The 41,761-nt window shown below is 67.5% G+C and carries 38 protein-coding genes, 1 rRNA gene and 3 pseudogenes; 16 read left to right on the forward strand and 26 right to left on the reverse strand.

Annotation, left to right across the window (positions count from 1 at the left end; translation table 11 throughout):
• Positions 1 to 527: hypothetical protein (locus tag QQK83_RS11870; protein WP_284264461.1), on the reverse strand; the 527-nt coding region annotated here is incomplete at its 3' end.
• 360 nt (positions 528 to 887) lie between these two features.
• Here QQK83_RS11870 and QQK83_RS11875 point away from each other — a divergent pair.
• On the forward strand, positions 888 to 2,429 hold the full coding sequence (locus tag QQK83_RS11875; RefSeq protein WP_284264462.1) for a bifunctional helix-turn-helix transcriptional regulator/alpha/beta hydrolase: 1,542 nt from the start codon (positions 888 to 890) through the stop codon (positions 2,427 to 2,429).
• Positions 2,430 to 2,492: 63 nt separating this feature from the next.
• On the opposite strand, the gene QQK83_RS11880 is transcribed toward QQK83_RS11875, so the two are convergent.
• The 6 genes and pseudogenes from QQK83_RS11880 to QQK83_RS11905 all read right to left on the reverse strand — a co-directional run bounded on the left by QQK83_RS11880 (position 2,493) and on the right by QQK83_RS11905 (position 7,369).
• A complete protein-coding gene (locus QQK83_RS11880) occupies positions 2,493 to 3,278 on the reverse strand; it encodes a hypothetical protein (RefSeq protein WP_284264463.1) in 786 nt (261 codons plus the stop codon).
• 274 nt (positions 3,279 to 3,552) lie between these two features.
• Positions 3,553 to 4,148, reverse strand: a pseudogene (locus QQK83_RS11885) (sodium:calcium antiporter); the annotation flags it as partial.
• A gap of 53 nt (positions 4,149 to 4,201) precedes the next feature.
• Positions 4,202 to 5,536: pseudogene (locus QQK83_RS11890) on the reverse strand (ATP-binding cassette domain-containing protein).
• Positions 5,529 to 6,038 (reverse strand): ABC transporter permease, encoded by a 510-nt coding sequence (locus QQK83_RS11895; protein WP_284264465.1) that lies wholly within the window; start codon positions 6,036 to 6,038, stop codon positions 5,529 to 5,531. Before QQK83_RS11895 ends, QQK83_RS11890 begins: the two are co-directional and overlap by 8 nt.
• A gap of 28 nt (positions 6,039 to 6,066) precedes the next feature.
• A complete protein-coding gene (locus QQK83_RS11900) occupies positions 6,067 to 7,014 on the reverse strand; it encodes an ABC transporter permease (protein WP_284264466.1) in 948 nt (315 codons plus the stop codon).
• 91 nt (positions 7,015 to 7,105) lie between these two features.
• Positions 7,106 to 7,369 carry a hypothetical protein gene (locus QQK83_RS11905; protein ID WP_284264468.1) on the reverse strand — a complete coding sequence of 88 codons (264 nt, stop codon included), beginning with the start codon at positions 7,367 to 7,369 and terminating at the stop codon, positions 7,106 to 7,108.
• On the opposite strand from QQK83_RS11905, the gene QQK83_RS11910 reads away from it, so the two are divergent.
• From QQK83_RS11910 to QQK83_RS11930, 5 genes and pseudogenes are all read left to right on the forward strand, one after another.
• A complete protein-coding gene (locus QQK83_RS11910) occupies positions 7,351 to 8,034 on the forward strand; it encodes an exo-alpha-sialidase (protein WP_284264470.1) in 684 nt (227 codons plus the stop codon). The genes QQK83_RS11905 and QQK83_RS11910 overlap by 19 nt on opposite strands.
• Positions 8,035 to 8,089: 55 nt before the next feature.
• Entirely contained in the window at positions 8,090 to 9,211 is a 1,122-nt protein-coding gene (locus tag QQK83_RS11915; protein ID WP_284264472.1) for an iron-containing alcohol dehydrogenase, read from the forward strand.
• A 90-nt stretch (positions 9,212 to 9,301) separates the two neighbouring features.
• Positions 9,302 to 10,354, forward strand: a complete 1,053-nt coding sequence (locus QQK83_RS11920; RefSeq protein ID WP_284264473.1) for a four-carbon acid sugar kinase family protein — start codon at positions 9,302 to 9,304, stop codon at positions 10,352 to 10,354.
• 92 nt (positions 10,355 to 10,446) lie between these two features.
• A pseudogene (locus tag QQK83_RS11925) lies at positions 10,447 to 10,563 on the forward strand (GntR family transcriptional regulator); the annotation flags it as partial.
• A gap of 12 nt (positions 10,564 to 10,575) precedes the next feature.
• Complete coding sequence (locus QQK83_RS11930; protein WP_284264529.1) at positions 10,576 to 11,070, forward strand: FadR/GntR family transcriptional regulator; 495 nt, start codon at positions 10,576 to 10,578, stop codon at positions 11,068 to 11,070.
• 4 nt (positions 11,071 to 11,074) lie between these two features.
• On the opposite strand, the gene pdxA is transcribed toward QQK83_RS11930, so the two are convergent.
• The 3 genes from pdxA to QQK83_RS11945 are packed head-to-tail and all read right to left on the reverse strand — an operon-like array spanning position 11,075 to position 12,912.
• Positions 11,075 to 12,055 carry a 4-hydroxythreonine-4-phosphate dehydrogenase PdxA gene (gene pdxA, locus QQK83_RS11935; RefSeq protein WP_284264475.1) on the reverse strand — a complete coding sequence of 327 codons (981 nt, stop codon included), beginning with the start codon at positions 12,053 to 12,055 and terminating at the stop codon, positions 11,075 to 11,077.
• A 30-nt stretch (positions 12,056 to 12,085) separates the two neighbouring features.
• Entirely contained in the window at positions 12,086 to 12,766 is a 681-nt protein-coding gene (locus QQK83_RS11940) for a dihydrodipicolinate synthase family protein (RefSeq protein WP_284264477.1), read from the reverse strand.
• Entirely contained in the window at positions 12,763 to 12,912 is a 150-nt protein-coding gene (locus QQK83_RS11945; protein ID WP_284264479.1) for a hypothetical protein, read from the reverse strand. Before QQK83_RS11945 ends, QQK83_RS11940 begins: the two co-directional genes overlap by 4 nt.
• Before the next feature lie 753 nt (positions 12,913 to 13,665).
• Between QQK83_RS11945 and QQK83_RS11950 the strand changes: the two genes are divergently transcribed.
• Positions 13,666 to 14,208: a hypothetical protein gene (locus QQK83_RS11950; protein ID WP_284264481.1), complete on the forward strand. Its 543-nt coding sequence runs from the start codon at positions 13,666 to 13,668 to the stop codon at positions 14,206 to 14,208.
• 135 nt (positions 14,209 to 14,343) lie between these two features.
• A complete protein-coding gene (locus tag QQK83_RS11955; RefSeq protein WP_284264485.1) occupies positions 14,344 to 15,537 on the forward strand; it encodes a peptidoglycan-binding domain-containing protein in 1,194 nt (397 codons plus the stop codon).
• Between the two features lie 273 nt (positions 15,538 to 15,810).
• On the opposite strand, the gene QQK83_RS11960 is transcribed toward QQK83_RS11955, so the two are convergent.
• The 4 genes from QQK83_RS11960 to QQK83_RS11975 form a co-directional block, all read right to left on the reverse strand.
• A complete protein-coding gene (locus tag QQK83_RS11960) occupies positions 15,811 to 16,983 on the reverse strand; it encodes a TIGR03032 family protein (RefSeq protein WP_284264487.1) in 1,173 nt (390 codons plus the stop codon).
• A gap of 164 nt (positions 16,984 to 17,147) precedes the next feature.
• Positions 17,148 to 20,942, reverse strand: a complete 3,795-nt coding sequence (locus QQK83_RS11965) for an autotransporter outer membrane beta-barrel domain-containing protein (RefSeq protein WP_284264488.1) — start codon at positions 20,940 to 20,942, stop codon at positions 17,148 to 17,150.
• Positions 20,943 to 21,195: 253 nt separating this feature from the next.
• The gene (locus QQK83_RS11970) at positions 21,196 to 22,026 is read right to left on the reverse strand and encodes a helix-turn-helix domain-containing protein (RefSeq protein WP_284264490.1); all 831 of its coding nucleotides are present in this window, start codon (positions 22,024 to 22,026) and stop codon (positions 21,196 to 21,198) included.
• A gap of 385 nt (positions 22,027 to 22,411) precedes the next feature.
• The gene (locus QQK83_RS11975; RefSeq protein ID WP_284264492.1) at positions 22,412 to 22,549 is read right to left on the reverse strand and encodes a hypothetical protein; all 138 of its coding nucleotides are present in this window, start codon (positions 22,547 to 22,549) and stop codon (positions 22,412 to 22,414) included.
• A 3-nt stretch (positions 22,550 to 22,552) separates the two neighbouring features.
• Here QQK83_RS11975 and QQK83_RS11980 point away from each other — a divergent pair, with 3 nt between their 5' ends.
• The 7 genes from QQK83_RS11980 to QQK83_RS12010 all read left to right on the forward strand — a co-directional run bounded on the left by QQK83_RS11980 (position 22,553) and on the right by QQK83_RS12010 (position 28,691).
• On the forward strand, positions 22,553 to 23,044 hold the full coding sequence (locus QQK83_RS11980; protein ID WP_284264494.1) for an Lrp/AsnC family transcriptional regulator: 492 nt from the start codon (positions 22,553 to 22,555) through the stop codon (positions 23,042 to 23,044).
• A gap of 171 nt (positions 23,045 to 23,215) precedes the next feature.
• Positions 23,216 to 24,358 carry a glycine cleavage T C-terminal barrel domain-containing protein gene (locus tag QQK83_RS11985; RefSeq protein WP_284264496.1) on the forward strand — a complete coding sequence of 381 codons (1,143 nt, stop codon included), beginning with the start codon at positions 23,216 to 23,218 and terminating at the stop codon, positions 24,356 to 24,358.
• 25 nt (positions 24,359 to 24,383) lie between these two features.
• Entirely contained in the window at positions 24,384 to 24,833 is a 450-nt protein-coding gene (locus QQK83_RS11990) for an OsmC family protein (RefSeq protein WP_284264498.1), read from the forward strand.
• Between the two features lie 11 nt (positions 24,834 to 24,844).
• The gene (locus tag QQK83_RS11995) at positions 24,845 to 25,645 is read left to right on the forward strand and encodes an enoyl-CoA hydratase (protein WP_284264500.1); all 801 of its coding nucleotides are present in this window, start codon (positions 24,845 to 24,847) and stop codon (positions 25,643 to 25,645) included.
• A 105-nt stretch (positions 25,646 to 25,750) separates the two neighbouring features.
• Positions 25,751 to 26,788 (forward strand): pyridoxal-phosphate dependent enzyme, encoded by a 1,038-nt coding sequence (locus tag QQK83_RS12000; RefSeq protein WP_284264502.1) that lies wholly within the window; start codon positions 25,751 to 25,753, stop codon positions 26,786 to 26,788.
• The gene (locus QQK83_RS12005) at positions 26,785 to 27,939 is read left to right on the forward strand and encodes a M24 family metallopeptidase (RefSeq protein WP_284264504.1); all 1,155 of its coding nucleotides are present in this window, start codon (positions 26,785 to 26,787) and stop codon (positions 27,937 to 27,939) included. The genes QQK83_RS12000 and QQK83_RS12005 overlap by 4 nt, the downstream gene beginning before the upstream one ends.
• Positions 27,939 to 28,691 (forward strand): maleate cis-trans isomerase family protein, encoded by a 753-nt coding sequence (locus tag QQK83_RS12010; RefSeq protein WP_284264506.1) that lies wholly within the window; start codon positions 27,939 to 27,941, stop codon positions 28,689 to 28,691. The genes QQK83_RS12005 and QQK83_RS12010 overlap by 1 nt, the downstream gene beginning before the upstream one ends.
• Here QQK83_RS12010 and QQK83_RS12015 read toward each other — a convergent pair.
• The 10 genes from QQK83_RS12015 to QQK83_RS12060 all read right to left on the reverse strand — a co-directional run bounded on the left by QQK83_RS12015 (position 28,675) and on the right by QQK83_RS12060 (position 39,741).
• Positions 28,675 to 29,877: an aminopeptidase P family protein gene (locus QQK83_RS12015; protein ID WP_284264508.1), complete on the reverse strand. Its 1,203-nt coding sequence runs from the start codon at positions 29,875 to 29,877 to the stop codon at positions 28,675 to 28,677. The genes QQK83_RS12010 and QQK83_RS12015 overlap by 17 nt on opposite strands.
• 214 nt (positions 29,878 to 30,091) lie before the next feature.
• Positions 30,092 to 31,045, reverse strand: coding sequence for an alpha/beta hydrolase (locus QQK83_RS12020; RefSeq protein WP_284264510.1), 954 nt, complete (start codon positions 31,043 to 31,045; stop codon positions 30,092 to 30,094).
• A 2-nt stretch (positions 31,046 to 31,047) separates the two neighbouring features.
• Positions 31,048 to 32,037: an NAD(P)H-quinone oxidoreductase gene (locus tag QQK83_RS12025; protein ID WP_284264512.1), complete on the reverse strand. Its 990-nt coding sequence runs from the start codon at positions 32,035 to 32,037 to the stop codon at positions 31,048 to 31,050.
• A gap of 83 nt (positions 32,038 to 32,120) precedes the next feature.
• Positions 32,121 to 33,173, reverse strand: a complete 1,053-nt coding sequence (gene dctP / locus QQK83_RS12030; RefSeq protein WP_284264513.1) for a TRAP transporter substrate-binding protein DctP — start codon at positions 33,171 to 33,173, stop codon at positions 32,121 to 32,123.
• 40 nt (positions 33,174 to 33,213) lie between these two features.
• Complete coding sequence (locus tag QQK83_RS12035) at positions 33,214 to 34,521, reverse strand: TRAP transporter large permease (protein ID WP_284264516.1); 1,308 nt, start codon at positions 34,519 to 34,521, stop codon at positions 33,214 to 33,216.
• Entirely contained in the window at positions 34,518 to 35,051 is a 534-nt protein-coding gene (locus tag QQK83_RS12040; protein ID WP_284264517.1) for a TRAP transporter small permease subunit, read from the reverse strand. Before QQK83_RS12040 ends, QQK83_RS12035 begins: the two co-directional genes overlap by 4 nt.
• The gene (locus QQK83_RS12045; protein ID WP_284264519.1) at positions 35,048 to 36,118 is read right to left on the reverse strand and encodes a phosphotransferase family protein; all 1,071 of its coding nucleotides are present in this window, start codon (positions 36,116 to 36,118) and stop codon (positions 35,048 to 35,050) included. The genes QQK83_RS12040 and QQK83_RS12045 overlap by 4 nt, the downstream gene beginning before the upstream one ends.
• Positions 36,115 to 37,698, reverse strand: a complete 1,584-nt coding sequence (locus tag QQK83_RS12050; protein WP_284264531.1) for an AMP-binding protein — start codon at positions 37,696 to 37,698, stop codon at positions 36,115 to 36,117. Before QQK83_RS12050 ends, QQK83_RS12045 begins: the two co-directional genes overlap by 4 nt.
• Before the next feature lie 55 nt (positions 37,699 to 37,753).
• On the reverse strand, positions 37,754 to 38,962 hold the full coding sequence (locus QQK83_RS12055) for an acyl-CoA dehydrogenase family protein (protein ID WP_284264521.1): 1,209 nt from the start codon (positions 38,960 to 38,962) through the stop codon (positions 37,754 to 37,756).
• An 11-nt stretch (positions 38,963 to 38,973) separates the two neighbouring features.
• Positions 38,974 to 39,741, reverse strand: a complete 768-nt coding sequence (locus QQK83_RS12060; RefSeq protein ID WP_284264523.1) for an SDR family NAD(P)-dependent oxidoreductase — start codon at positions 39,739 to 39,741, stop codon at positions 38,974 to 38,976.
• A 115-nt stretch (positions 39,742 to 39,856) separates the two neighbouring features.
• Between QQK83_RS12060 and QQK83_RS12065 the strand changes: the two genes are divergently transcribed.
• Complete coding sequence (locus tag QQK83_RS12065) at positions 39,857 to 40,582, forward strand: TetR/AcrR family transcriptional regulator (protein WP_284264525.1); 726 nt, start codon at positions 39,857 to 39,859, stop codon at positions 40,580 to 40,582.
• Between the two features lie 30 nt (positions 40,583 to 40,612).
• Here QQK83_RS12065 and QQK83_RS12070 read toward each other — a convergent pair whose 3' ends face one another.
• Together QQK83_RS12070 and rrf are read right to left on the reverse strand one after the other, a co-directional pair.
• On the reverse strand, positions 40,613 to 41,503 hold the full coding sequence (locus QQK83_RS12070) for a hypothetical protein (RefSeq protein WP_284264527.1): 891 nt from the start codon (positions 41,501 to 41,503) through the stop codon (positions 40,613 to 40,615).
• A gap of 164 nt (positions 41,504 to 41,667) precedes the next feature.
• A 5S ribosomal RNA gene (gene rrf, locus QQK83_RS12075) occupies positions 41,668 to 41,761 on the reverse strand; the annotation flags it as partial.

Raw genomic sequence — 41,761 nt, forward strand, 5'->3', positions numbered from 1 at the left:
AGGCCGCCGCCGAGAAGCCCCGCAAGGCCTCCGCCGGCGCCGCCCGCGCCATCGGCCTCCATCGCGGCCGCAAGGATCTGGTCCGCGACCGGCTGCGCAACGAAGATGCCGCCGTCCGGCCCGACCGAAAAGCTGCCCTGCGCAAGGCGCAGCGTCTCGCCGTTGTCCAGCGTGATCACGAGATCGCCGCCCTCGGTGATCGCGCTGCCGGACACCCCCTCGACGACCGCAAGATCGACCAGGCCTTCGTCCTGCGCCTCGGCCATGCCCGCCAGCGGAAGCACGAGGGCGAGGCCGCCCAGACCGGCGGCGGCGCGGCGCAGGTTGCGTTTCGCCCAGCCGCGCAGGAAGCGCGCGCGCAGGGCCGCATCGCGGGGCAGGTAGACGCGCCGGTCGGCGTGATCGGCGCAGCGCGCCGCATCGGCAGCCAGGAACACCCCGCTCAGAACCGAGCCGCGATCGAGTGTCGGGCGAAGGCCCAAGGCCTCGGCGGACAGGGGTTTCGTGGCAGTGCGGTTGTCGAGCATGGCGATTGTTCCCGTTCGGTTGCGACTGTCCGGCCGGGCCCCCGCATCGTCGCGGCATGCATGGGACCACAGGGCCGGCGCTTGCCCCCTGAACGGTCTGGCCCCGCCCAGGGTTCGCCTCCGTGATAGCCAGTGCCCGGACGAGTGCCGCCCCCCGAAAGGGGGGTCACATGGCAGTTTTTCGATTGAAACGGCCAATTTGCCGGTGATCCGCGGTGCCTTCCGCGTGTAGCCTTGGCCGTGAGGTCGCGTGGCGCCCCGATTGCCACGTCCCTCGGGGCGGCGACATGACGGATCGCCGGTCCGACCCTAGCGCGACACCGCAACCGCCGTGTCGCACGTCAGCAAGAAGGCCGTCCGATGGGAAAGCGCGAGAACCGGAACGGCAGCACCGAGCTTGCCAAGATCATCTACAGGGCGATCCCGGACTGGCGTCGGGACACGCAGGACGTGTCGCGCCAAAGCTTCCAGGTCGAACGCTTCTTCCTCCAGACCTTCGGGCAATGCCAGTTTCCGCTTGCGCTGTATGACGCGCAGGGGGGCCTCCTGTTCTCGGGATCGAGCGGCGGCGATTTCCCGAAACGCCTGTCGCCGCAGGAGAACGCCCCGACAGGTTGCGGGTTCACCATGGCCGGGGGCTGCCTGTATTTCACGCTGCAGACCGCCCGGCGCTGGCCGCATGCCCCGAGGGACATTGCCTTCGTGGCCGTCAGGATCGCATCCGACGGGTTTCCGATGTCCGGCGTCATACCCGCCGCGGGGGCGCTGACCGACAGCGAACTCGAATTGCTGTGTCACCTGATTGCCGGCAGTGATCTCAAGACCGCCGCGGAACAGACCGGCGCGAGCTACGACACCAAGCGCAAGCAGGTGCAGAAGATCCTGCAGAAGCTGGGCCACAGGTCGCAAGGCGACATGCTGCGCCTGTTGTCCGTCAGCCTGACCGCGCGCCTTGTCGAAGAGCTGGTCGCGCATCTTCCGGCGGATGCGGAAACCGCGCTTGCGCAAGGCCACTACGGACCGTCACTGGTCGTGACGCGCGTGAATTCGGGATCGGGCCTCGAGGTGCCGGTCTGGGATATCGGGCCGCGCGACGGCGCGCCCATCGTGTATTTCCACAGCATGCTCGCGCCGGTCATCTTCCATGACCAGCTGCCCGAGGCCCTGCACGCACATGACCTCAGGTTCCTGATGGTGCCCCGTCATTTCATGGACATCAACGAAGTCTCGAATTCGCGGGCACGCCAGAAGCACATCATCGACGCGGTCGCCTCTGCCCTGTCCTATCTCACGTCGCGGCCGTTCATCTGCATCGGCGACAGCGCGGGTTGCTCATGGGCGGTGCAGTTCGCGTGCAATCATCCCGACATGGTGTCCGAGCTGCACCTCGTGGCGACGCCGCAGTCGAGTGTCGGCGTTCAGCCTCCCACGCTGTTCACCGACGTCTCGTCGAGGATCAAGGCCAGCGAGCGCGTCGTCTACAGCCTGACGCGGATCTACAACCTGATCTCCAGAAGCCCCGTGTTTTCGCGGCGCGCCCTGGGCTACATGTATCGCGGGAGCCCCTCGGACCTTGCCACGCTGGACGAGGCCTTTTCGCAGTATCGTCTGTCCGAATGGCTGACCCTGATCGCAAGCGGCGCGCGCCATTCGTCGATCGACGAGGTCGTAAGCCTGCAGGGCGACTGGGTCAGGGGCCTGTTCGACACGCCGGCCCCGGTGACCTTCTGGCATGGCACCCAGGATCCGATTTGCCCGGTCGAGGACGTCAGGGCGCTGGCGCGTCGCCTGCCGGGTGCCCGCATGAGGGTCATCGACAGCGCGGGCCATTTTCTCAGCTCGCAGCAGATCGACGCCTTGCTCTTCGCCCTGTCCGCGGCGCGTTCGAACCGCACGGGGTAGCCCGGCCTAAACCGGCCTCAGGGGGGGCACACAGAAGCGGGCCGCCGGTTCCGGCATGTCGTCCTAGTCGTTGTAGCTTACAAAGGTCACGGTCGCGCCGATGGCGTTGCCGCGCGTGTGGACATCGTCGACCCGCAGCGCGGCGATGCGCCCTTCGTTGGTGCGGGCGCAGAAATGGTCGCCGGGCCGCACCTGGCGCAGCAGGATGCCGTCGGTCCGGTACACGGCCTGCGCGCACTCCCGGTATCCGAGCTGCCGCGCTTGCGGGGCCGAGATCCGGGCATCCGCGAAGGGTGCCAGAGCAAGGTCGCGCTCGGTCGAGCCCGCGATCCAGATATCGTTGTTCCACGGCGACCCGTTTGTGCCGTCCAGGTCGACCTGATCGCCGGGGCCGAGGGCCGCCCGCCCGGTGTGGTGGTTCGAGATCTGCCCCTGTCCCGATCCGCCCTGCCCCGCCGGGTCGCAGGCAAAACCGGTCCGGTCCTGCACGGCACAGTGCAAGCCCGCCTCGGCAGGGCGTTGCACCACGACGCCACCGTCATAGATGCAGCGCAGAACCTGCGTGGCTCCGCCGCCGCTGACGACTTCCGTCCGCTCGATGCGCTGCTGGGTGTTGATGGCCTGCCAGCCGGTCTGGCGCGTGACGACGGAAATCTGGGCATCCGCCGGGCATTGGACATAGGTCGTGTCGGCGCGCGCGGTCTGCGGCATGACCGTGACGCCCAGGGCAAGCAGCAGTGCCGCGGCAAGATTTCCGACCTTCGACATGGTGCCACCCCCGATACGCAATCCGGGATTGCGCCCGAAATATTCATCCGACACGTCTGTGCCCGCCTCGCCTGCGAGCATCCTCCAGCTCCTCGACCCGTTCAAAATATCTTTCGCCCCGCAGGGTGCCCTTTCGAGCCCCACCCGCGCGTACCGGGCGACGCCGGGCTGAACGCCCTCCCCGAGGCGATCACCGCGGCCTTCCCCGAGACCACGGTCCGGGCCTTTATCGTTCACCCGATCCGGTCTGTGATCGGTCGGCAGACACTCGGTGTCGGCCGTCGATGCGGCTCAGATCACGAGAGCCCCCAGATACACACCGAACGCGACAAGGAACGCCGCGCCCGACGCCCGGCCGAAGCCGCGCCGCCATGATCGTCGTGGCCAATTCCGGCAGCGAGGTGCCGATCGCCACCAGCGTCAGGCCTATCACCGCCTCCGTCAGGCCGAAAGCCCGCACCACCGAGATGGAGCCGTCGATCAGCAGCTCTGCCCCGATCGGCAACCCGATGACGCCGAGGATCGTGAAGCCCGCGATCTTCCAGCCCGGCATGTCCGGGTCCGCCTCCTCGGGCAGATCTCCGGCCCCGCCGTTCCGGTGAACGCGAGGCCGATGAAAAGCAGCGTGACGACCAGCATGGTGACGTAGCTGCGCCGGCTCTCGCCGCCCTCGGACAGGGTGAAGGCCAGCGCCGGAAGCCCGAGGATCAGGACCACGTTGGCGATGTTCGATCCCACGACAATTCCCATGGCCAGGTCGGGGAAACCGCCGATGACCGCCTTGATCGCCACCAGAAGCTCGGGCGCCGAGGTGCCGAAGGCGACCACCGTCAGGCTGACGATCAGCGCCGGACTGCGCAGCCGCAGGCCCAGGTTCATGGCCCCTTGAACCGGCAGGTCACCGGCGAGGAACAGGATCAGGATACCAAGACCCTCAGATGCAAAATCCATGATCCTGAGTGGCTTGCGGGCTCCAATTGATGTATCGGATCAGCGTCGAGCGGTCAGTCGGACCACGCCAGCCACGCAGCCCGGCGACGGGCCTGCACCTCGGGGTCCGGGTCGAGTCCGGCGACCAGAAGGCGCCGTGTGCAGGGCTCGCGCGGGGCCTCGAAGATGCGCCGGACCGGCCCCTGTTCGACGATCCCGCCCGCCTGCATGACCAGCACCCGGTCCGCGACATCGCGCACCAGCGCCAGCGCGCGGGCGATGGCGATCCGCTGCCTCTGCCCGCCGGAAAACTGGTGCGGATAGTGCGCGGCGTGTTCGGGATCGAGCCCCACCTGCCCCAGAAGCTCGGCCACCCGCGCGGGCCACTGCGCCTGCGGCACGATGCCGGGATGGATCACCCAGGCCTCGGAAATGATCTGCTACACCGACATGCGCGGGTTGAGCGATTGCGTCGGGTCCTGGAACACCATCTGCATCTGACGGCGCAATCCGGCCATTTGCCGGGGCGTGCGGGTCAGAAGGTCCTCGCCCTTCCAGAGCACGGTGCCGCGCGTCGCGTCCTCGAGGCGCAGGATCAGCTTGGCGACGGTGGATTTGCCCGATCCGCTTTCGCCCACGACGGCGAGCGTTTCGCCGGCGTGAAGATCGAAATCCACACCCTTGAGCGCATCGAAACCGCCGCAGGATTTCGCAAGGTCACGGCAGCTCAGGATCGGCTCGGGCCCCTCGGCCACGACGCGCAGATCATGCGTGATCGGCACAAGCCCCATGCCGGTTTCCGCCTGCACGTCCTGCAACAGGCTCAGAACCTCGGCCTGCACCGTCACGTCCAGCGCGGTGGTCGGCTCGTCGGCGATCAGAAGATCGGGCTTCAACCCGAGCGCCATGGCGATCATCAGGCGCTGGCGCTGACCGCCGGAAAACTGGTGCGGATACTTGCGCAGCGCCCCGCCCGGATCGGGAATGCCGACCCGCTCGACCAGCGCACGGGCGCGGCTCCGGGCCTCGGCCTGCGGGCGACCGTGGGCCGTCAGGGTCTCGGCGATCTGCCGCCCGACCGTGTGGACGGGGTTCAGATGGCTCAGCGGGTCCCGGAAGATCATGGCGATCCGCTTGCCGTTCGGACGCCTGCGCTGCTCCTCGGTCCATGTCAGAAGGTCTTCGCCCTCGAACAGGACCCGGCCCGAGGCGATCTCGCCCGGCGGGCAATCGATCAGGTTCATGATCACCGAGGAGGACACCGACTTGCCCGACCCGGACTCGCCCAGGATCGCAAGGGTTTCGCCCCGGTCCACGTGCCACGACACGTCCTCCACGGCGCGCACGACACCCTGTGCCGTGTGAAACCGCACCGAAAGGTTCTGCACGTCCAACAGATGCTCAGCCACGGCGGTTCGCTTTCGGTTCAAGCCGCCAGTTCTGCGTCGGATCGAGCGCGATGCGCATCCACGACGACAACAGGTTGAGCGACATGGTGGTGAGAATGATCGCCAACCCCGGCCAGAAGGCGAGCCACCACGCGGTTGTCAGGTAATCGCGCCCCTGGCTGACCATCAGGCCCCATGTGATTTCCGGCGGCTGGATGCCGATACCCAGAAAGGACAGCGCGCTTTCGGCGAGCATCACAAAGGCGAAATCGAGGGTGGCAATGGTGATGAGCGTGGGCAGGATGACGGGCAGGATATGGCGGAACACGATCCGCCCCGACGACGCGCCCATGCCCTTGGCGGCCTGCACGAACATCCGCTCGCGCACCTCGAGCACCTCGGCGCGGGTGATGCGCAGGTAGACGGGGATGCGGGTGATGGCGCGCACGATGATCAGGTTCGCCACCGACGGCTCCGGGATGTAGAGCACGATCACCGCCAGCAGAAGCGACGGGAACGACATGATGACATCGGCCAGCCGGAGCAGGATTTCAGACGCGATCCGCCCGCCGTAGCCCCGCGACCAGGCCGAACAGCGTGCCGATGATCAGCGATCCGGCCACCGCCCCCGCCGCCACCATCAGGGTGTTCTGCGCCGCCACCACGATCCGCGCCAGAAGCGGCCGACCAAGCGCATCGCCGCCAAGGATCACCGGGAAATCCCGTTGCAGGATCGCGTCGATCATCAGCTTGCCGACACCGGGAAAGCCGAAGATCGTCTCGACCACCACCGCGCCGTTCAGCAGGGCCGCGGCCTGATTGTCGATCACCGTGATCACCGGCAGCATCGCGTTGCGGAGCGTGTGGACGAAGATGATCGCGCGGTTCTTCACGCCCTTGACGCGGGCGGTTTTCACGTAGGCCGAGCCGAGCGCGGTGATCATCGCGCCGCGCACGACCTGCAGGATCAGGCCGAAGGGGCGGATGAAGGGGACGGCGACCGGCAGGACCAAGTGCCACACCGTGCCCGTGCCGGAGATGAGCCGCCAGCCAAGGCCGAGGGCGAAGACGACGATGGCCACGATCGCCACCCAGAAATCGGGGGCCGAGGCGCCGATCAGGCTGAACAGAGAGGCGATGCGGTCAAAGATGCCGCCGACATGGAAGGCCGCCAGCGCGCCCAGCGTGACCGCGGCGACGCTGACCAGCGTCATGGTGATCAGCGCCAGTTGGAGCGTCCGGACAAAGGCCTCCAGCACCACGTCGAGGGCGGGCCGCGCGCGGCACAGGCTGTCGCCGAAATCACCACGGACGAGGTCGGCCATGTAGGAGCCGAACTGCACCAGAAGCGGGTCGTTCGGCCCGTGAAGCTCGCGGAAATTCTCGCGCATGTCCTCGGAGGCGTCGACCGGCAGGAACAGGGCCGCCGGATCGCCCGTGAGGCGCGACAGGAAGAAGACGAGGATCACGAGACCCAGAAGCGAGATCAGGCTCGTCAAGGCGCGCTGTCCGATCCGACGTGTCGTTGTGCCCCCTCGAAAAAATCGGCGGCGCGGGGGCAGGCCCGCACCGCCGTCGGCTCCGGACGGCTCAGTCGAGCCCGATGTCAGCCGACTGCAGCGACGAGTTGGTTGCAATGGTCGGCGTGTAGTCGATGCTTTCCGCGACGCGGGCGAAGCCCACCATGTGGAAGAGCAGGACATCCGAGACGATCTCGTCGTGCAGCAGCGCGAAGAGCTCGGACCACAGCGCCGCGCGCGCATCGCCGGTGGCCGCCGTCGCCTGCTCGATCCACCGGACTGCCGCCGGGAACGTTCGTCCGCGCGGCCCCGTTCGTGCGTGACGATGGCGCATGGGTGCTGCCGCTCTTCCTGTGCAACCCGCGCGACGGCTTGCGCTGGACCGGGGTCCATGACACGGCGGCGGTCGCGGTCAGCGAGGACGGCGGCCAGACATGGACCACGCGCGACGTGCCGCAATCGGTCGGATCGGTCCACATGACGCCGATCGACCCGGGCAACGGCCGGATGGCGGCCTTCTGTCGCCGCCGGCAGGCCGATTTCGTGCATCGCAGCGAAAGCCACGACGGCGGGCGGACATGGTCGGCCCCTGTCCCGACGGATGTGCCGAACAACAACAGCTCCATCGCGGCCGCCCGCCTTGCGGACGGAACGGTCGCGCTGGTCTGCAATCCGGTCTCGGCGGCGGACTCTAGCTCGCGCCGGGCCTCGCTCTATGGCGAGCTGGACGGCGAGGATGCCCGCCCCGAAGCGCCGATGGCTGCGCCCCGATCTGGGGCGTCGAGCGCGCGCCGCTGTCGCTGTGGCTGTCGCGGGACGGCGGCAAGACCTTCCCCGAGCGGCATGTCATCGAGACCAGCGCGGGCACCTGCCTGTCGAACGACTCGCTCGACGGGCGCAACAAGGAGCTGTCCTATCCGGCGCTCCTGCCCCGGCCCGATGGCGGGCTCGACATCGCCTACACATTCCATCGCCGCGCGATCAAACATGTCCGACTGAGCGCCGGCGCCTTTGCCGAGCTGCGCCGGATCAGCACCACCGAAGGAACGGACGCATGACAGGCCTGGACAATCCGATCACGCTTCATCAGCCGCGGCGCGTCGAAATCGGGCGCGGCACGGCGGCGCGCGTCGGCACCTGGGCCGAGGGCGCGCGGCGCGTCCTCGTGGTGGCGAGCGGCCCGACCGCGCACTATGTCGACCGCCTCGGGCTGACGGGCGATGCGCAGGTGATCGACGATGTCCCGCCCGAGCCGGACCTTCCCGCCTTCGAAAAGGCCGTGGCGACGGCGCGCGAGGTGCGGCCCGACCTGGTGGTGGGCCTTGGCGGCGGGTCGGTGATGAATGTGGCCAAGCTGATCGCGGCCTTGTGGGACGCGGATGCGACGCTCAAGAACCTCGCCGGGCCGAACAGGGTCGCCGGGCGGCGCACCCGCCTTGCGCAGGTCGCCACGACCGCCGGCACCGGCTCCGAGGCGGGCATCCGCGCGCTGGTGACGGACCCCGACACCCACGCCAAGATCGCCGTGGAAAGCCCATTCCTCTTGGCGGACCTGGCGGTTCTGGACCCCGAGCTGACCTTTTCCCTGCCGCCCGCGGTCACGGCGGCGACGGGTGTCGATGCCATGGCGCATTGTGTCGAGGCCTTCACCAAAATCCGCGCCAATGACCTGATCGACGGATATGCCCGGTCGGGCATCGGCCTTGTCGGTCGCTACCTTGTCCGCGCGGTCGAGACTGGCGCCGACGCCGAGGCGCGGGCGGGCATGATGCTGGCCTCCTATTACGGGGGGCTGTGCCTCGGTCCGGTCAACACGGCTGCGGGTCACGCGCTGGCCTACCCGCTGGACACACACCTGTCGTTGCCGCACGGGCTGGCGAACGCGATCATCTTTCCACATGTGCTGGCCTTCAACGAACCGGCGCGCCCCGAGAAGACGGCCGAGGTCGCGCGGGCGCTCGGCCTGCCCGTCACCGGGACGAACCCGCTGTTCGATGCGGCCTACCGGTTCTGCAAGGAGCTTGGGCTGGACATGCAGCTGTCGCATCACGGCGCGACGGAGGCGCAGCTGGGAACCTGGGCCGCCGAGGCCCATGGCATTCGCCGCCTGATGGACAACACCCCCCGCGACATGAGCGTCGACGAGGTCGAACGGATCTACCGGGCGGCACTCTGAAAGCGCCTCGACCCCGGTTGGCGGAGCGACGTTTGCGTGATAGCGAATTGACAAGTTGCAGATTTGTGAATGCCGCTCCGGCACACGGCCATGCCAGATATCGTCCTGATCGCCGATGACCTGACCGGCGCGCTCGACAGCGCCGTCGCGTTCCGCCTGCGCGGGGCCAGCGCGGTCGTCGCCTGCGCGCCGGAGGCAGCCCAACGGGCATGGCAAAGCGGCGCGGAGGTGGTTGCCGTCTCCACCAACACCCGCGAGCGCAGCGCCGCCGAGGCCGACGCCTGTCTGCGTGGCCTCCTCGGCAGGCTTGCGGGGTTCAGGGGCCTCTTGATCAAGAAGATCGACAGCCGCCTGAAGGGCAACATCGCGGCCGAACTCGCGCCCCTGGCCGGGCTGCGCGGAGGGATGTTCGTATGTCCTGCCATCCCGCGCCTCGGGCGCAGGGTGAACCGCGGCGCAGTGACTGGCGTCGGGCTGGAGACCCCCATCGAGATCGCGCCAAGGCTGGGTGCCCTGACCGATGCCGCGCAGATCCCCGACATCACGACCGACGCCGAGCTGGACGCCTGTCTTGCCGCCTGCGACGCCGACACGCTTTTCGTCGGCGCGGCGGGCCTTGCCGAGGCGCTGGCGCGGCGGATCTACCGGCGTGCCGTGCAGCCGCCGAGCCGGATCGGCGCACCCTGCCTCGTCGCCATCGGCTCGCGCGACCCCGCAACGGAACGGCAGATCGCCGATCTGCAAGACATGCCGCTGCTGGCAGCGCCGAACGGGGACGTGCCTGGCGGCCTGATCTGCGCGGGGACGATCCTGCGCATGACGCCGGGCCCGACGGCCTGTCCCGACGCGGACGCGGCCGAGCACTTCGCCCGCGGCGTGGCCCGCGCCGTGGCCGAGGCGCGCCCGGCGAGCCTTCTGGCCTGCGGCGGGGAAACGGCCCGCGCGATCCTGGGGCATTTAGGCGTGGATCTGCTGCAACTGGAGGGCGAATGCGCGCCGGGTGTGCCCACCGCGCGCGCGCTGGACAGGGCCGGGGATCTGCAGATCGTCACGAAATCGGGCGGGTTCGGCGAGGCGGACTTGCTGTCGCGCATCTTGCCGCCCAAACTGCGGGCCGTATCAAGGGGGGCCGCGTCGCCGTGACCGAACAGAAGACCAGGAAGCGCGGAAATCTGGCCGATCGCGTCTACCACACCTTGTTGAGCCGGATCTCCCACTGAGACTACCAGACCAGCCAACGCCTTCCGCCCGAGGGCAAGCTGGCCGAGGAATTCGGCGTATCGCGCCCCGTGCTGCGCACCGCCATGGAAAAGCTGCGCGACGAGGGCCTGCTGTATTCGCGCCAGGGGGCCGGGCATTACGTCATGGCGCCGCCTGCCTCGCCGGTCGGGTTTTCCCGCGTCGAAAGCATCGCCGACGTGCAGAGGTGTTACGAATATCGCCTGACGATCGAGGCGCGCGCCGCCGCGCTTGCCGCCGAACGGCACAATCCCGCGGCCCTCCAGCGGATCGAGGAGTCGCTGGAGCTGCTGCGCGCGGCAACGGGCTCCCATCAGCACCGGGAGGATGCGAATTTCTCGTTCCACCTCGGGATCGCGGCCGCATCGAACAACGATTATTTCGAGGCCTCGTCGCGCGCGCTGCGCGAGCACATCCATGTCGGCATGAAGATGCATGGTCAGGCGCTGATGAGCACGGGAACCCGCGAACTGACCGTGGTGTTCGAAGAGCATACCAACATCTTCCAGGCCATCCGCAACCGCGACAGCGCGCTGGCGCACGATCTGATGTTCGGCCATCTCGCACACTCGCAAGCGCGGCTCTTCGGAGGCGGAGGGCTGGACCTTCGGATGAAGTGACCGCTCAGCGCGGGTTCGTTGCCAGCCGCCGGCCATAGGCCAGCGCCGACAGCATGTTCACATGGTTCGCGCGCCCCGTCCCCGCGATGTCGAAGGCGGTGCCGTGATCCACGGAACAGCGGTCGATGGGCAGGCCGAGCGAGACGTTCACCGCCGTGTCGAAAGCGATCAGCTTGATCGGGATATGCCCCTGGTCGTGATATTGGGCGATCACCAGGTCGAAACCGCCGGTATGGGCCCGATAGTAGACCGTATCGGCCGAGATCGGGCCGGTGACGTCGATGCCTTCGGCCCGCGCCGCATCGACGGCGGGACGAACCTGGGCATCGTCCTCGGTGCCGAACAGTCCGTTCTCACCGCAATGGGGATTGATGCCCGCGACGGCGATACGCGGGTGTTCGACACCAAGGCGGCGAAAATGGGCGTGGCCCTTGCGGATCGTCTCGAGCACACGCTCGGGCGTGGCGCGGCCGATGGCGTCCTTGAGCGAGACATGGGTGGAGACATGCAGGACGTTGAGGGTTGGCGAGGCGAGCAGCATCCACGATGACCTCGAGCCGGTCAGGTGGGCGAGCATCCCGGTATGGCCGTCGTAATGGTGCCCGGCGCTATTGAGCGCCTCCTTGTTGATCGGGGCAGTGACGATGCACGCGGCCTCCCCCGCCGCGATCAGGGCGACGGCGCGTTCGATATAGCGAAACGACGCCTCGCCACAGGCATCCGACAACACGCCGAACCGACCGGGAAGGTCGGCGACCGGGACGTGGTGAACCGCCAGCGCACCCGGCGCGGGCGCATCCACATCCGCCTCGACCAGGTCGAGCGCGACACCGCACACCGAAACCGCGCGGCGCAACGTGTCCATGTCGCCGACAACCGCATGGCGCGCACGATCGGCAAAAGGCACCTCTGCCAGCGCCTTGACCGTCACCTCCGCCCCGACACCCGAGGGGTCGCCCATCGTGACCAGAATTCGATCTTTCATCGCACCCTCTTCGCGTTCCTGCTGCGCCGCTCAGCCCAACAGGCCATATGAGCGCAAGATGGTGGCCAGTCGCGCGTCCTGACCCGGATCGGGCAGAAGAGCCGGTTGCCGGGACGCACCGACGGACGGATCCATGAGATACAGCGCGCGCTTGACCAGGGCAGGCGGATAGCCGAGCGCATAAAGTTCCTTGCGGAACCGGCCGTAGATGTCCTGCGCCGCGGCAGCGCCCGCTTCGTCACCGGCGTTGAAACAGGCAAGAATGCGGGCCAGCACGTCCGGCATGACATTGCCGAGCCCCGAAATGCAGCCCGCCGCCCCGTGTTGCAGGGACCAGTGAACAAGGTGATCGGGGCCGGAATACACCTCGAACGCCGCCGCGTCGCAGCCCACCTCGAGATAGGCGGCAAGCCTGCGTGCCGTCGCGGGTTCGATATGGTTCCGGGTGCGCGCGGGGATGTCATGGAGATAGATCGGCGTCGCCCCCGCATCGGCGACCGACGTGAAGTGCCGCTCCAGCCCGTCCTGCGTGACCTCGATGAAGAAGGGCGTGATGACCGCGATGCCGTCCACCCCGATCCGGTCGAATTCGCGCACCAGCAGAACCGTTTCGTAGGTCGCCGGCATTCCCGCATTGACGATGTCCCTCGCACGGCCCGCGACCTCTTCCACCACCTCGGCACAGAGCCGGACCTTCTCGTCAAGGGTCAAGGCGGAGAAATCGCCGTCGTGCCCGCGCACATGATGTTGTTTCCGGCGGCGACCTGCCGACGGACCTGCGCGCGGGCGGCGGCGTAGTTGATCGTTTCATCATCATTGAAACATGTGACCAAGGCGACGAATGCGGAGCGCGTCATGGTGTTCGGACCTCGTTCGGGAGGAAGGCCAGCCTCAAGCGGCTGATGCCGTGGTGACGGTCCCACCCCGAATTTTCACTAAATTTTGTCATCTTGTCATTCTTGATCGGATCGCCAGACCAAGACCACGACAAGAGCCAGTATTTTCGCATTTTTTACCACCGCTCGACAGGTGTGGGCACAGCAGATGCCCAAGGATTTCAGCCGACACAAAACCAAATTTGCAATGGTCAGCCGCCCGTAGACCGGGTGCAAACCTGCGCGCGGAACAGGGCCGTACGACCGCGATCGGCGACACCGGCCCAAGGGGGCGTGTCGACCCCGCTCGGGGGATGACCCCGGCAAGGCGACGTGCGTACCCCGACCGCTCTCTGCGCCCCGTAGGCTGCAAGACGGGATCACCGTGCCGGGATATCGTGCAAGCCCCCTTCGGCGGCGGGGTCCGGTCCAGAGCGGCTCTTCCGACGCGAAATCCACTTGTGCCGGGGCGGCCCGACGCGCGCCCGACGCCATGAACCACCCGCTCAGGCAGGGGACGCCGCCCCGATACAGGAGACGCCAAAGGCATTGACAATGGTGTTCTCAGACAACTGTTATTCGATAACACGGCGGCGATATGGGCTTTCGCCGTGGCGTCATTGCCTGACCCGGCCGAGGGGCGGCACAGGTCGGTCATCGGCTCACGGGGCAGCGCCTCGACACGCCGGAGCACGCCCCACCCGACAGCGCATGACGGCGCGGAAAGAGAGCAAGATGACCCGATACCGACCCCACGAGATGCACGGCCTCCGGGCGACGCCACGCGCCGAAGGCACCCCCACCCTCTCAGGGTTCAAGACCCTCGTGGTCGCCGCGCTGGCCAGCCTTGCAGCCACGGGGTCGGTCTCCGCGCTGTCATGCATGCGTCCCACGGTCGAGAACGCCTATCAGCTGGCCGCCGAACGCGAGGAAGGGTTCGTCTTCGCCTACGGCACCCTGACGCGCAGCGGCCCCGACATCCCCGACCCCGCCGGGCCCGCGGAGGAAGGCGGCCGCACCGCCTACAGCTTTCCGGCCCGCTTCGACGGTCACCTTGCGACCCGCCGCGGTTTCACCGCACCGGCCGAGGTCGAGGTCACCGTGGAGGTGCAGTGCCTCTCCGTCTGGTGCGGCGCCGAGGTGCTCGACGATCCCGCGCTCTATGCCCTGCGCGTGGACGACGACCGCTATGCGCTGGAAGCGACCGTCTGCAACGACTTCGCCATCCGCATGCCCGACGCGGCGACCCTCGCGGCGCTGACGGACCTGCTGAACTGACACGAGGGACGAAACGGCGGACAAAACGGACATCGCGCCCGCCACCGGCACGCAGGTCTGCAGCGTCCCTGCCCGGCCACATTCAACCACCCACCGCACAAGCCACACGAAAAAACCAGAAGGGACAGGAAACCGATGTTCAAGCTTGCCACCACAGCCATTCTCGCCACGGCGATCGGACTTGCCCCGGTGACACGGGCCGAAGCCAACTCCCACAGCAACGAGGCGCTCGGTCTCCTCGTGGCCGGCGGCCTGCTGGCGCTCGCCCTGGCGGATGCAGCGCAGAGGGCCGACGCGGGCCAGGGCGCGCCCGATGCCGAGCCAAGCCAGACCCAGGTGGTGATCGGCATCCAGACCGCACTCAACTATTTCGACTTCTCGGCCGGTCCGGTCGACGGCATCCCCGGCCGCGCCACCCGCGCCGCGATCCAGCGCTACCAGGGCGCGATGGGCTACCCGGTCGGCACCGGCAGCTTGCGCCAGCACGAGTTCGAGTTCCTGATGGAAGCCTACAACTGGGCGATGACCGGAGGCGCGGCGCAGACGGGCCTCAGCGGCGCGGCGCTGCTGATCGCCTACCGCGAGGGAGGGCTTTCGGGCGAGCCGCTGCCGCCCGTGGTGATCCCGCCGGTCGCAGACCTGCCCGTCGCCGAGTCCTTCACCGGCAGCTGGCAGACCGATCGCGGCCCCCTCAACCTCGTGCAATACATCGTCGGCAACCAGCGCTACGTGGTCGGCGATTTCGCCGGTCAGGGCGTGATCGCGGGCCGTGTCGTTGGCAATTGCGCCAGCGGGATCTTCACCGATGACGTGGCCAATCGCTACGGGGCCTTCCGCTTCCGCTTCGACGGCAACGAGCTGGACGGGGAATGGCGCTGGCCGGACAGCCTTGCCACCAACAGCTGGGACGGCAGCTATGGCGGGGACCAGATCACCTCGATGCGGAACTTCAGCGACGCCGGAAGCTTCCCGATCACGACGGGGCGCGGCGTGAACCCGCAGTCGGGTCTCTGGACGATCAACAACATGGCCTATGGCCAGATGCACGGCATGGTGGCCAGCAACATCTGGGTCGGCGATCTCAACCCCGGCGGCACGATGGTCGCGCTGTCCAATGACGGCATCACCTACCACGGCGTCATGATCGACGAAGGACGACCCAGCGATGTCTCCTTCACCTTGCAGGGCGGACGCAACGGCCGCGGGGCCGTTGGCACCTACGCATTGCCCAACGGACGCGTGCTCGGGTTCGACATGACGCAGGTGCGGGACCGCGACATTCACGACGGCGGGCCGCGGCTTGGCAGCGAGCTGCTGCCCTGCCCCTGAGCACGGTGCGACCGATGCCGTCCTGCAGGCCGCCCGGACCGGGCGGCCTGATCTCCGTGGACGGCTCCAGCCGCTTGCGGCGCAACCGCGTCCGTGGCCGCCAGACATGATGGGGATCATCGGATCGGCGCTCGTCGGCCCACGGGGCGAGGCCGCGTTCCTCGTGATCGCGCGGCGGCCCGACGCCACGCCCCGCACGCGCCTGCATTAAGACCTGCGACACGGGCAGCGCAGCGTCCCGCCATGGCATCGAGCACCAACCGGGGCCAAGGTCTATGCGGCGGGTTTCGGGTTCATCCCCTCGTAGGTGATCAGGTCGGCCAGCTCCGGCGAGGTGAGGCTCAGCGACATCGGGCAGGAGATACCCGGCAGCACTTCCACGTCGTAAAGCTCGCCCACAGGGCCGTCGATGCGGAACCAGTCGACGCAGCTGCCGGTCTTCAGGTCGATGACCTGCACCCCGCACCAGGGCTCGCTGTCGGCCTTCTTCAGCCGGGCGTCCAGCTCCAGCCCCTCGAACCGCTGGTAGCGTGGCTTGGACAGGCCGACGAAGGCGAAGCCGCGGTGGAAGGACAGGCCGCGCAGGAAGCCGGGGCAGAAGGCCCGTGGCTCGAAGCGGCCCTTGCCTTTGTCCAATCCAGCAACGACACCCAGCTCGCCCGTGCCGGAGTTCAGCACCCACAACTCGCCGTTGTGCAGCCGCGGCGAGTGCGGCATCGACAGCCCCTCGCAGGCGATCTCGTTGCGGCGGATGTCGATGACAACACCACCGTCCGCGCGCCGGTCGCGCCAGCCGTCGATCGTGTCCGAGCGGCTGACGGCGGTGGCATAGGCGGGCGTGTCGCCATCCATCGCCAGCCCGTTGAGGTGGCAGCGATCCTCGTTGACCAGCGCGCTGATGAAGGGCGGTCGCCAGACCGGCCTGAAACTGTGGCGGGCATCGGTGTTGGCGATGCAGTTGAACCGGGTGTTGACGAAGACCGGCTCACCATCCGTGTCGAGGCCGATGTCATGGGCGTCCAGCGCCCCGGTGAAATGCGTGCGGCGCGGGACGAAACAGGCGTCGAACATGCCGTTCACCCGCTCATGCGGGGCAAGCACGTTCTCGAAGCGGATCACGTGGAAGCCGCCGGTCATGGTCAATTGGCCGTTGCGGTTGAAGCTCAGGCCCATGGGCTTGGGCTGCGCCGACTGGTGCAGATGCGCGCCGCCGCCCGGCTTGACGCCCAGCATGTAGAGCAGGCCCGACTGGTAGGAGGAGAAGGCGACAGAGAACGCGCCCTTGGCCATGCGCGGCACCAGCCCCGGCGACATGCTGTAGGAGACCGCGGCCTGACCGGTGTCGGGCTGCCCGATGCCAGTCTGCGCGCCGGCCTTGCTCGACTGGGCCCCATGCGCGTCGGCTTTGCCCTTGGCGGCCTCGGCGGCTGTCTTCTTTTCGGTCATCGGTTGTCTTCCTGAGCGTCATGCTGAACGGGCAACGTGTCGGGGTCCTCGCGCCGCGTGAGACGCCGGGTGTCGGGAAAGGCCGAACCCTCGTGCCCCAAGGTGCGCAAGGCGACGAAGATCGCCGCCTTGCATGGGTTGGGTCTGATGCCACTGGCGTGGGATTACCATTGCACCCGCCAACCCAGCGATGCCGACATCGCGTGCCCCTCGACATCGGCAAAGGCGCTTCGATAGGCGATCTCGCCGAACAGGTTGCTCGCGCCATCGGGCGACATGGAGAAGCCGCCCCCCAGCTCGGCCCAGTTGCCGCGCCCGCCCTGCGACAGGTCGGTGCCGCCAACCGTCACCGTCTGGTCCCCCGAGAGGTCCGCCAGCAGGTTGCCGAAGCCATAGAGCTTGCCCGTGTTGCCCTCGCCGGAGAGGACCACGTCCCGCTCCAGGGCAAGGCCGAGCCGCGCGGTCAGGGTCTCGCGGTCGGCGATGGTCACGCTGTTGCCGACGGCATCGGTAAAGCTGCCGCCCTGCAACTGGCTCCAGGACAGTTGCATCTGCGGCACCAGCGCGGTGGCGTCGTCGAGCGCGAAGCGCCGGCCGATCTCGGCGCTGGCCGAGGTGACCACCTCTTCGTGGCGGTCGAGCAGCATGCCGGCGGTTTGCGAGCTGGCGTCAATGTCGATCCAGTCGCGGGCGGCATTGAGATCGACGTAAAAGCCGCCATGCCCGAACCAGGTCAGCGAAAGGCCGATGCCATGGCCATCCATGTCGACGCGCCCGGTCCCGTTGGCGTTCTCGATATCGGCTGTCCGGGAGTTGAGCTCGAAGCTGAGGCCCCCGATCAGGTCGCCACCGGCCGTGTCGCCAAGGGCTGCCGCGATGCCGAACTGGACACCGAGGCTGGACGCCTCCCAGGACGTGCCGCCGCTCGAGGTGGTCGGCGTGACATCGGCCCGGCCGCCCCAGGTGCGCAGCCAGGGACCGACGGCCCGGCGGGCGGCGCTGTCGACCGTGTCGGCACTGCCCCGCGAACTGGCGGTGACCGCGCGGCTGGTGATCCGGCTGCCAAGCCGCTGGCTCAGGCCCTCGGCCCGCGCGAAATGCCCCAGGATGATCCCCGGCATCGCCTCGAAGACCGCGCCGGAGGCGCTGACGCCCGTATTGCAGAGATACCAGCTGCTGTCGGCCTGATCGGTGCAGTCCCCCAGCGACAGGTCATAGGCCAGCGCGCCGAGCTCCACCGGCGCGGCGAGGGTGAAGGCGCCTGCATCCGACGCGCCGCCGACGCGCACCACCTCGATCCCCGTCACCGTGCTGCCGCCACCGCCGCCGACCGGGGTGAAGGACAGCGCCGTCGGTGCCGCGTCGAGGATCACGTCGCCGCTGATGTCGAGCAGGTCCGTGGCCGAGCCGTCGCCGCCCAGCACCACGTCCATCTCCACCGTGCCGCCGTTGGCCACGAAATCGCCCGAGCCGCTGCCAGTGGTTGCGATACGGAACACGTCGCCCGCAGCGCCATCCGCCAGCCGGATCGTGCCGCCGGTGCCGTTGCGGAAGGTGTCGAGGTTGTCGATCACGCTGGTCTCGCCCGCCTCCGCATCCTGTGCCGCGAGGATCAGGCCCGTATTCTCCACGAGGCTGTCACCCGTCGCGTTGAAGTCGCTGGTCGTGCCCGCAAGGGACCAGGTGCCGGTGTTCCGCAGCACGTTGGAGTTGCTGAGGTCCACGGCACCCGTGATCATCCCGGCGTTGGTGACGTCGACGGCCCCGTTCGACGCAAGGGCCTGGATGGCGAAGTCGGTGTCATCGGTGCCCGAGGTCTGCACATGGCCGTCCGCGGCGATGACAATGGTGATGTCGTCCTCTCCGGCGATGGTCGCTTCGATCGCGTCGCCGGAGGCGCTGCCGAGGTCTCCGTTCACGGTGATCTCGAGCGCGCCCTCGCCGGAATGATCGACCTGAACACCGTCCGCGTCCGCGTCCAGATCGTTGACGGCGATCGTGATGTCACCGTTTCCTTCGTGGTCGATATCGATGCCGATGTTGCCGTCAGCGGTGATGGTTCCGCTCACGTCGATGTCGATGTCACCCTCGCCGTCATGGTCGAGTTTGATCCCGTCGGAGTCCGCAACGAGATCGCCCGAGACCGTGATGTCGATGCGTCCGTCGCCTTCGTGATCGATGTGGATCGCATCGCTTCCCGCGGTGACGGTCCCGGTGACGACAAGCACCATGTCGCCCTGCGCCGGCCCGTCCCCGGTATCTCGATCCGCGTCGATCCCGTCGCCGTCCGCATCGATGTCGCCGTTGACGGTGATCGAGAACAGGCCGGTGCCATCATGGTCGGCGTTGATCCCCTCGTCATAGGCGGTGATGTCGCCGTTCACGACGATGACATGGTCGCCGGTGCCCGATTGCTCGGTGTCGATGCCGTCGTCACCCGCCGTTGCGTCGATGGCCCCGTGGCTGATCACGGTCAGATCACCGTCGCCGTCATGCCGGGCCCAGATGCCGTTCGTTCCGTTCCCGAAATTGCCACCTTGCGTGATCAATGTGCCGTAGGTCGTGACCGAGAGGTTGCCGGTTTCATGATGCTCGGCCTGGATGGCTGCGCCGTCCTGGCCCGTCACGGTGCCAGTGGTCGTGATGACCAGGTCGCCGTCGCCGTCGTGGCGGGCATTGATCCCGTCGTAGGCACCGGTGGCCGTGTTGGCCGTGATGGTGATGTCGCCATTTCCCCGATGCAGTGCCCTGACCCCTGCCCCAGCTTGGCCGGTGAACGTTGTGCCAGTGATGCTCAGGTTGCCCGAGGTTGGAGAACCGCTGTAGGAATGACGGGCGAAAACCCCATCTGACCCGCCGGTAAAGGTCTCGCCCGTGACCGTAAGATCGCCGCGATTGATGTAGTAGGCCGAGAGACCGTGGTCATAACCGCTTGATTGACCTCCACCCGTCACATCGCCGACATTAATCGTGAAGTCGCCGTAGCCGCTGACATAGATACCCGACCCGTTTTGGCCGGTGACATCACCTGTCGCAGTGATCGAAATCGCCTGGCTCTCTGCCGGCGCAATCGCGGTGTTCGCAAATATGCCGTAATTGCCGCCCTGCACCGTGTGGACGGAAATATTCATCTCCGCGCCTTGCGGAGCGCTGCTGTCGAGAAAGGCGTTCACGCCATCCTCGTCGCTGGAAACGATATTTCCCGTGCTGGTTATGTTGAGGGTGCCGCTGACGCCCGTCAACGTTGCATCGATCCCCTCATCGACCGATGTGACATTGCCGACCGTGATCGAGAGCGTGTTTCCGGTTGCGGTCATGTTGTTGGAATCTGCCTTGATCCCGAAGCCATCGGTTGCGACGACATCACCGCTCAGGGTGATTTCCAGATCACCGTTTCCGAAGTTTCTGGTTCTCACACCATATTCGGAAGTTATGGACCCGGCGGAGATCGAAAGATCACTCGCGTTCGACGTCCCGTTTGTGGCCTGCGTTCCAAGATCGGCATCGATCCCGAGGAAACCACCATTGATGGCACTTGTTGTCGTGATTTCAAGGCTGCCGAATTCGATATCTGCCTTGATCCCGTCATTGAGCGAACTTGCTATCATGCCGCCACTGTAATCACGGAAGGTGGTTACGTCGGTCGACTGCGGCGTATGCCCCGGAGCGGTCGTGATCTCGATGGCATCGCCCGAAGTGACATTCACCGAGAAACCGGATTGAGTTTCGAATGTGCCCGGCCCGTGCAATTCGACGGTTGCGGAATTGGACGTCGACAAAGAACCCTGGCTGACCGTCTGCGCGTAGGCTCTTTGCACGTAGCCAAGCCCTCCGATCAGGGCCAAGGACGTGCTGAGCATCAGGGGCACTCGGGAAGGCTGCCTGCGGGCGTTGCCGTGTGTTCCGGTCGCAGCGACCACCGGGACACCTGCTTCCATACGCGTTTTCCTGAGTGTCATCGATCTTCCATCCCTTCGGTGCGCAGCGCATGCGTCAGTCAACATTGCCCCGTGACTGCACGTCCGGGGCGCCTCGTCGCGAGACGTAGCAACACCGGCAAGTCCCTGCGCAACTGCCATGGGGCGCTGTTCGCGCAGACAGTACCGACCGGCCGCGGTGGTGTTCATTCTTGTGAACATGGGGCGGAGAAAGAAGGGGGCCGCGCGGATCAGGACGGGCCTGCAGGCCCGTAAATCCACCGGTTCAGCCGCTTCAATGGGCCTTGAGCCAATCTTCGAAGGCCTTACCGGAGTCGCAGAATTGCATGAACTTTTCCTTGGCGCTCGAAATCAGCGCACCATCGGTAATCAGAAGCAATGACCCGAAATAATCCGATATTGCGATATCCTTGCTCAGGATGAGAATGGGGTCAATCTTGCTGTGCAGCCTGTCGCACAGGCGCAAGGTGATATCTTCTTCGTGATCGGCTTCGAACTTCCGGATGGCTTGAACCGCGTCAATGGAAGACTGGCGGCTCAACCCGTCGTAGATGCCCTTTCGGTCGACAAGATGCTCAAGGATCGACTCGTCCAGAACCAGAACCCCGGACAGCTTCGCATCACGCAGATGCGCAAGCCCTGCCACGTATTGCGTCACGCTGTCCACGGGAACGCCCATCTCGAGCGCCAGGATCTCCGGCGACTTGAGGAATTCGGGAATCGTCCTGGGATGATAGAAAATTCCCGATCTCAAACTGTATTTCGTGATCAGGTCCACCGTCTGCTGCAGGCTGACCAGGCCATGAGGAAAGAAGACGCGCCGAGATTGATGGAAGTCGGCATCCATGGAAAGCAGGTGGTCCGGCAGCAGCTCGGAGACGTTGATCGACAGGGCGCGGGCAATGTTGATCAATGACGGCACGCTCGGCAGGCGCATGTTTTCGAGGTTCAGAAGCTCCGAAATGGTGGATCTCGGGTTGCCGGTCGCAGATGCGAGTTCAGACGCCGTCATGCCAAGGTCGCCCATCCTCTGTTCCACGCGAAAACAGAAGGCTGCCTTGATGACCTGAAGCTCCTTGGTCTTTTCGGGCCTCGTTACGCTCATGTCTCGCCGGAAACCTTCAGGATGCAGGGCCGGAGCGGGACTGTCGCACTGCCACCCGCGGGCGGACCCGCGACCACGTTGCGCGACACCCCGGCCGAGGTGTGTTTGCCACGAGGCAGGGACTCATCAGACCACTCTCGCCCGCAGGTAAACTGAATTCGGGGTTAATGATTGGCCCACGTTATCACTCCGGCGTTCCCAGTCCGCACGCAAGTGCTTTCCGCGGCGACTGTCTTCAGCGCGCAGTTGCCCGGATGGCAGTCAGGCCTGTCGAAAGAGTGGATGGTCCCCGTCAGCTCGGCCAGCGACGCTCCGCAATCGCGGGCAGGTCCGCACCGTCCTGGCGGCACCACGGGTGCCATTGAAACCGCGCTGATTGACGCTGTCATCCGGGGAAGGGTCGGAAACCTCGCTCCGCCGCCACGATTTCCGCGCCATGCTGCGCGGGCTCGGCCCGCTCGGGCAAACCGGCCAGCCCGGACCACGGCCTTGCGGCCGCCTCGAACCCGAAGGGAGTGTCCATCGCATGAAGCGCCAAGGTCTCGACGCGACGGACATCCGCATCCTGAGCGCCGTGCAGCAGCACGGACAGCTGAGCAAGACACGGCTGGCCGAACTGGTGAACCTGTCGCCGACCCCGTGCTGGGCGCGGCTTGTCCGGCTCAAGGGCGCGGGCTTCATCCGCGGCTATCACGCCGAACTGGCCCTCGAGCGCATCATCGATTTCACGCAGGTCGTCGTCACGATCTCGCTGAACCGGCACCGCAAGGCGGATTTCGACCGGTTCGAAGCCTATGTTCGGGCCCTCGACGAGGTGATCGACTGCATCGCCACCGGCGGCGGCATGGATTACGTGATGAAGGTCGCCACGCCCGATCTCGCCAGCTTCCAGACCCTCATGGACGGGATGCTGTCGGCCGATCTCGCCATCGACCGCTACATGACCTACATCGCCACCCGCCAGATCAAGACGAACCGCCCCAACCTCGCCAAGCTGATCGCGCGAAGCGCGCGGTGAGTGGTGCGGTGAGAGGTCAAGTCCGAACTGTCCAAAACGGGCTCGAAAATCGGTCCGAACGGTCTTTGATTTGCTGAATTCCGAACCGCACCGTGGCGCCCTTTCGCTCTAGATCCTCGATGATCTTGATCACGTCATGGCCGACAGGGCCGATCGTTGGGAGGACGACAGATGACACAGGCAGACGATTTCGGCTTCGGCACCCAGATCCGCAAATCCCCCTATTTCGACGCGACCGTGCGCTGGGGTGCCAAGGGATTTTCGGTCTACAATCATATGTATATCCCGCGTGACTTCGGCGACCCGGAACAGAACTTCTGGACCCTCGTCAACGAGGCGATCCTGTGCGACGTCGCCGTCGAGCGGCAGGTCGAGATCACCGGCCCCGATGCCGCCCGCTTCGTGCAGATGCTGACCCCGCGCGACCTGTCGACCATGGCGGTCGGGCAGTGCAAATACATCCTGATCACCAACGCCGACGGCGGCATCCTCAACGATCCGATCCTGCTGCGCCTCGCGGAAAACCATTTCTGGATCTCGCTCGCCGACAGCGACATCCTGCTCTGGGCGCAGGGCGTGGCCGTGCATTCCGGCCTCGACGTGCAGATCTGCGAGCCCGATGTCTCGCCGCTGCAGCTTCAGGGTCCGAAATCGGGCCTCGTGATGCAGGAGCTCTTCGGCGAGAGCATCATGGACCTCAAGTATTACTGGCTGCGCGAGGTGGAACTGGACGGCATCCCGCTCATCGTGTCGCGCACCGGCTGGTCGAGCGAACTGGGCTACGAGCTGTATCTGCGCGACGGCACGATGGGCGATGCGCTGTGGGAACGGATCATGGCGGCGGGCATGCAGTTCGGGCTGAAGCCCGGCCATACCTCGTCGATCCGCCGGATCGAGGGCGGGATGCTGTCCTACCACGCCGATGCCGATATTCACACCAACCCCTATGAACTTGGCCTCGACCGCCTCGTGAACCTCGACATGGAGGCCGATTTCATCGGCAAGGCTGCGCTGCGCCGCATCCACGCCGAAGGCCCGGCGCGCAAGAAGGTGGGCCTCGTGCTCGACTGCAACCCGCTGCAGGGGCCGAACACGACCTTCTGGCCGATCACCAAGGGCGGCGAGACCATCGGCAAGGTGACTTCGGCGGTCTATTCCCCGCGCCTCGAGCAGAACATCGCCCTGGCCATGGTCACGGCGGCGGATGCCCTGATCGGCACCGAGGTCGAGGTGGTCACCAGGTCGGGGGCCGTGTCCGCGCGGATCGTCGAGCGCCCCTTCTACGACCCCAAGAAGAAGATCGCCGCCGCCTGAACGCGCGCAACCAAGGGCCAACGCCATGTCACATCTCTCGATCGAGCTGCACTGGCAGCGTGCCGAAACAACCCTGGAGCCGGGACGGTTCTCGAACGAACATGTCGTGTCGTTCAACGGCACCCACGAGATCCCGGTCGACGCCGCCCCCGATTGGGGCGGCGATCCTGCCAACACCAACCCCGAGCAGGCGCTCGCCTCGGCGCTGTCGAGCTGTCACATGATGACCTTCCTTGCGCTCTGCGCCAAGGCGGGCTGGCCGGTCGCAAGCTACCACGACCATGCCGAGGCGCATCTGGGCAAGACCGCGACGGGGCAGATGGCCGTCACCCGGATCGACCTGAACCCCGTGGTCCGCTTCGACACCGGGTTTTCCGTCGAGGACGCCAAGCTGGCCGAGATGCAGCACCGCGCGCATCGCTACTGCTTCATCGCAAATTCGCTGGCCGACAGCGTCGAGATCAACATTTTCTGAAAGACCCGCCCATGACCCCGGACGACATTCTTCTCAAGGACCTGAGCGACACCGGCATCCTGCGCCTGACGCTCAACGACGTGGCGCGGCGCAACGCGCTGTCCGAGGCGATGCTCGAAGCCCTCGGCGCGGCCTTTGCCGCGGCCGGACAGGATCCGGCCGTGCGCGTGGTGGTGCTTGCGGCGCATGGGCCCGCCTTCTGCGCGGGTCATGACCTCAAGGAGATGACCGCCGGGCGCGCCGCCGAGGACGGCGGCAGGGCCTATTTCACCAGGGTCATGGCGATGTGCTCGGGCGTCATGCAGGGCATCGTGACCTGCCCGAAACCCGTCATCGCCGAGGTGACGGGCGTCGCCACCGCCGCGGGTTGTCAGCTGGTGGCCAGCTGCGACCTTGCCCTCGCGGCCGAAAGCGCGCGGTTCAGCACGCCGGGCGTGCATATCGGGCTGTTCTGCTCGACCCCGATGGTCGCGCTGTCGCGCAATGTCTCGAACAAGCACGCGATGGAGATGCTCTTGACCGGCGACATGACCTCCGCCGCGCGCGCCGCCGAGATCGGCCTCGTCAACCGTGCGGTCCCCGATGACGACCTGCAGGCCGCCGTTCGGGAGATGGCGCTGAAAATCGCCTCGAAATCGAGCATGACGCTCGCCACCGGCAAGCGCGCCTTCTACGCCCAGCGCGAGATGCCGCTGGCCGAGGCCTATGATCATGCCTCCGCGGTGATGGTCGAGAACATGCTGGCGCTGGATGCGCGCGAAGGGATCGGGGCCTTCATCGAGAAACGCGCGCCGCTGTGGCAGGACGCCTGACGCCGCCCTGCCCTCGATCAAGGTCGCGGGCGGCTTTCCCGTCGCAACCGGGTCCGTTACGGTCGATGCACGCCCGCCAACGCCCGCCACCACAGGAGCCGCCCCTTGCCCGACCATGACGCCCCGCATCTCGATGCCGACCGCGCGCTTCGCTTTCATGACGGGTTCGCCCCCTACCGCAAGACACCGCTTCGGCGCGGTGCGATCGGGGACCGTGCCCTTTTGTGCAAGGACGAGACCGGCCGCATGGGCCTGGGTGCATTCAAGGCCATCGGCGGCACCTACGCGGTGGCCGTGCTTCTGGCGCGTGCGCTGGGGCTGGAGACGACCGAGGCCGACGCGCTGCGCGCCGCCCTCGCCGCGCATCACGGGCCGGTGCCGGTCTTTGTCTGTGCCAGCGCGGGCAATCACGGCATGGCGGTGGCCTTCGGCGCGCAGCACTTCGGCGCGCGCTGCCGCATCCACCTGTCCGACACGGTGCCGCAGGCCTTCGTCGGGCGGCTCGAGGCGCTGGGGGCCGAGGTGGTCCGCTCCGGCGCGACCTACGAAGAGAGCATCGCCGCCGCCATCGCGGACGCCGAGGCGACCGGCGCGATCCATCTCGCCGATGGGTCATGGCCCGGCTATACCGAGCCGCCGCGTCTGGTGATGGAGGGCTATACCGTCATGGCCGAGGAGATGCGCACCGATCTGGCCGCCGCGGGCGACTGGCCCAGCCATGTCTACCTGCAGGCCGGCGTGGGCGGCATGGCCGCCGCGGTCGCCGCCATGATCCGCCGCAACTGGGCGGTCCAACCCGAGATCGTGGTGGTCGAGCCCGAGGCCGCGCCCTGCCTGCGCGACAGCGCGCGGGCGGGCGAGATGGTGACGGTCGACGGGCCGGTCTCGACCATGGGGCGGCTTGACTGCAAGGCGCCCTCGATGTTGGCCTTCGACATACTGCGCCACGCCGCCGACCGCTACGTGACCGTCACCGATGCCGAGGCCGGAGAGGCCGCCCGGATCGCCGGGGCGATGGGGCTGGGCGCGACCACGCCCTCGGGCGCGGCGGGGCTTGCGGCGCTGCTGGCCGACGACGCCACCCTTGCAAAGCCGCCCGCGACGCCGCTGGTGATCCTCTCCGAAGGGGCGGAAGCCGCATGAGCGCCCCCGGCGCGCCCCTGTTCCCGGCCGAGGAATTCGCGGCGCGCTGCGAACGGGCGCAGGCGATGATGGCGGCCGAGGGGCTGTCCGCGCTCCTGCTGACGCGCGAGCCCGAGGTGCGGTATTACTCGGGCTTCCTGACCCGCTTCTGGGAAAGCCCGACGCGGCCATGGTTCCTGATCCTGCCCGCCACCGGCGCGCCGGTCGCGGTGATCCCGGCCATCGGCGCGCCGCTGATGGGGCGGACCTGGGTCACGGATATCCGCAGCTGGGATGCGCCGGATTACACCGACGACGGCATCGGCCTTCTGGCCGCGACCCTGCGCGAGTTGACCCCGCCGGGCGGCCGCATCGGCGTGGCCCGTCACCTCGAAAGCCACCTGCGCATGCCATTGGAGGGGCTGGCGCGCCTGACCGAAGCCCTCGGGGACCGGCGGATCACGGGTGACGCATCGATCACGGCCACGCTGCGACAGGTCAAATCCCCGCGCGAGATCGCCCGGATCGAGGCCATCACCGACATCGCCGGGCGCGCCTTCGACCGGGTCCCCGAGATCGCGGCCGAGGGCGTGCCCCTTTCGACCGTGTTCCGCCGGTTCCAGGCCCTCTGCCTCGAGGAGGGCGCGGATTGGGTGCCCTATCTCGCCGGGGCGGCGGGGCCGGGCGGCTATGACGACGTGATCTCGCCCGCCACCGATGCGCCGCTGGCGCGGGGCGATGTGCTGATGCTGGACACCGGCGCGGTGCGCGACGGGTATTTCTGCGACTTCGACCGCAACCTCTCGGTCGGGCCGCCCTCGCCCGCGGTCGCAGCCGCCCATGCGCGGCTGATCGAGGCCGTCGCCGCAGGGCTTGAGGCCGCGCGCCCCGGCGCGCGGTTTTGCGACATTCATGCCGCGATGGAGGCCGTTGTGCGGCTCGGGCCGGGGTCGGGGCGGCTTGGGCACGGTCTGGGAATGGAGCTGACCGAGGGGCCGTCGATCATCCCCGCCGACCGCACGGTGCTGGTGCCGGGGATGGTCCTGACGCTCGAGCCCTCCGTGAGGGTCGAGGGCGGGCGGCTGATGGTCCACGAAGAGGACATCGTGATCGAGCCGGGCGGCGCACGGTTCCTCACGCGCCCGGCGGGGCCGGAGTTGCAGGTGATCTGATGGAGCTCGACCACGTGTCCGACCCCGTCCGCCCGCCGCAGATCGGCGTCATCGTCCTGCAGGCCGACGAAACCCTCGAGCCCGATTTCCGCCGCCTTTTGCCCGCGCCCGTCGAGGTGCTGGCCACCCGCGTCCCCTCGGGCCAGCACGTCCTGCCCGAGACGCTGGCCGCGATGGAGGGGACGCTGTCCGAGGCCGCCGGACGGCTGCCCGAGGGGGCGCGCTTTGCCGCGGTGGGCTACGGCTGCACCTCGGCCACGGCCCAGATCGGGGCCGATCAGGTCCACGCGCGCATCCGCGCCGGGCTGAACGCGCCCGACCTGCCGGTCAGCGACCCGGTGACCGCCTGCCTTGCGGCGGCGCGTGCGCTGGGCATCTCGCGCATCGGGCTGGTCAGCCCCTATGTCGCCAGCGTCTCGGACCGGCTCAGGGCGGTCTTCGCCGCCGGTGGCCTCGACGTCGCGGGTTTCGGCAGCTTCAACGTCTCGGAAGAGGCGCGCGTCGTCCGCATCTCCGGCCCCTCGATCCGCGAAGCGGGCACACGGATCGGCGCGGCGCAGGACTGCGAGGCGGTCTTCCTGTCCTGCACCAACCTGCGCACCCTCGACGAGATCGAGCCCATCGAGGCCGCCATCGGCAAGCCGGTGCTGGCCAGCAACCAGGTGCTGGCATGGCACCTTGCGATGCTGGGCGGGGTCGCGGGGCAGGCCCGCATCCCCGGCGCGCTTGGCGCGGTCAGCCGACCACGTTGAACTCGGGGCCGTAGGGATAGCCGGTGATGTTCTCCGCGCCGTCCTCGGTGATGATCAGGATGTCATGCTCGCGGTAGCCACCGGCGCCGGGCTGCCCCTCGGGGATGGTCAGCATCGGCTCCATCGAGATGACCATGCCGGGCTGCAGCACCGTGTCGATATCCTCGCGCAGCTCCAGCCCCGCCTCGCGCCCGTAGTAATGCGACAGCACGCCGAAGGAATGGCCGTAGCCGAAGGTGCGGTATTGCAGCAGGTCGCGCTCGGCGAGGAAGGCGTTGATCGCCTGCGTCACGCCCGAGCAGCTGGCACCGGGCTTCAGCAGGCTCATCCCGTAGTCATGGGTGGCGACATTGGCCTCCCAGATCGCCAGGCTCGCGGCATCGACCTCGGCCGCGAACAGCGTGCGTTCGAGCGCGGTGTAATAGCCCGAGATCATCGGGAATGTGTTGAGGCTCAGGATATCGCCGCGTTCCAGCCGCCGGGCAGTGACCGGGTTATGCGCGCCGTCGGTGTTGATGCCCGACTGGAACCAGACCCAGGTATCCCGATACTCCGCCTCGGGGAAGCGGCGCGCGATCTCCAGCTCCATCGCGTCGCGCCCGGCCATGGCCACGTCGATCTCGCGCGCGCCCAGCGCGATGGCCTCGCGGATGGCATGGCCGCCGATATCGGCGGTCTCGGCCCCGGCGCGGATCAGCGCGATCTCGGCGGGTGATTTGTGCATCCGGCGCAGCATGGTGGCCGGTGCGATGTCGCGCGTCTCGGCAGGCGCGAGGAAGGCCTCGAGCCGCGCCTTCTGCGCCAGCGTCAGGTGGTCGGCCTCGACCCCGATCACCGCGCCTGTGCCAGTGACCGCGCGCACCGCGCGCCAGTAGTTGTCGCGCTGCCAGTCGGTGTAGGTGATCGCGTCGCCATGCGCCCGCCGCCACGGCTGGGCCGCGTCGATGCCCGCCGAGATGACGACGCTCTCGGTCGCCGTCACCACCAGCGCATAGGGCCGCCCGAAGGCGCAGTAAAGGAACCCTGAGTGATAGGCGATGTTGTGCATCGAGGTCAGCACGGCCGCGCCGATGCCCTCGACCTCCATGTCCTGACGCAGGCGCGCGAGGCGGGCCTCGTATTCCTCGGGCGCGAAGGGAAGGGTCTTTTCACCCTGGTGGAAGCGATAGAATTCGGGACGGTCCATGTGACCTCCTCCTTGCATGGATCCGCGCCGGGCGCGGCCTTGGCTCCGGGGCCGGCGCATCGGCGGGGATCACGGTTCCCGGCGTTCAGGAGGGGGGCAGGCATGCGCCCGCGGGCGCACGTGTCGGCGACGCCATCGCCGGCCCTGCGACCCGCAGAGAAGCAAACCTCGGCCCGGAAATCAAGCGGTGCGGCGGGTCACGCGGGCCGGTCGCTCAACACCTGCGCGCAAAGGCGGTCACCGCGTCGAACAAGGCCCCTGCCCGCGCCTCGGCATTGAGGAAATGGGTCCCGCCGTTGATCTCGACATAGTCCCGGTCGGTCATCGTGAGCCGGTCGAACAGGGCGAGCGCATCGCTCCGGGTCGAGGTCGGGTCCTGCGCGCCCCGGATCAGCAGCGTGGGACAGTCCAGCTCGGACGGGTCGTAGATCGGCCGCCCGTTGAAACACTCCCACAACTCCTGAAAGGTGCCGTTCGGCACCCGGAAACAGGGCTGCGGCCCCTCGGTCGCGCTGCCGTCATCCGCGACCGAGGCCGCGACCAGCGCCTCCATCACGGCGTCGTCGCGCCAGCCCTGCGCCCCCGCGGGAAGCTGCCCGTCCCAGCGCAGCCGCGTGTCCGACAGATCGACACGCCGAAAGGCGTCCAGCGGGCGCAGGCGGGTGCGGTCGGCGGGGTCGGCCAGCATGTCGATCCACCCGGCATTCGCCTCGGCGAAGATCGGCGCGTAGAGGCACAGCCCCTTCACCCGGTCACGGCCGGGGCCCAGCGCGTAGCGCGCCGTCGTCAGCGTGCCCCAGGACCAGCCCGCCAGCACGAGCTGCGCGGTGCCGTGGCGGGCGGTGATCCACCGGACCGCGTCGTCGATGTCGACCATCGCCTCGGGCCCGGTGGCGTAGGGCCGCGCCTCGGGGAAGCGCGCGGGCTGCGACAGCCCGTAGCCGCGAATGTCGAGCGCATAGGCGCTGAACCCCGCATCCGCCATCACCTGCAACCAGTTCAGCCGCGCATCGGGCAGGTCGAAGATCCGCCCCGAAAAGGTCGCGCCATGCACGAACAGGATGGGCGGCCCCTCGCCGCGCTGGCGCAGGGTCAGGGTCAACCCCGGCTCGGTCGAGGACGAGATAGGGTGGTGTCGGCTGCGGTCGAAGGCGCGCCAGCCGTCCATGCTCAGGCGACCTTGAGGAGGATCTTGCCGATATTGGCCCCGCTTTCCATGCGGGCATGGGCCTTGGCCGCCTCCTCCAGCGCGAAGGTGCTGTCATGCACCGGCCCGATCGCGCCGCTTTCGAGATGCGGCCAGACATGCGCTTCGAGCGCGGCTGCGATCTCGGCCTTCGCCTCGAGCGACTGCGGCCGCAAGGTCGAGCCGGTGAAGGTCAGGCGACGGGTCATGACCTGCATCAGGTCGATATCGACCCGCGAGCCCTGCAGATAGGCGATCTGCACCAGCCGCCCGTCATTGGCGAGCGCCGCGAGGTTGCGGGCGATGTAGTCGCCCCCCACCATGTCGAGCACGAGGTTCGCGCCGCCCTCGGCCTTCACGATCTCGACGTAATCCTGCGTCCGGTAGTTGATGGCGATCTCCGCGCCCAGCCGGGTGCAGACCTCGCATTTCTCGGGCGTGCCGGCGGTGGCGAAGACCCGCGCGCCGGACAGCGCCGCAAGCTGGATCGCCGTTGTCCCGATCCCCGACGAGCCGCCATGAACGAGGAAGGTTTCGCCCTCCTTGAGCCCGCCGCGCATGAAGACATTGGTCCAGACGGTAAAGTAGTTCTCGCACAGCCCCGCGGCCTCGGCCAGCGACATGCCCTTGGGCACCGGCAGGGCCTGGCGCTCGTCGGTGACAGCATATTCGGCATAGCCGCCGCCGGGCAACAGCGCGGTGACGGCGTCGCCTTCCTTCCAGCGGGTGACGTTCGGCCCCACCGCGGCGACATGGCCGGCCGCCTCGAGCCCCGGCAGGGGCGAGGCATCGGGGGGCGGCGCGTAATTGCCTGCCCGCTGCAGCGCGTCGGGGCGGTTCACGCCCGCATGGTCGATGCGGATCAGGATCTGCCCGTCGCCCGGCCGCGGCACCGGCGCGGTGGCGGGGGTCAACACCTCGGGCCCGCCGTATCTGCTGATCTCGACGACGGTCATGGCGTTGGGCAGGGTCATTGCGGCCTCTCGGGGATGATGTGTGGTGTCGGATGAGGGGGGCGCGCAGGCCGCGCCCCCCCTTGTCGGGTGCTGCGACCGGCTCAGATGCGCCCGGTCATGGTCAGGAACTCGCGCAGCATCTCGCCGAGGCGGCCGGAGTATTCCGGGTCCTGCGCCGAGAACTCGTCGACGACCTCCAGCGACGCGGTGCGGAAGGCGGCGATGGTCTCGTCATCCATCCGGGTCAGCGTGCCGTTGAAATCGTTCACGAATTCCTGCTTGTAGAGGTAGTCACGATACAGGAAATGCGCCGCCGCCTCGGCCGAGGTCGCGCGGGTCACCTCGTTCACCACCGCCTGCAGCTCGGTCCCGATCGAGTTCCACGCCTCGAGGCCGACCATCACCTCGCCGTTCAGGTGACCGACCAGGTCGGGCTCGATGATATGCGAACAGACCTCCTGGAAGTTCATGCCCCAGGCGGTTGCCGTGGCGCCCCAATGCGCACCGTCCACGACGCCCGTCTGCAGCGCCTGGTACAGCTCGCCACCGGGGATCGAGACGGGGGCCGCCCCGACCTTCTCGAGCACGAGGCCCGCCGCCCCGGTCGAGCGCACCGGCCAGCCCGAGAAGTCATCCACCGTCACCAGCGGACGGTTCGCCCAGAGGGTCAGGCCCGAGTAGGACACCGGCCCGACCTGGTGGACGCCCTGCGCGGCATAGGCTTCGCGGATCACGTCGATGGCGCCCATCTCGAAGTAAAAGATGTCCATCTCCTCGTGGCCCTGCCAGGTGCCGATATGGCCGTTCAGGTGGCCGGCCGAGGGGATGCGCCCGATCCAGTAGGCGGGGTAGATGAAGGCGCTTTCCAGCAGGCCGCGGCGCACCGCGTTCAGCACCTCGCCGGTGGGGACGATGGCGCCGGGGGCGTAGGGCTCGATGGTCAGTTCGCCGCCGGTGGCCTCGGTGATGCGGTTGCAATACCGCACGAAGACCTCGTCGTAATACCAGTTGCCCGTGGGCCAGTGGGTCTGCATCCGCCAGGTCGTCGTGCCCTGCGCGATCGCGGCGGGTGCCGCAAGGGTCATGCCGGCGGCGGTCCCGGCGGAGGCGGCCAGGAAACCGCGGCGCGAGACGCTCTTGGTCGTGTCAGTCATGGTCTTTCCTTCTCCCTTGGTGGTTCGTCTTCCTCGGGCCTCAGCGGCCCTCGGGAAGGTCGGTGAAGCTGGTCAGCAGCTCCGGAAACAGGAAGATCGCCACGCCTGTCGCCAGCATCAGGAACAGGAACGGGGTGATCGCGCGATAGATCTCGGAAATCGGCGTCTGGGGGCTCAACGTCTTGAGATAAAAGAGGTTGTAGCCAAAGGGCGGCGAGATGTAGCCGATGCAGAGGTTCAGTTGGAACAGGATGCAGAACCAGATCGGATCATAGCCCAGCTGCGTGACGATCGGGAAGAAGATCGGCAGCACCAGCAGGATGATCCCCACCGGGTCGAGGAACATGCCCAGCACCAGCGTGATCAGCTGCATCAGCACGATCATCATCCACGGTTCGATCTCGAGCCCCAGCAGGTAGCCCTGCATGAAGCGCGTGCCGCCACCGCCGCCATAGACCGCGACAAAGGCCGAGGCCCCGAAGACGATCCAGATCACCATCCCGGTCAGGCTCGCGCTCTCGAAACTGACGGTCTTGATGTAGGACCAGTTCAACTCGCCCCGGATCGCCACCGACAGGATCACCGCGGCCGCGCCCACCGCGGCGGCCTCGGTCGGGGTGGCGATGCCCGCGAAGATCGAGACCAGCACCGACAGGATCACCAGGAGCGGCAGGATGACCGAGCGCAGCGACCGGATGCGCTCGCCCAGCGGGGCCAGCGCGTCCGCGCCGGGGGCCAGATGCGGGTTGAGGCGGCTCTTGATGCCCACGTAGAGCATGAACATGGCCAGCATCAAAAGGCCCGCGACCAGTCCTCCGAGGAACAGTCGGCCGACCGACTGGCCGGTTTCCAACCCGATGAGGATCAGCGTGATCGACGGCGGAATGAGGATGCCCAGCGTCCCCGATGCCCCGATCGTGCCCAGCATGAACCGCTTGTCATAGCCGCGCTTTTCCATCGCGGGCATGCCCACCAGCCCGGTGGTGACGGTCGAGGCGGCGCAGCTTCCGGTCATCGCCGACAAGGTCGCCGCGAAGCCCGACGTGCCGATCAGCAGTCCGCCCGGCGTGCGGCCGGACCACAGGTAGAACGCCTGGTAGAGGTCATCGGCGATGCGCGAGCGCGCCAGCGCCACCCCGATGAAGACGAAGAGCGGGATCGCCGACAACAGGATCGACCACATCGAGCCGAACATCGTCGACACGATGGTGAACATCCCGTTCATGCCGAACACCAGCAGGCCGAAGACCACCGCCGTCCCACCCAGCGCAAAGGTCAGCGACACGCCGAACAGGATCGCCACAAGCAGCATGCTGAACATGCCGATCGTCAGGATTTCGGGGCTCATTTCGCGGCACTCCGGCTGTAGTCCTTGCGGCCGACATCGGCCGACGGGGTGATGATCAGGATGATGGAGCGGATCGCCTCGACGATGCCCTGCAGCGTGATGCTGGCCACGCCCACGAACATCGCCAGCTTGACCGGCCACATCGGATGGCGCAGCGCGCTGTCGTCGACCTCGTTGAAGCGCCAGCTGTCCTCGAAGAACCAGAAGGCCTCGTAGGTCAGCACCGCCCCCCAGAGCACCAGGAAACTGAAATTCACAAGGTCCAGAAAGGCCTTCCACCGGTCCGACCCGACGTTCAGCAGCAGGTCGACCCGGACGTGATCCTTGCGCAGCAGGGTGTAGGCCCCGACCAGCACGAAATACCCGCCGAAGATGCGCTGAGTGTAGCCATGCGCCCAAAGCGTCGGCTGCTCGAAGACGTAGCGGGCCACGACCTCGAAACAGAGCACGACGATCCCGGCCCAAAGAAGGAAGCTGACCAGCTTCCCGATGCCCTCATTCAGGCTGTCGACGATACTCAGTAGCTTCATGGGCCCGTCCTTGATGCGAATGCGTCCTGTTCGATGAGATCGACCGCGCGCCGGGCGAACCGCTCGGCCAAGGGCCCGAGGGTCGCGGCCTCCTGCGACGCGGCCGAGCCGCTGCGCGCCCGGTCGGCGATGCCGACGAAGATCACGGAGAAGCGGAAGAGCGCGAAGGCGAGGTGGAACAGCCCAAGCGGCGCGGTCGGCCGGGCGTGGGCGTAATATTCGGCCAGGAACCTGTCGGGCTCCGGTATGCCCGCGTCCCGCCAATCGGTCCCGACCAGCCCGCCGTATTCGTCGGGCGCGCTGTGCCAGGGCAACATGCAGAACCCGAGATCGGCCAGCGGGTGACCGAGCGTCGACAGCTCCCAGTCCAGCACGCCGATGATGCGCGGCTCGGTGGGGTGGAACATCATGTTCCCGATGCGGAAATCGCCATGGGCGATCGAGATGGCCCCGTCATCCTCGGGCATGTTCTCGGGCAGCCACGCCACCAGCCGGTCCAGCGCCTCGATGCGCGGCCCGGTCGAGCCTTCGTATTGCCGGGTCCAGCGGGCGATCTGGCGGGCGAAGTAATTGCCGGGGCGGCCGTAATCGGCCAGCCCGATCTCGTCGGGACGCAGGGCGTGCAGCCGCGCCAGCACCCGCGCAAGGTCGAGATACATCTCGTGCCGCGCGTCGGGCGCGACACCGGGCAGGCCGGCATCGGCAAAGACCCGCCCCTCCAGCCGCCGCATGATGTAGAACGGCGTGCCGAGGATCGCGTCATCCTCTTCGAGGAACAGCGCCTCGGGCACCGGAACCTCGGTCCCCTGCAGCGCGCGCAGCACGCGGAACTCCCGTTCGACGGCATGGGCCCCCGGCAGGATCGGGCCGTCCGGCTTCTTGCGCAGCACGAGGCGGTCCGCGCCGCGGTCCACGAACCATGTCGGGTTCGACTGCCCGCCGCCGATCCGGCGGAGCGTCAGCGCCCCCTCGCCCGGCAGATGCGCCGCCAGCCACCCGGCCAGCGCGGCGGTATCCAGACCGGCATCCTGGCCGCCGTGGTCCCGCCCTTCCCCTGCCCCGCTCATGCCGCGCTCTCGCGGCTGGCCATCTCGCGCGCCGTCTCGCGCAGGAGGAACTTCTGGATCTTGCCCGTCGCGGTCTTCGGCAGGTCGCAGAAGACGAAGCGCCGCGGGCGCTTGAAGCCGCCCAGCCGGGCGCGGCAGAATGCGTCGAGCGCCTCGGCGGTCAGCTCGCTGCCGCGGCGCAGCTCGACGAAGGCCCAGGGCGTTTCGCCCCATTTCGGATGCGGCGCGGCGACCACCGCCCCCAGCACGACATCGGGATGGGCATGCAGCACCTTTTCCACCTCGAGGCTCGAGACATTCTCGCCGCCGGTGATGATGACATCCTTGGCGCGGTCGCGGATCTCGATCTGACCGTCGGGATGCATCACGGCGAGGTCGCCGGAATGGAACACCCCGCCGCGGAACGCCTCTTCGGTGGCCTCGGGATTGCGCAGGTAGCCCGCCATCAGCGTGTTGCCCGACAGCACGATCTCGCCCAGCGTCTCGCCATCGGCGGGCACGTCCGCGCCGGTCTCGTCCACCACGCGGGCGCGCCCCGCGGTGGCGTGCCGCCGCCCCTGCCGCGCCATCAGCGCCGCGCGGGTGCCGATCTCGGCCGCGGGGTCGCCGGGATCGTTGATCGTGGCCGGGCCGAAGCTTTCGGTCAGCCCGTAGAGATGCAGCAGGTCGAACCCGAGCGCCGAAAGCTTCTCGAGCAGGGCCGGTGTGGGCGCGGCCCCGCCGGTGGCCACGCGCACCCGGACCGGCGGCGGCTCGGTCGCGTGTTCCAGCAGCATGTAGAGCACCACCGGCGCGCAGCTCATGTGGGTGACGGCATGGGCTTCGATCTGCTCGAGGATCAGCTGGGGATCGACACGGTCGAGGCAGACATGCAGCCCCCCCGCGGCGGTCACCGCCCAGCCGTGGCACCAGCCGTTGCAGTGAAACAGCGGCAGCGTCCACAGGTAGCGCGCGCCCTCGGTCAGCCCGAGCGACAGCACGTTGCCCATCGCGTTCAGGTAGGCCCCGCGGTGATGGTAGACGACCCCCTTGGGGCGGCCCGTCGTCCCGGACGTGTAGTTGAGGCTGATCGGCTGCGTCTCGTCCGATACGCAGGCCATCAGGTCCAGCGGCTCCACCGCGCCGGAGAAGAAATCGAGGCCGTCGCCCGCCCCCGGCGCGCTGCACAGCAGCTCGACCGGGATGGACAGCCCCGCCAGATCGGGAACGAACGCCGGGTCGCACAGCAGGGCGCGGCTTCCGGCATGCTCGAGGATATAGGCGATCTCCTCGGTCGACAGCCGGGTGTTGATCGTGTTCAGCACCGCGCCAAGGGCGGGCACCGCGAAATGGGCGGCGATCATCTCGGGGCGGTTGGGCAGGATGACCGACACCACGTCACCCGGCCCGATCCCGCCGCGGCGCAGATGCGCGGCCATGCGCGCCACCAATGCCCCGAACTCGGCATAGCTCCAGATCCGGTCCCGCCAGGCAACGGCGGGCCGCGCGCCGTGGACCTCGAGCGTCCGGTCGAGCAATTCGAGCGGCGACAGGGGCCGGAAATTCGCGGCGCGCGGGGCAAGATGCGGGTCGGTGAACACGGGTCTCAAGGCTCCTTGGTGGGCGGGCGGCGGCAGCGGGGGCGATGCGATGGGCTCAGGCGTCGGCGACGTCCCAGTGCCAGAACCCGCGGCCTTGCTCGGCGAGGTGGCGGTTCAGCACCATCTGGTGAACCTCGTCCGCGCCATCGACCAGCCGCGCCTGCCGGGCGTAGCGGTAGATCCATTCCAGCACGGTATCCTTGGAATAGCCCCGCGCCCCGTTGATCTGGATGCCCACGTCCGCCGCCTTGTGCAGAAGGTTGGCGACATGGATCTTCGCCATCGACACTTCCTTGCGCGCGAAACTGCCCTGCTCGAGCGCCCATGCCGCCTTCATCACCAGCAGCCGCCCGATCTCGATGCCCATGGCAAGGTCGCCCAGCTTGATCTGGATGCTTTCACGGTCCGCCAGCCGGACGCCGAACCCCTCGCGCCGCTCGGCATAGTCGCGCGCGATCTCGGTGCAGCGTTTGGCCAGCCCGAGCCAGCGCATGCAATGGGTCAGCCGCGCAGGCCCGAGGCGCATCTGCGTCACCTTCAGGCCAAGCCCCTCGCCCATAAGCACGCGGTCCGCGGGCAGGACCATGCCGTCATAGATCAGCTCGCAATGCCCGCCATGCTCTTCGGGGCCCATGATGGGAATGCGGCGTTCGACGTGCCAGCCGGCATCCTTGCGGTCATGCAGGAAGGCCGTGAGCCCCCGCCGCGGATCGTCCGAGGTGCGGGCGACGAGAATGAAATGATCGGCCTCGTCGGCGCCGGTGATATACCATTTGCGCCCCGAGATGACATACCCGTCCGCGGTCTTCTCGGCGCGGGTCAGCATCATGCCGGGGTCCGATCCGCCGCCCGGATGCGGCTCGGTCATGGCAAAGGACGAGCGCACCGCGCCCGACACGATCGGATCGAGCCAGCGCGCCTTCTGGTCCGGCGTCGCGGCCTGTTCCAGCACCATCATGTTGCCGTCGTCGGGCGCGGCCGAGTTGAACACCACGGGGCCGAAGATCGAGCGGTTCATCTCTTCGTAGCAGACCGCCATGCCCATCCGCCCGAGGTCCTGCCCGCCGCTTTCGGCCTTGAGTTGCAGACACCACAGCCCCTCGGCCCTGGCCTTGGCGCGCAGTTCGGCAAGCGGCGCGTGCGCGATGTTGCCATGCGCGTCCCAGGCCGTCGGATCCGCCTCGGCGGGAAGGACATGATCTTCCACGAAGGCCGCGATGCGGGCGCGATAGTCTTCGATGCGGGGCGAGATTTTGAAATCCATGCTCGGATCCTTCAGATCGATGTCACGAGATGGCCGCCGTCGACCACCACGTCGGTTCCGGTCATGTGCCGGCCCAGGTCCGACACGAGAAGAAGAAGCGGCCCGTCTAGGTCCTCGGGCTGCCCGACGCGGCGCTGCGGAATGCGCTTGATCAGGGCCCGACCGGCGTCGGAGGCGAAGAACTCCCGGTTCAGGTCGGTCTCGACATAGCCCGGCGACAGGGCGTTCACCCGGATGCCGTGCCGCGCCCATTCCAGCGCCTGCGCGCGGGTCATCTGCAACAGCCCCGCCTTGGAGGCGGCATAGGCGCTTACATGCCCCGCCACGCGATACGCCAGGATCGAGGCGACATTGACGATGACCCCGCCACGCCCCTCGGCGATCATCGCAGCGGCCGCCGCCCGCGCGACATGGAACGGCCCCTTGAGGTTGGTGTCGATGACACGGTCGAGCGTTTCGGCGTCGTGATCCAGCGCCGAGACAGAGGCAGCCACGCCCGCATTGTTGATCACGATGTCGAAGGCCCCCTGCCCGAGCGCCGCGGCGACGGCCTCCGCATCGGCCACGTCAAGCGACAGCGGTCGCGCCGTGCCGCCCGCGGTGACGATCTCGCGGCACAGCGCCTCGGTCCGGTCGGCGCGACGGGCGGCGGCGGTCACCGCGACCCCTTGCCCCGCAAGGACGCGGGCGAAATGCGCTCCCAATCCCGACGACGCCCCCGTCACGAGGGCAGACTTGCCCGCAAGCCCGGGCCAGCACAGGGCTTGATCCGTTCCCATGATCGCAGCCTCCCCTCCGCAAATCTATCGAACGCTCGTTCGAAAAGTTATAAGCGACTTGCCACTTTGTCGCAAGCCTTCCGTGCGCCGACGCGTTAAGATCGGGTCCGTGACCATGCATGATGCTGATATCGCCAAACTTTACGGAAGCGCCGAGCGCATCGACAACGCCAGCATGTGCCGGGCGATCTTCCTGCGCCACAAGGACACGATCTCGGTGCAGAAGCCCGACATCGCCTTGCCGCGGCTGCAGGCGATCCTCGAGGCGGCGCTGAACCTGTCGAACCGCCGCGGCTTCGACGCGATGTCGCTGCGCGATCTCTGCGAGGCCTCGGGCATGTCGATCGGCGGGCTTTACGCCTATGTCGACGGCAAGACGATGCTGCTCAAGATGATCCTGACCGAGGTCACCTGTGTCGTCGATGCCGTATTGTCCAACCCGCCCGAGGGCGTGACCCACGATCCCGAGGCCTATCTGCGCTGGCTGATCGACGCCCACCTGCGGCTGACCGAGGATCTGCTGCCCTGGTTCACCTTTGCCTTCATGGAGGCCAAGACCTTTCCCAGGGCCGAGCGGCAGATGGCCATCGACAGCGAGGCCCTGACCGAACAACATTTCGCCGATGTGATCCGCGACGGCATCGCACGCGGCCGGTTCCGCGCCGACACCTCAGACCTGCTGCCGGCGCTGATCAAGCCCTTGCTGCAGGACTGGTATGTCAAACGATCCAAGTATCGGCGTCGGGGCGTCACGCTCGAGAGCTACAGCGCCACCGTGCAGGACATTGTGCTGACCGCCTGCCTGCCCCTGCCCTGCCACGGCCACGACCCGGCCGCCTGACGCTGCAGCGCGGGGCCCGCGCCGAAGGGCTCAGAACATCGCCTGCATCCAGTCGGGCAACCGCAGCCGCGTCGGCGCATACCCGTCAGTCCGGTAAAGGAATTGCCCGTCGTTCTCGTAGCGCAGCCCCGCCAGCTGCGCGACACAGGCCGCGTGCCCTTCGGCAAAGGCCATTTCCGTCGCCGTGTCGAACTCGCGGAACACCTTGCCATGACGCCGACCGGCACGTTTCCAGCTGACCAGCCGCCCACTGGCGATCATGTCGGCGACATTGACATTCGCGGCGTCATACGCGGCCGTGGCGATGGCCTTCCGCGCGCTGCGACGCCGCTCCAGCTCGACCGTGCTGACGAAACGCAAGTGGAACAGGGCAACCGTCTCGGCAAGCGGCGCGGGCGCAGTGAATGTTCCATGCGCCCCGGGGGTGAAGGCGACCGGCCCCTTGGCGATACAGGATTTCGAATAGAACGGCGAAAACAGGCCCTTGCGGCACTGCGCGGCGATCCCCTGCCCCGCGTCGTAGCGCTCTGCGCCGGGTTGATCGGGAAACAGCTCGTAACCGGCGACCGAGCGCGCGCTTGTCCCGTCGAGGGCAAGCAGGCACTCGGCAAGGCTTTGCTCCTCCTGGACCGGCACGATCAGCTCGTCCACGTCCAGGCACAGGACCGTGTCGAAATACCCTGTCAGTGCATTGGTCAGATCGGTGAGGAACCGCCACCGGGTCCAATCGAAATCGAGATCGACAGTCTCACGCGGCAACAGGAGAATATTGCAGCCCTGTGCGATGCGACGGGCCTCGGCATCCTCGCCATGCAGGACGATGAACAGGTTCTGTCGGCCGATATGGCGCTCGAAATACCCGATCCAGCGGTCGAGGAACCAATTGTCGTCCCAAACCATGGTGATGGCTGCAATCGACATGTCACGCCCCGCTTACCGAACACGCGACAAGGGTCCGCGTTTCGAGGCGGGAATGCAAGCTGTCAGGCAGCCCAAAGAAAAGCGACATTAAGGCCAATCGGCCCGGCGCGCATGCTGGATTTGGGGAATGCATCGTCTGAGAGATACTTGGTGTTTCTTTCTAGGTTTGGCGGTGACCTACTCTCCCACGTCTTGAGACGCAGTACCATTGGCGCGGTCGCACTTAACGGCCGGGTTCGGAAAGGGACCGGGTGTTTT

This window comes from Roseicyclus amphidinii (assembly GCF_030163755.1).
Taxonomy (GTDB): Bacteria; Pseudomonadota; Alphaproteobacteria; order Rhodobacterales; family Rhodobacteraceae; genus Roseicyclus; species Roseicyclus amphidinii.

What these genes read in the sequence shown, in the direction of transcription:
- QQK83_RS11875 (WP_284264462.1), top strand. Translation starts at nt 888, where the DNA reads ATGGGAAAGCGCGAGAACCGGAACGGCAGCACCGAGCTTGCCAAGATC.
- QQK83_RS11880 (WP_284264463.1), bottom strand. Translation starts at nt 3,278, where the DNA reads ATGCTCGCAGGCGAGGCGGGCACAGACGTGTCGGATGAATATTTCGGG.
- QQK83_RS11895 (WP_284264465.1), bottom strand. Translation starts at nt 6,038, where the DNA reads ATGTCGTTCCCGTCGCTTCTGCTGGCGGTGATCGTGCTCTACATCCCG.
- QQK83_RS11905 (WP_284264468.1), bottom strand. Translation starts at nt 7,369, where the DNA reads ATGCGCCATCGTCACGCACGAACGGGGCCGCGCGGACGAACGTTCCCG.
- QQK83_RS11915 (WP_284264472.1), top strand. Translation starts at nt 8,090, where the DNA reads ATGACAGGCCTGGACAATCCGATCACGCTTCATCAGCCGCGGCGCGTC.
- QQK83_RS11920 (WP_284264473.1), top strand. Translation starts at nt 9,302, where the DNA reads ATGCCAGATATCGTCCTGATCGCCGATGACCTGACCGGCGCGCTCGAC.
- QQK83_RS11930 (WP_284264529.1), top strand. Translation starts at nt 10,576, where the DNA reads ATGGCGCCGCCTGCCTCGCCGGTCGGGTTTTCCCGCGTCGAAAGCATC.
- pdxA (WP_284264475.1), bottom strand. Translation starts at nt 12,055, where the DNA reads ATGAAAGATCGAATTCTGGTCACGATGGGCGACCCCTCGGGTGTCGGG.
- QQK83_RS11945 (WP_284264479.1), bottom strand. Translation starts at nt 12,912, where the DNA reads ATGACGCGCTCCGCATTCGTCGCCTTGGTCACATGTTTCAATGATGAT.
- QQK83_RS11950 (WP_284264481.1), top strand. Translation starts at nt 13,666, where the DNA reads ATGACCCGATACCGACCCCACGAGATGCACGGCCTCCGGGCGACGCCA.
- QQK83_RS11955 (WP_284264485.1), top strand. Translation starts at nt 14,344, where the DNA reads ATGTTCAAGCTTGCCACCACAGCCATTCTCGCCACGGCGATCGGACTT.
- QQK83_RS11960 (WP_284264487.1), bottom strand. Translation starts at nt 16,983, where the DNA reads ATGACCGAAAAGAAGACAGCCGCCGAGGCCGCCAAGGGCAAAGCCGAC.
- QQK83_RS11965 (WP_284264488.1), bottom strand. Translation starts at nt 20,942, where the DNA reads ATGACACTCAGGAAAACGCGTATGGAAGCAGGTGTCCCGGTGGTCGCT.
- QQK83_RS11970 (WP_284264490.1), bottom strand. Translation starts at nt 22,026, where the DNA reads ATGAGCGTAACGAGGCCCGAAAAGACCAAGGAGCTTCAGGTCATCAAG.
- QQK83_RS11975 (WP_284264492.1), bottom strand. Translation starts at nt 22,549, where the DNA reads ATGGACACTCCCTTCGGGTTCGAGGCGGCCGCAAGGCCGTGGTCCGGG.
- QQK83_RS11980 (WP_284264494.1), top strand. Translation starts at nt 22,553, where the DNA reads ATGAAGCGCCAAGGTCTCGACGCGACGGACATCCGCATCCTGAGCGCC.
- QQK83_RS11985 (WP_284264496.1), top strand. Translation starts at nt 23,216, where the DNA reads ATGACACAGGCAGACGATTTCGGCTTCGGCACCCAGATCCGCAAATCC.
- QQK83_RS11990 (WP_284264498.1), top strand. Translation starts at nt 24,384, where the DNA reads ATGTCACATCTCTCGATCGAGCTGCACTGGCAGCGTGCCGAAACAACC.
- QQK83_RS11995 (WP_284264500.1), top strand. Translation starts at nt 24,845, where the DNA reads ATGACCCCGGACGACATTCTTCTCAAGGACCTGAGCGACACCGGCATC.
- QQK83_RS12005 (WP_284264504.1), top strand. Translation starts at nt 26,785, where the DNA reads ATGAGCGCCCCCGGCGCGCCCCTGTTCCCGGCCGAGGAATTCGCGGCG.
- QQK83_RS12010 (WP_284264506.1), top strand. Translation starts at nt 27,939, where the DNA reads ATGGAGCTCGACCACGTGTCCGACCCCGTCCGCCCGCCGCAGATCGGC.
- QQK83_RS12015 (WP_284264508.1), bottom strand. Translation starts at nt 29,877, where the DNA reads ATGGACCGTCCCGAATTCTATCGCTTCCACCAGGGTGAAAAGACCCTT.
- QQK83_RS12020 (WP_284264510.1), bottom strand. Translation starts at nt 31,045, where the DNA reads ATGGACGGCTGGCGCGCCTTCGACCGCAGCCGACACCACCCTATCTCG.
- QQK83_RS12025 (WP_284264512.1), bottom strand. Translation starts at nt 32,037, where the DNA reads ATGACCCTGCCCAACGCCATGACCGTCGTCGAGATCAGCAGATACGGC.
- dctP (WP_284264513.1), bottom strand. Translation starts at nt 33,173, where the DNA reads ATGACTGACACGACCAAGAGCGTCTCGCGCCGCGGTTTCCTGGCCGCC.
- QQK83_RS12035 (WP_284264516.1), bottom strand. Translation starts at nt 34,521, where the DNA reads ATGAGCCCCGAAATCCTGACGATCGGCATGTTCAGCATGCTGCTTGTG.
- QQK83_RS12040 (WP_284264517.1), bottom strand. Translation starts at nt 35,051, where the DNA reads ATGAAGCTACTGAGTATCGTCGACAGCCTGAATGAGGGCATCGGGAAG.
- QQK83_RS12045 (WP_284264519.1), bottom strand. Translation starts at nt 36,118, where the DNA reads ATGAGCGGGGCAGGGGAAGGGCGGGACCACGGCGGCCAGGATGCCGGT.
- QQK83_RS12055 (WP_284264521.1), bottom strand. Translation starts at nt 38,962, where the DNA reads ATGGATTTCAAAATCTCGCCCCGCATCGAAGACTATCGCGCCCGCATC.
- QQK83_RS12060 (WP_284264523.1), bottom strand. Translation starts at nt 39,741, where the DNA reads ATGGGAACGGATCAAGCCCTGTGCTGGCCCGGGCTTGCGGGCAAGTCT.
- QQK83_RS12065 (WP_284264525.1), top strand. Translation starts at nt 39,857, where the DNA reads ATGCATGATGCTGATATCGCCAAACTTTACGGAAGCGCCGAGCGCATC.
- QQK83_RS12070 (WP_284264527.1), bottom strand. Translation starts at nt 41,503, where the DNA reads ATGTCGATTGCAGCCATCACCATGGTTTGGGACGACAATTGGTTCCTC.